This window comes from Levilactobacillus zymae DSM 19395 (genome assembly GCF_001434115.1).
Taxonomy (GTDB): Bacteria; Bacillota; Bacilli; order Lactobacillales; family Lactobacillaceae; genus Levilactobacillus; species Levilactobacillus zymae.
This window is the reverse complement of sequence record NZ_AZDW01000058.1, coordinates 31,363-83,468: the sequence shown is the minus strand read 5'-3', so window position 1 is coordinate 83,468 and position 52,106 is coordinate 31,363. Positions and strand designations below refer to the sequence as shown.

Genomic DNA, 52,106 nt, shown 5'->3' with positions numbered 1-52,106 from the left:
AAAATATGTCCTGTGATACCAAGGGATCAGTCTGTCTTCATACTTTCAAGTTTCAGGTTATTAATCTATTTTCCAGAGGAGGAATTCACGTGTTTCATAAATCAGTCATCGGGGCCGCCAGTCTCGCCTTGGCCGCCGCATGCGGGTTGAGTCTCATCACCACGCCCGCGGCCGCTAAGAGCGACTACTACACCACTAACCCCCAAATCATCCGGACCAAGAAAACGGTCGTTTACTATAAGAACGCCGCGCGGACCCAGAAGGCCCAGACCATTAAGGCGGACCACTACGCCAAGATTTCCAAGGTCGTCACGCCAAAGGGTAAGGCCCCCGTTCTCAAGACCAACACGGGTAAGTACGTCACGGCCAATAAGGCCTTCGTCGCCAAAACGGCCGGCTACCAGAATCCCAAGCGCTACTACCAGGTCAACTACCACCAGATCAAGCCTTACGGCAAGGTCGGTTACACCGTCAAGCGTAACTACGAAGGCATCAAGACCTGGAAAATCATGCGGCGCCTCGGCACGGCTAACGGGTATAACAAGTACAATCAGGCTACCTACAACGCCGTCAAGGCCTTCCAACGTAAACATGGCTTAAAGGTTACGGGGAACGTCAACGAAAAGACCTGGGTCAAGTTGGGCTTCTCTAAGTCCAGCTTCAAGAGCATCGACAGTTACGTGGCCCCTCTAGGCGCCCACGCCTGGAACGGCCGCTCCGCGCACATCGAGGCCATGATCAAGCAGGCTTACAAGTACAAGGGTAACCCGTACTTAGTCGGTTCCTCGTCTAAACCCAGCTACGGGACGGACTGTTCCGGCCTAGTCATGCAGGCGTTATACGCCGGTGGAATCAACCCGGCGCCGATCAGTGCGATTCACCACGCCTACCCGGGCAACGAATGGAACTCCCGGAACCTCTGGGCTAGCAAGAAGTTCAAGCACGTGGCCTACCGTAACCGGCAACGCGGCGACCTGGTCTTCTATTACCAACCTGGGACCCGCACCATCTGGCACGTGGCCCTGTATCTCGGCCACAACCGGGTCATCGAGAGCTGGCCACCCCGGATCATGGTCCAACCCATTAAGAACGGCCAACGGTCTGACGTGGCGGGAATCGCCCGCGTTTTTAATTAAATCGATTTTGCGAAAGGCTTCTATCTCCGGCTACACGCCGCTAGAAGCCTTTTTTAGCACTTCCGCCAACGAAAACCATGGCTGGTCTCACTCGCTCACCGCCACTTGCCCGGAGCCACTGGTGATTACCAGTGGCGCTTGGCCGACCTGGTGGTACGGGGTCTTTTGGCGCTGACCGTTACGCTTGAATTGGCCATTCTTGACCGTCACCACCAGCCCGGACGTTTGCAGACGCTTCAAGGTCGTGCGTCCGTTAGTTTTAACCAGTCGACTAGCGCCCATAAGCGTTAAAGCCGTCCCCGTCGTTGTCCCGTTTTGATGGTGGATTTCCAGATGGTCGACGGTCAACTGGGTCAAGTTTAGCGTGCCGTTCAATTAGTTGACGCGCACCACCTTTAAGGTGGCCCGGGGCACCGTCAACGTGATGTACGGCGAGCGACCAATCTCTAACTGATGCTTTCCCGCCGCCGTTTCTGTCAAACGCAGAACACCGTTTCGCTGCGTGACCCGATACTGTCCGCGGCTAACGTTTGCCAACCGCAATTGCGGGGTGGACCCGGCCTGGATGTGGACCACCGCCGTGCGCACCGTCAGTTGTAGTTGTCGGGGCGTTTGCACGGTGATTCGCCGGGTGGTCAACGACTTGACCGTCCCCATGTTCACGTTGAGCCGTTTTTGCGCACTGACCGCCCACCACGTGAGACCGCCCAACCCCAATCCAATCACGATTAACCCACTTAAAAGCACCCGTAACACTCTTTTCATAATGCATTCCTCCAGTTGTGAATGAATATATTTTAAATTCATTCATTTTTAGCGTTAAAAAGACGATGACCTATTTCAAGATCACCGCTAACATGCCCGTAATCAAATCGTCCAAGACCTGCGCATAGTCCGTCGTGGTGATTTCGCTTTGGTGAAAATCAACGACGACCACGGCGTTAAAGAGGCTTAATCCGCGCGCCTGGGTCATCCCCGGGGCCAATAAACCACGCGCTTGCCACCGGTCGAGCAACCGAACAAACGTCGTGTAGACCAGACTGGTTTCCACGGCGGACGGGGCCGTCTGCGCGATCAAGGCGTTGAGCTTGGGATTGTCGAACCACTCTTGCAAAATCAAATTATCCTGTGATTGAACCATGATCTCGTGGACCACCTGCCGGACTAACGGCAACGGGTCAGCGTCTAAATCGACGGCCGCAATGATGTTAGCCTTCACCCGCTCGTTTTCGGCCGTATAAATTTGTAAAAAAATGGCCGCCTTAGAATCGTAGAAGTTATAAAACGTGCCGACTGCGACCTGGGCCGCCGCGGCGATCTCCGCAATACTGGTGGCCTTGAATCCCTTGGTTTTAAACAAGTGATACGCCGCGGTCAGTAGCTGTTGTTGTTTCTCCATGCTAAACGCTCCTTTGTCAATGAATGAATAATATATTTATTCATTCAGTTTGTCAACCCAAAATAACCCGGGAAATTTAACTACCATTTCCCGGGTTATTTTCATGTCGATTTAATGTTCTGCTAAGTAGGTCAACATGGCCTTAGCCCCCGCCTGCGTCAACAAGTCGGGTGTTTGGGCCATGGCGTCGGCAACGGTCATGCCCTCCGGCGTCGAGACGATGACGTCGTGGACCCCGGTCGCCTGGATCTTAGCCAGGCTGCCCTGAACGCTGCCGGCGACCAAGGCGACGGGTAAGTGCCGTGCTTGGGCCAGGTTAGCGACCGCAATCGGTGCCTTGCCGGTCAGCGATTGGCTGTCCGCCCGCCCTTCGCCGGTAATCACAAAGTCGGCCGTGGCGAGTTGGTCGTCGAGCTTGGTCAAGGTCTGCACCGTCTTGGCACCGGGTTTGAGTTGACCGCCCAGGGCCAAGAGTCCAAAGCCGGTCCCACCGGCGGCCCCGGCACCGGGTTGGCGACTCGCCGCCAGCCCATCTGGCATCGGCACGAAGGTCCGTAACCGGGCTAAGCCTTGGTTCAACCGGGCAATCATTTCGTGCTGGGCACCCTTCTGCGGCCCAAAAACCGCGGCGGCCCCTTCCGGACCGGTCAACGGATTGGTCACGTCGGTCAGCCCAATCAAGGTCGTGTGCTTTAAGCGCTCGTCCAGGCCGCGGAAACTAACGTGGCCTAAGCGCATCAGGCTCCCGCCACCCAGGTCGAGCTTTTGTTGGTTATTGTCGATGAGCCCCGCGCCCAGGGCCACCAGCATACCGGCCCCACCGTCCGTGGAGGCACTGTCGCCCAAGCCCACGTAAATCGTGGTGGCACCCTGATCCATCGCGGCGCTGATCAATTCCCCAACGCCGTAGGTACTGGACGAGACCGGCACCAGGGTCTCCCCGACCAGGGTCAAGCCCACGGCCGCGGCCACTTCGATAATGGCCGTATGGTCGTCTAGCATTCCCCATTGCGCGTCCACGTTCTTACCCAGGGGACCCAACACCGAGGTGGTCATCAGTTGGCCGCCCACCGCGTCAATCACCGCCTTGACGGTGCCCGCACCGCCGTCGGCAATCGCCGCCGTTTGAACTTCGGCGTCCGGCGCCGCTCGTTTAACGCCCGCTGCCAAATACTGATTCACTTCCGTAGAAGTGGCACTACCCTTAAATGAATCCGCCGCAATTACTACTCGCGTCATGTCGTCACGATCCTTCAATCAGATTAGCCGACGCTCCGTTGGGCGGCCAGTTGCCGCCGTAGTTGGGGCCGTACGACTTTCCCGGTGGCGTTGCGCGGATAATCGTGCACGAACAGGACGCGTTTCGGCCGTTCATACGGCGCTAAGTTCGCCTGAGCCTGTGCTAAAATTGCCCGCTGTTGGTCGGTTTGGTCCCCGGGTTGGCTAATAACCACCGCGGTGACCGCTTCGCCATAGAGGTCGTCCGGCGTCCCAATCACCGTGACTTCTTTGACGAACGGCAATTGACTCAAGACGTTTTCCACGTGGGCGGGGGCGACCTTTTCACCACCTACACTAATAATATCCTTTTTTCGACCATTAATAAATAAGTACCCGTCTTCATCGAAGTACCCCAGGTCACCGGTCAGAAACCAGCCTTGATAGAAGGAATCCGGGTGCGGGTCCAGGTAACTGTGGATCACGTGGTCGCCACGCACGGCGATCTCACCACTGGTCCGGCTGGCGTGGGTCAGGTGGCCGTCGACCAGGATGGCCACGTCGGTGCCGACCGGCTTGCCCACCGACCCCACCTTGGGCGCGTCAAACGGATTGAGCGTGCATTGACTGGCGGTCTCGGTCATCCCGTAGCCTTCCAAGATGCGGGTGTGGTAGGTTTGTTCGAACTGGGTCAGCTTATCGAGGGGCAACGAGAACGACGAACACCGCACGAACCGCAGATGGGTCTTGCCGGTGTAGCTTTCCCGGGCCGCCGCGTTGAGTAAGAGGATGTTTAAGATTGTGGGGACCGCGGAGACCCAGGTCACGTGGTTATCTTGGACCTGTGGCCAGAACCGGTGCGCCGAAAACTTGGGGGTAATCACGATTTTCCCGCCGGACAACCGCGTGGACAGGACCGAGACCACCTGCGCGTTGATGTGAAACAGCGGCATCACGATCATGGTGGTGTCGTGGGCCGTCAGGCGGTGGCTGGCAATGTCATGCTCGGCGCCATGCCGCAACAGGTTATGGGTCAACCCCACCCGCTTGGGTTTACCGGTGGTCCCCGACGTGTTCAGGATCAACGCCAGGTCCTCTTCGGTCGGCGTGGCGGCCGCATGACCGGTCACGTCGAGGTCACGAATCAGGCTCAGGGTCGGTGCGGTGTTGAGCTGTAGCTGGGCGACCGTGGTCTGGCGCGTCGCCGTCACGGCGTCGACCAGGTCGGCCGCTACCACGCTGGCAGCGTAATCGTGTTCGGCTAAGGCGGCCTGCAACTCGGCGGCCGGGGTCTTGGCGGCAATCGGGTGCATCACCGCGCCAACCTCCCAGATGGCCTGGGTCAAGACCGGATAGACCGCCGTGTTGGGTAAGCAGACCAGCACCACGTCGCCGTGCCCCACTTCGAGGCTACGGAGGTGGTCGGTCAGCTGATCGACGTCGGCGGCCAGGTCGCCACCGGTAAACCACCGTTCCAGAGTGGTGTCTTTAATGAGTTTCTGACTTGTCGCCTGCTGTAATTGTTGGGTGAGTTTTAACGTGATTTTGGACATAAGCATGTACTCCTTTCCACGGGTGCCACTGCGGTCGACCGATGAGGGCGCCAAACGGGGGAACCCGGTAACAGAACCAAGCAATCGCAAATGAACCGCCTAAGACCCAGGCGTAGCCCACCGGTAACAGGGCTAACAACGCCCAAGCCGGGAGGTGGATTTGCGTTAACGCGCCGTCGAGAACCAGTAACGGCAGCGTCTGAACTAGATATAAGCCAAAGGAAACCTTGGCTAGGGCCTTGATCGACTGATCGAGAAAGACCGGCAAGCCATGCTCACGGGCATGGGCGTATTGCCGACCGAGCCAGAAGACAAAGGCAATCATGAAGAGGTCGTAGACCATGATGTAGGGTTGATGGACCGACTGGGTCGCCCCCAAGCTGAGATGTAAGACGTTTTGGTCGCCGAAATACAGGCCAATCGTCCCCAGCGCTAGCACCAACGTGGTCCAGCCTAACAAGCGGTGGTGGGCCTGAATCCAGGCATCCACGTCGTCGTAGTGGATGGCCACGAAGGCGCCCGCCACGAAGTACACCTGATAGACCAGCACGTTGTTGCCGTAGTAGCGAAAGAGGTACCACCAATTACTCCGGTCAAGCTGGGGGAACCAGTACTTGAGCCAAATGAGTAGTAGGAACTGAATCACGACACTAAAGCCTAGGATGGCCAGGTGCCGGTCGGGAAATCGTTTGAAGAGACCCACCAGCAGGGGGAAAATCAGGTAAAGCTGGAAGGTCACTAAGATGTAGTACATGTAATATTCGTTCCCGTACTGCACGGCGTTGCCCAGGTGCGCCCAGTAGGCGGCCCAGTCGATCGCCTTGCCGGCCCCCAGCGTCACGACTAACAGAATGATGGTGTTCCAGCCCACATAAGGAACGCCCACGCTCAGATACCGTTTGCGCCAGAAGTGCCACCAGTGCGGGTCGCGGTGGTAGTAGTTCAAGACTAGGACCAAGCCGCTCATAAACATGAAGCCCATCCGGGTAAAATGGAGCATCAAGTGCGTCATTTCGAGAACTAAATGGCTATTACTCGTGGCGACCAGCCGCGAAGCAAACGCGGTCGTGGTGTGGTTGAGCAACACCCCGCCAATGAAGATGATCCGCATGAGGTCAACCTCGTGCAGGTAGCGGCGGGGCGTTGCGGGATGATTTTGGGCCACGGTCTCACCTCTTTTGTCAAAGTGCGGCTGTTGGCTCAGCAACAGCGTATCCCCGTTATAGCACGGGCTCTAGGGGGCGGTCCTGATGATTTGCTAAGCGAAAAATATGATTTTCTTAGGAACCGTTTTCATCAAAATCAAGAAAAACGCCGCCGTTTGGCAGGATACCGGCCGAACTTCACAACTTCATCACAATTTCTTCGGAATTTTATCAGAATTCTGTAACGTTATTGTTTTACAGCCATGATATATTGGAACTGTTACATATCTTGGGGGATAGGTGGCTGACGCCACCAGTCCCCCATTTTTATTGCAGTTTTATAAGGAGATGGCTCATTTGCAAACTACTCACCGGCGTTGGCGACGATTCGTCATCGCCTCACTCGCCCTAGTCACGGTCGGCCTGGCCGGCTGTTCCGCTAAGTCCGAGGCGGCCAAGTCGTACGGCATCAAGAACAACAAAACCGCGTTGACCACGGCGCAAATCAAGAAGAACCTAGACGTCAAGGTGATTACCACCCGTCAAGACGCACAAAAAAAATTGACGGCAACCTATAAGGCTGCCGCCGAAAACTCGAAATACACGTTGACCGATCCTTACGTGAAGGTCAACCCTTACGGCTCCTCCCCCCTGTCCGCGTTAGTCACGTTTACCACCAGTGACGCCGAGAAGGTCAGCTACACGGTCGTGGGTAAGACCGACCACACCTCAATCACCAACACGGTCAAGGGCGGGTACACCAAGTCCCATCAAGTTCCCGTGGTTGGCCTGTACGCCGACACCACCAACACGGTCAAGATCACCACGACCAACAAAAACGGAGAAACCAAGACCAAGACCCTATCCATGAAGACCGGTGCGCTGCCTAAGTACATCAAGGACGCCACGCTGACCGTCACCAAAAACGACAAGTCCAAAATGAGTATTGGTAAGAATAAATTGACCATCCTCAACCGGACCACCAAACAACCGCTGGCCATTGACGCCGACGGTAACGTTCGGTGGTACGACACCAACTATTCCCAACACACCATCGAACAGTGGTCCAACGGGCACATCATGTTGCTGTCCAAGAAGAACGTGGACTCCGACGTGTATAACGACCTGATTGAAACCGACTACTTGGGCCGCGTTTATAAGGAATACGGGTTTGCCAACAAGACCAGTAGTTCGGACTCCTCCAGCGTTAGCAAGAAGGCCGCCAAGGCCAACACCGAAACCACGGTCATTCACCACGACCTGGTCGAACTGCCCAACCATAACTTCTTAGCCACCGTGTCCGACGGGTCCAAGTACAAGGAAGACACCATGATCGAAGTCGACCACAATACGGGGAAGATCGTGAAGGTCATTGATATGAAGAAACTCCTGCCGAAGTCGATGTGGTCCACCTACAAAAAGGGTGGCGACAACAAGGTCGATTGGCTGCACCAAAACGCCGTCGACTACGACAAGAACGACAAGAGTATCGTGATTTCCAGTCGGAACCAAGACATGATCATGAAGTTGGACTACAAGACCGACCACATCAAGTGGATCTACAGTGGGAAGAAGGCCAAGACCTGGCCAAAAGCCTACCGGCAATACCTGTTGAAGCCAACCAAGGGCACCACCATCACCGGGGGCCAACACGGCCTTTACCTGTTGAACAACGGGAACGGCGCCAAGGCCTCCAGCGAAGACTTCCTGCTCTACGACAACAACATTGCCGTCACCAACGGGAACAAGAAGACCTCGGGCAAGTACTCGCAGGCCGTTCAGTACCACGTGGATACCAAGAACATGACTATCAAGCAGACCTGGGCCTACGGGAAGTCGTTGGGTAAGACCAACTTCACGCCAGTCATCGGGTACGCCGAAAAGCAAAGCAACGGCAACGTCTTGATCGACTTCGGGTTCAAGAATGGCGGTCAAGAAAGTAACGTCATCGAAGTCACCAAGTCCGGCCAACAAGTCTTCAACGTCACGCTGAAGAACGCCGGCTCCAAGGCTTACGCCTACCGGGCTTACCGGGTACCGTTCTACAGCGGCAGTTACCAATTTGACGCGACGAAATAATCGTTAAGTTTAACCACTAGAAAAGCGCGCAACCGTAAGGGTTACGCGTTTTTTGTTTGGGTCGAGATTAACTAACTTTAAAAGGGTTCTCAAGTCTAAACTAATTCAGATTCCAGTTCCTAACTAGAAGGTCTTCAACGAGTCCGCAATCAGTTGAATGAAGGCTTCGCGGTTCAGGTTCAGGAGAACTTCCGTGTTCTTGGGTTGACCGGTCAGTTCGTAGTAATCGCAAACCGTTTCGCCCCGGGTCAACTCACCCGCGGTTTCCACGTCGACGGCCATTTTTTCGGTCTGGAACCATTCGGGATGGAGTAACCAGGCAATCGTGCAGGGGTCGTGTAACGGCGCGCCCTGAAAGCCCCACTTGGGATTCTCGTGATAAATTTCAAAGAAGTTCAGCAGGCCGGTAAAGGCGTGGGCCACGGGATTGTCGATGTGGCCGATGGCTTCGATTTCGGGCTTCATGATTTGAGCCTTGTGGGTCACGTTCAGCGGCGCCATGACCAGCGGAATGCCAGCGTTGAGCACGATCTTCGCGGCTTCCGGGTCGACGTAGATGTTGAATTCGACCGACGGCGTCCAGTTCCCCAGCCCCATGGCCCCACCCATGAAGACGATTTGGGCAATCTTGGCTTTCAGGTCGGGGTACACCCGCAAGAACAGCGCGATGTTGGTCATCGGGCCGGTCACCACCAACGTGACCGGGTCGGCGCTAGCCCGTAGCGTTTGCGCAATCAGTTCGATGGCGGTCAGGGGTTGGACGTCGAAATCGGGTTCGGGCAATTCGGCACCGTCCAGCCCGCTCTTACCGTGGACGTTTCCCGCGGTCTCCAGCGGCTTCAACAGCGGCGTCCGATTGCCCCCCGCCACGGGAATCTCCTGATGGTGCATCAGCGTTAATAGCCGCATGGCATTATGGAGCGTCTTTTCGGGCGTTTGGTTACCGGCCGAGGTGGTCACGGCCAACAAGTCAATTTCGGGATTGGCCAGCGCCAGCATCATGGCCAACGCGTCGTCGTGGCCGGGATCACAATCGAGAATAATTTTAGTGGACATACAGAAGCCTCCTAGTGTAATGGGTACGCTTTCATCGTACCATAGACTAAGAGGCCCGGATACCCGCGCCTCACGATGATTCAGTTAAGTTTAGTGGCCCGCAACGTCAGCGTCGGCATCCAGGGACCGCCCCACCAGCCGTTAGGACCGTTGCCGCTCACGTGAATGTCCGTGAAGCCTAACCGTTGGAGCGCTTCTTTGTATTCCTGACAGGAGAAGCCCAGGTCGACCAAGACCACCCGGCCGCCCGGTTGCAAGACACGGCTGATTTCTTGCAGGCTCTGCAGGCGGCCGGCCTTGGGTTTGACGTTGTGGATCGCCAGGCTAGAGACCACCAGGTTAAACGCCTGGTCGGCAAACGGCAACTGACGCATATCGGCGGTCTGCACCGTGGCCTCCTGCGTCAATTCGGAAACGGCCAAGCGCCGTTCCACCGCCGACTGGGAATTGTTGGTTTGATCGAGTTGGCGCCAAATATCGATGCCCGTGATGTGCCCCCCTAGCGGTAACCGTTGGGCAATCTTGAACATCACCAGGCCGTGCCCGCACCCGATGTCGAGCGCCCGGGTGTGTTTATCCAATGGCACCTCGCGCAATAACCGGTCCCAGATGTGGGCCTTGCCCACCAACGTGGTATGTAGAAAGATGCTCCCCAATATCAGGTAAATCCCAGCGGCAATCAGCCAGGCCAGGTGAAACCCGGTCAACACCCACACGGGCAGACAGAGCAGCCCCAACCCGTACAGGATAATGAGCCCGGAGACCCCGTCCAGACCGTTTTCGCGAATCGTCTTCATCTCGTACCTCCCCTAAAACTTTCTGCCCATTGAGTATACTCGAAATTGGGGATGGTGAACAGACTAAAGTGTTAATTTAGCGAAAGTTCCTATCAATTAATTAATATCCCGGAATCAGTAAGCGTAGCAGCCAGTCCGGTGGGTTTAACGCCAGGTCACCGAGGACCACGCCCACCCCTAACAGGCCGCCGTATCCCCAACCTAACCACCGCTGATAGCGCTGTGTGCGGTGGCGATGGTAAACCGCCAAGCCACCGAGACTGACGGCCACTAACCCGATGCTCCCCAACACAATGACCGCATCCGGATGCAGCGGACTCTGGTCAATGACGCCCTTAAAACCGTTGCCTAACAACGCTAACGGTAAGCTTACCGCCAGGGCGTTAACGCCCCATTCCAGGCCAATCTGCCACTTCTGCATGTCACTTTCCCCCTACTCTATGCTCTTAGGGTAGCAAACCCGCCGCCCGCTGCCTAGGATGGCACGGTTCGTGACGCAATTTTTAAAAAAACGCACAAAAAAAAGCCGCTGAAGCACTCGGCTTCAACGACTATCCTGATTGGGCTAGCTGGGTTCGAACCAGCGCATCACGGGATCAAAACCCGTTGCCTTACCACTTGGCTATAGCCCAATAATTGCGTCATCACTGACTCAACAGGTAATAATTTTAGCATTTAACCCCCAGCGGACGCAAGCCTTTTTTGCGATTTTTTTACTTAACGGGCAAAATCAACCGGGCTCCCCGGCAAATTTCCGCGGATGAATTAGTTGACCGGCTCGCCAATTTAACGCTAGGATAGATAGGGTCCCACATTATCGGATCATTTATCGGGGAAGTTACAATCAAAGATTATTAGTTATAATTAACAAGGAGTAGGTGACTGAAGTTGTCCAGAAAAATAACCATTAAAGACGTGGCCGCCGAAGCGGGGGTCTCAGAAGCCACGATTTCACGGGCCCTCAATGATAGCCCGCAGGTCAAACCGGCGACCCGTCAACGCATTCAAAAGATCGCGCAAAATCTCGGGTACCACCCCAACGGCCTCGCCCGGAGCATTCGGGTCCAAAAAACCAACACGTTGGGCGTCATCATTCCCGACATCCTCAATAATTTCTTCACCCACATCATTCGGGCCATCGAAGACGCCGCGGCCCAGGCCGGTTACGACGTCCTCATCGTCAACACCGACGAACAGGACGACCGGGAAGTCAGCGCCCTGAACCTGATGCTGGAGAAACAGGCGGCCGGCGTGATCATCACCAGCGCCGGGGGCCCCACCGACTACGCCGCCCAGCTGGGCAACACGCCCGCCGTGTTCGTCGACCGGATGCCGCCCGCGGGTATCGCGACCCAGTACGACCGGGTCCTGGTCGATAACGTCCGCGGCACCCAGGATTTGGTCACTCAGTTGATCGACCGTGGGGCCAAACGCGTCGGCATCATCAACAGCGCCGTGTCGATGACCGCCACCGAACGGCTCCAAGGCTACCACCAAGCTCTGGCTGCGGCGGGCCAGGAACGCGATCCCGCCATCGAAGCCACCGCCCGCACCGATAACAGTAACGTCGCCCAGATGACCCGCCAACTGCTGATCAACCAGCGTTGTGACGGCCTGTTGGCGGCGGACAACACCATCATGGACGCCGTTTTGCATAAGTTGCCCGACCTCGACCTACCCCCGTTTCAACTGGGGAGCTTCGACGATCAGGACTGGTTCGACTTCCTGCCCCAGCCCATCGTCACGGCCAAGCAACCCATCGCGCAAATCGGCAAAACGGCGGTGGACCGACTGATTGCTCGCATCAACCAGCCCGACCTCCCCGCCGAAGAATTCCGTTTGTCTGCTAAAATCATTACCCATTAATTAATAAGAGAAGCAACCGTCCTTAGTGCCCCGTTTCGAGGGGTGGCGCACCCGTCTTGCCTAGCGTTCATGCTACACTGGCCCCAAACTCACGAGGAGGTCCTGACCATGACCGCGACCATCGCCCAGCCCCAACCCACGGAATTGCGCCCACTAAACACGGCGTTAAGCCTGCTGGATAGTCCTTGGAAACCCCTGATTCTCCACCGTTTGGCGGACCACGACTACCGGCTCGCCGAATTACAGCGGACCCTGACGGCCTGTCCCCCAGCGACGTTGACCACCCAACTCACCCAGTTAGTGCGTGACCAACTGGTGGTCGCCACCAACGGCCCCGCAGCCCCGACTAGCTACTCCCTGTCTCGCGCCGGACGTTCCTTAGTGCCGTTACTGTTGGCACTCAATCGTTGGGGACGGACTTATCTCAACGAAATCCAACCAGTCACCTCAGCCCACCACGACGCCTAGACCGCGGTGGGCTTTTCACGGCATGCCCTTCTTGTAATCGTTTTCTGTAAGCGTTTACATTTAATCGGTTTTGTGCTAGGTTAAAAGAGAAGACTGAAACGAGGAGTGTCAGATATGCAAGATAGCGATGTTCTAGTCATTGGTTCTAACATGATCGATTTAATCACTTACGTGGACCGGATGCCGGTCGAAGGTGAAACCATCGAAGCGCCCGACTTTGCCATGGGTTTCGGCGGTAAAGGGGCCAACCAGGCGGTCGCGGCGGCCCGGTTGGGGTCGCGCGTCAGCTTCATCTCCATGGTCGGCCACGATAACTTTGGGCAACAGCAACTCGCCAATTTCAAGGCCAACCACATCGACGTCACCGGTGTGGGCGTGGGCCAGAAGAACAGTGGCGCGGCCCCGATTTTCGTCGACCCGTCTTCGGATAACCGCATCCTGATCATCAAGGGCGCCAACAGCGAACTGACGCCCGCGGTTCTCGACCAACACGTCGACCTGCTTCAACACACCAAGCTCATCGTGCTCCAACAGGAGATCCCGCTGGCCACCAACTACCACGCCATTGACCTGGCCAACCAGTATCACGTGCCGGTCCTGTTGAACCCGGCGCCGGCGAACCGCGACCTGGATTTGGCGCACGTCAGTCGGGTCGACTTCTTCTCGCCGAACGAAACGGAACTTGCGACGCTGACCGGCATGCCGACCACGACCCTGACCGAAATTAAGGCCGCCGCCCACCATCTAATTGACCTGGGTGTCAAAAACTTGCTGGTCACGTTGGGTGCCAAGGGGGTGCTGTGGGTCTGCGCCAACGACTGCCAACTGATCGACGCCGTCAAGGTCCAGGCGGTGGACACTACCGGGGCTGGCGACTCGTTTATCGGGTCATTCGCTCACTACTTCGCCCAGGGCGAGGACGTGCCGACCGCGCTGCACCACGCCAACGCTTACGCGGCGTTAACGGTCACCCGGCGTGGGACGCAGAAGTCCTACCCCACGGCCGAAGAGGTGGCGCAGGCGTATCAACCGAGTTAGATTTTTAGAGCAAACGAAAGTCCCGCACCGATTTTGAAGTGCGGGACTTTCGTTTGGTCTAGAGTTAGAACTACTTTAAGACTTTGTGATTGATGCGTAACTATTTAGATTTACCACTCATCTAAAGCGGGCGCGCCTTGCAAGGGGCGCGGTTTTACGCTTTTGACCTTCTAGATTTACCACTCATCTAAAATACGAGTTCGTCACCCAGTGGGGGCTCGTACGCTTTTGACCTTCTAGATTTACCACTCATCTAAAACGTTACCGACGGCAATGGTCGTTGTTGTCATGCTTTTGACCTTCTAGATTTACCACTCATCTAAAACGGACACCGGCCGGTTACACTTGGCCGTGACGCTTTTGACCTTCTAGATTTACCACTCATCTAAAACTTGAGACCCGAATAGCTAGGTTCAATCGCTGCTTTTGACCTTCTAGATTTACCACTCATCTAAAACCTCAGGCTGTAGCGTGGACGGGTCCCCGGCGCTTTTGACCTTCTAGATTTACCACTCATCTAAAACTGGTGGCCTGACCGTGCCGATCATCTTCATGCTTTTGACCTTCTAGATTTACCACTCATCTAAAACAACCCGCTGGAAGACTGGGAAATCACGATCGCTTTTGACCTTCTAGATTTACCACTCATCTAAAACCTAAGGTCATCGCCAATGACGCCACCGACCGCTTTTGACCTTCTAGATTTACCACTCATCTAAAACACCGCCCTGGACATCATGGACGACGAAGACGCTTTTGACCTTCTAGATTTACCACTCATCTAAAACGTACTTGCCGCTATAGCGATACTCCGCAAAGCTTTTGACCTTCTAGATTTACCACTCATCTAAAACTAGACGTGCCGGACTGACTGGCATAGGCCCGCTTTTGACCTTCTAGATTTACCACTCATCTAAAACGCCGTGTGGTGCAAGGAACATCCCGACATTGCTTTTGACCTTCTAGATTTACCACTCATCTAAAACTAGTGTGGGTTTTGGCTATCGGTGAAATTGGCTTTTGACCTTCTAGATTTACCACTCATCTAAAACGGCCTTACCGCCCCGCGGGCCACGGTGGCCGCTTTTGACCTTCTAGATTTACCACTCATCTAAAACAACTGGCACTTACGGCCGCGAGAACCAGTTGCTTTTGACCTTCTAGATTTACCACTCATCTAAAACGATGGCCGCGTCGTCGGGTTGGTCGTCCTTGCTTTTGACCTTCTAGATTTACCACTCATCTAAAACATTGCGGGCGGGCCATGTTCTTACCGGATTGCTTTTGACCTTCTAGATTTACCACTCATCTAAAACGGCTTGAATGGCGCTAATGGTGTCGGCGTCGCTTTTGACCTTCTAGATTTACCACTCATCTAAAACCATTGTTCTATAATGCTTCTCTCATACTAAATCAGCTACCAGAGAACAAAGTCACTATCGATGTAGTGATAGTCACAATCTTCAAATACTTGCTGACGGCGGATTTCTGAGAATTCAATGATAAGGAGTGGTAAACCTGCGTCCGCCACCGCTTTACTCAATAATTTAAATTGAGCGACCTGTAAGTAGTGGCTAACATTGGTCAACACGACCGTGTGCCGATCGTTTAATTCAACTAATACCTTAATTAACGTTTCCAGTATACCATGAATCCCCATATCGGCTATGCCGTCAATCTTGAGACCACTGAATTTCATTAATTTTGCTAGTTCGGGCGTCTCCGGAATCCCCAACGGCACATCCAAAACATAACTATCCCCCAGAATTTGTGTCAATAATTGTTGAACTTGATCCGTCAATTGAACCGTCTGCTGGTCAGACAAGACTTTCAACAACTGTACCTGCAGTTTCCGTTGAAATACCGCATTTAAATCCAACTCCAGTAGCGGGTCACCATACCACCGACACAGCTGATTAACTTCTTTTAAGTCGTATTCATCCGTAGCGACGTGCAACGTCTCTTCATCGTTTCTGAGACCCCGGACTAAATCGTGATAAATGTTTAACGCCCCCGTGTCCAACACTGTGATTCTACCGGTCGGAACATCAAACGGCGCATAACTGTAGTAGGTCAGCTTCAAATAATCACCGTCCTCGCCGCTGAATTCAAAACGTCTTGGCTGGGTTCTCCCGCAATAAAGTGCATATTTTGATATTGTTTTTCCGTCATCATCACCGTTTGCACGAGACTATCCGTGGGAACCAAGCGCGCTAAACGGCGCTCGATGGCTTGAGCCGCTTTTGAGTCGGCACACACCCTCACGTAAACCGAATATTGCATCATGAAGAATCCTTCTTGAATCAACGTTTTCCTAAACTGCCGGTAATTTCGTCGATTCTTACTGGTCGTCATCGGTAAATCAAACAGTACCATTAAGCGCATGACTCGATACCTCATTTGGAATTTCCACCTCGACTTGAATTGTCTCCACCGCTCCTGCTAAATAGTCCAGACAGTGCCCCACGTACTTAGGAATTGCATTTCGTAATATCGTCTGTTGCCCGTTGTAAGTCATGGCAACGTTTAATAAGTCGACCAAGCCATACTTAATATCCGGAGTAAAATCTCGGATTTTTTGTTGCGACACCCATTGGTCAATAATCGGCCGAAAGGGTTCCATCAAATCGGAACCTAAGTTGTACGCGTTATCCGTTCGCACATGGTGAATTCCCAGGCACGTTAAGTATCCCCGCACACCGATTGCTTGATCAACGATTGACAGTAAAATGGCATACCCGTAGTTCAACGCTGCGTTGATGGGGGTTAAATCTGACCGTGAAAAATCATCCCCAAATATTAACGGAAAATAACGACGAGCGACTACCGCTTCCCGATTGGTGATGTCGTTAAATTCTAATTGGTCCAACTCCTGTTGCAAATTTTCAATGGGTGCTTTGACAAACTGCGCCACTCGAATCTAATTCTGCAGCTTACTCGCCACGATTCGCGTCCAAAGCTTCATCATGCGATCCTGGGGCCAGGCGACCTGCTCTTGCACCGTCACCGCCGATTGTGCGTTTGAGTAATCTCCCGTAGTGGTGCAAATTGGTTGGCCATCCCGCCCCGTGAAAATAACCTTGGCCTGAACTTCTGCTAACGCAACTAAAGCGGCCGCCGTAATCACGGCCTGTACGGTCTGAATCAACAGCACTCCCACGTCCCGAACGGGAATGTGGTACCGGTCCGTATCCGTCTGAACCACTAGGTTACCCGTCATTAACGAAATTTTGGCATGCTGCGTCACTACTATGGTTCGCCATCCCATAAAATCATCCTCCTTGTCGATTGCGGCAAAAAATGCTATATTGTTAGTGGTCAAGTTGACCTGCTTGACCTTCTAGATTTACCACTCAGTGTTAAAATCAAACAAGATACTGCGGTATCAAGTTTTCCTTTTTGAGCTCGTTATCGAGCCAATACATAATTAAACGACCAACTCACTGGCAGTCCAATGAGTTGGTCATTTTTAGTTACTATAAATCACTTAAACGAACGCGTCGTTGGAATAATCCAGTTGGTGATTCATGAATTAACACGGCATTCTCAGTTAACTTAATACCTGATGAAACTTGCAACTTTCCAAAATACTTAGGGCATCCAATAATGGACAAATCCTTTGTCTCAGGATTAGCATGTAATCCTTGCATTGTCTGTAGAAGGACACTTCTTTGCCCTAATTTCAATTTTCCGTTTTTAGATTGTACGGTATTAATTGGCAACTCGGCTAATTTCGGGCCCGCCTCTAACAAACTTTCCTTAAAGTGATTCATTCGATAAAGTGGAAAATATTTCGCCACTTGATCACAAACAGCTTCATAAACCACCATCAACTTATTCGTATTATTTAATTTCTGATCAATTATCATTCTTTGCTGTTCTAGCGACAAAACCAGTTGCTGCTGATTACAATAATAAGTATCTGATCTCAATCCAAAACGATGTGATTGTTCATGAATATCATCAATCACTGTCTGATTTTTAAATACATGGCGTAAGACAATTTCAAACGGCTGTTGTTTACCCCGGGAAACAAAGCTAGGTGCAAACCAGTCCGTCAGAATCTGTCGTTGTGCGGACTCACTACTTCGTTGCAGGCGCCCCACCAAACGCGTCGGGACCCGCAATACTTGATAGCTTATCTTGTTCTTAGTAACCGTCCGTGCGATGGCTAAATAGCCGGTTGTTTCACCACTATACCCACCATACAGTTCTGTAGATTGAGTGGTTTTGCGCGGAATTAACTTTCTGTTTTTAGGATTTTTAGCCGGATGAATGGTTTGATTAAATAGTGCGCCATGGTTATCATAAACCTCATGAGTAACTAATAAATGCCTGTATTCCATTATTTTTTTCAGCTGTTTGACTTCATCCTGCTTATCCCAAATAACGGTCTCCGAGTGTGGTGCCTTAACAATCACCGCATCCTCTGGCTTGCCTTTCAACATCTCCCCAATAAAGTTAAAATGCCGCTTTAAGTCAAACCGTGTTTTCTGATACTGCCCATAAACGAAGAACCGTTCTAGATTGGGGTACCGTTGTAACAAATAGGTCCCAATTCGTGCTGCTAAGTAGGCATCGTGCGCATGGTGATAATCATTGAGTTCCCGTAGCTTGGGTAGGTTTAACCTGGTCCGGAATTGATGCGACAATCCCGCTTTGACCGAGACCAATTTCGTTTGTTCCGGATCATACTGTTGGCTCAAAATATTGGTAATCAACTTAATCACCTGACGAGTCTCCACCAATTGCCGAGCAACAAAGCCCGTAGCCTGTTGGTCTAATTCCTCCGGCCGTAAGAGTAGGTGGTCCAACTTCCGTTGGGAAATCAAGCCGGCCCGTTGCAATAACCGCCACCGGCCTTGCTGACTCGCGTACAACGGTCCGGGGACCCGGGCACCCTTTCGTTCATTTTCCTCTGGCGTGGTCAGCACCCGATTATCCAGTGAATCGTCCTTAACCACCGACTGGGGAATAATGTGGTCAATGTGGTACTTCGACAAGCGCTCAAAGTCTAACGGCTTCCCCGTATACATATCGAGCCCATTTTGTTGGAAGTACAGGACTACCTGATCCTCGAATTTTTGATGGTCGTCAATTGCCGACAGTAACTTTTCCTTAACGGCTTCGTTAACAATTTCTTTAGCACTCGTTTTATAGGCTTCTAGCAGTTGCTGTTGGCGGGCTAACTTACGCTTAGGATTCTGTTCCGGCCCGCGTGCCGCTTCGATGAATAGCCAGCTAGGCGCCACTTCGTGCATCGCCGTTTGAATATCGGCGACCACTAATAAGACCTGGCGAATCGCCTTTTTGTTTTGCGGTGACGTATACAGATCATTGATTGTTGTCGCTAAGTCCTGTTGCTTCAGGTCGGTCTGGTTCACTCTCGCAATCGCCTGCTGAAATTCCGTTCGACGAATGATCTGCATAAAGTTATTCGGTTCAGTCCATAGTAAATCCATCACGGACTGCCCCGTCGCATCGCGCAGCTGAGTTAATAATTTATCAGAGAGTTGCCCCCAACCGCGGTACCGCTTTTGGCTTAACTGGCGGCGCTGGTCTGGTGTGAGCCAAGCAATCTCCTGCAGCTTTTCTTTAAAGATCGACGTATCTTCAAAAATGGTCGACCAGTTGATGATTTTTTCAATATCGGCACGCTTGTCCGGTTGTTCCAAGGCTTCCGGAATGATTTGAGCGTAATCGTGATACGTTGTTAAACTGCTCAAGAAACGCTTAGGATCAGCCAACCCTTTGATTTCGACCCGGTCCTTAGCGGCACCGTGCGCGATGAGATTGGCTTGTAATTGCGCGATGGTGACTGACGCTTGTGACCGGTCAACAAATAGGTCCTGAAAAAGTCGTTGTTTTTCGGCAATCGTCAATAGCTTACCGTCCACGCGAACATTGTTTAATTCATTTAATACCTCGAAGCGTTGATATAACAGGCTATTTTTTGGTAACACGTCCTCGCCTAATAGGTAGGTATCCGTGGTCTTCATCCGTTGAATGAATGCGTTCGCCGAGGCGTTACGGTCCACCTCTTGCTCAAAGTTCCAGGGCGTGATGGGCGTGGTCGACTGGGCTTCCTTGCGCGTCATCCACGCAAACTTGGTTTCCTTAGCCGCTTTATCCGCTTGCGGCTGTACTAGTGGCCCCACGTAATATGGAACCCGAAAATCAACTAATTCGTCCAACTTATATGGGGCATAGCTGCGATGGGCTGCCACCGGATTTTCCTCAGCTAACCAAGGATAATAAACGGACTGAGCTTCGATAATTCGGTCCAACTCTTGCTGATGAATTTGATGCGGAATCACGCTATTCGCCTTGGTTCGCTGCTTGGGCAGAAAGTCCCCCGCGTCAATGGCAGTTTGTAACCGTACGCCCACGGTACTAAGCGGCTGATTCTGCTTTAAAACTTTCTCTACCGCCTTGACTAGGGCATCCTGATCTTGATCATTTGCCAGATAGTCGGCGTAAGCCTGTTTCAGGGCCCGCCGGTGTTTTTGATCCGTTAATTGTTCCCGATAGTCTTTTAAGAGCCGCAATTGGTCATAATGCGTTTGGTACTGCTGAACCATCTGGCCAGAGAACGTCTTGCCGTTGGGAATAATAATGGCAAGCTGGATTGCAGACTGCACCCTGGCCAATAATTCTACCAACTGACGCTGTTCATCCCCCAATAACTGAGTAACATCATCTTGATGGTCATCTAAAGTCTCCAAACTTAACGTTAAGGCCTTTTGGTCAGTCTTATCCCCCTCGAATCCCGTTAAAACGTAAAGCTTAGCTTTCAACCCCAGCAGGGCCTTCGAAAACTCGGTATAGAACCGTTTTTGCGTCGCATCACCCTGAGCCACCAGCATTTTAGTCAACGCCTTCTGCCGGTCACTGGGCGATTCCTGGTCGTTGGTCAACAATGACACCACCGCATCCCAATCCAATTGGGGAAGCTCCACCTGTGAATCCATGAAAATTGCCGCTAATTGGGCGTTAATCGTTGCAAAATAGGTGTTTAAATCCAGCTTCCCTGGTTTAAAGTTTTTCGCGGCACCACCAGTTAAAAAGTGGCCCCGGTACTTCACGATGTGGTGAACGGCCAAATAAATCTCCCGGATATCAAACTGACGTTTTTCGGTCATCAACTTCTGGCGCAAATGATAGACGGTCGGGTACTTATCGTAGAATTGCCGGTCGGTTTGGTCGTTAAAAAGCCGATAAACGGCCTTGAAGCGCGAATCGCCCGGGGCAATTGCAGACGCCTTTTGCCGCGCAAAAAAGTTTGGATCTTGGGCGGCAATGTATGGGTCAAAAATCTCACGTAGCAACCGTAACCGCCACCGGCGCCGCCCCAAACGGCGCCGCGTCGTCCGGAAGGTTCGTCTGTCCGCTGCGGGTTGCCCCTCCCGAAAAAGCCGAACACCTAACCCGGTTTGCCCTTTGACCCGGATGATGTGACCGTACTCATCCACCACGGACCAGCCAATTGAACTGGTTCCAATATCTAATCCAATACCGTATTTTTTGTACAAATTAATAAATCCCTTCTATAGCCGAATTAGGGTTAAGCAACTTGTTTCAATTATTTTATTCTAGCGTACCCATTTAATCATCGTCCAGAACTATGTCACCCATTGTCAAAATTCGTAATTATCATAATTATTACCGGTTGTCGTCTTCAAAATAATCAGTTGGCCTAAAAAAGGCGTTGCTCGCAAGCAACGCCTTTTCCTATCAAATTTAATTCGTCTTACTCCTGCGTCCCCGCAATCACGAACTCGAAGTCGTAATCCCGGTCGGCGGGCAGGTGGTACTTAGCTTCCACGTCGGCGCCCCAGCTGTCGATTCCGCCGACACCGCGGACGGCGCCAAAGACCGTGAAGACCGTCCGCCGTAACGGTGGCAGTTCTTCGATGTGGGTCGCATTTTCTAGCTCCTCGGCCGTGTACGGCAAGCAACTGAAGTTAAACGGCTGGTCGGCCTGCGTAAACGTCAGGCTGAACGGTTCGGTGTCCGGGTCCGCGTTGTTCAACGTAATGGCCCGGGTCACCGTGGCGTGTTCGGTCGCCATGTGCATCCCGCACTCCTGCGGGACCATGTACGGCGTGACCGGCAACCCGGTGACTTGGTAGTCGCCCAGTTGGCCGCCCGCCATGCGGTCCGGGTAGGTTTCCCCGGATAAGCCGCGGTAGCTAAATTGCTGCGCGGCCGTCGGCATCACGAACCGCAGTCCCAGCGCGGGTAATTCCGGTAAGCCCGCCTGGCCGGTGAAATGGGTGTGGACCCGAATTGCGCCCGTGGCGTCCACGGTGTAGCTTACCACCACGGTGGTCGCCGGCACCGTGGTCGTGGTGTAGGTGAAGCGCAGCGTCACGGTCTCGGCGGTCTCGTGGTCCGAATAGCGGTTGTTTTCCGGCGCAATCGGCAGGGTAATGTCCTGGCCGTTTACAGCCACCTCGATGTGCGTGCAGGGACTGAACAGGTCGGCCCCCAGCCACATCGCCGATTTTTCGGAAAAGTGGTTGCCCCGGTCGTTATCGGTCGTGGCCCGCCAGAACGTGGGTTTCGGCACGCGGTAGAGCCACTCCTTACCATTGCGTTTGAGCGACTCCAGGCCGCCCCGTTCGTAACTAAAGATGTATTGGAACCCCTCGCCGTGCAGGCCCAAGGTCCCGTCGCCATAAACGACGTGTAGTTTAGCGGTCGTATTTGCCATAGTAGTAGCTCACCTCCTGAAGTGCGGGTTTCGGCGTCCGGTCCGCGAATAGCAGGCCGTCACCGGAAAATTCATAGTCGGAATGCCGGTCGTCGAAGTCCCCGCCGTAGCGCAGGACCAGTTGGCCGGTGACCTCGTCGTTGACCAACAAGGCCTGGTCGATGTAGTCCCAGATGAACCCGCCTTGGTACATTGGGTACTGGTCGATCAGATCCGTATAACTGTTCATGCCGCCCAGCGAATTGCCCATGTCGTGCATGTATTCACAGTTAACGAACGGCTTTTGCGGGTCGTTGTCTAGGTAATCGCGGATGGCCTTCGGTGGATCGTACATCATACTTTCCATGTCGGAGATCCGGTCGGCGTAGACCCGGTTGCGGCAAACACCTTCATAGTGGGTTAGGCGGCCCTCGTCGTGGTCGTGATAGTACTGGTCCATGGCCGCGATGTCGTCGCCGGCGTAGGATTCGTTACCTAGCGACCAGAAGAGGATGGCCGGGTGGTTCTTAAACGTTTGATAGTTACTGCGAGCCCGGTCTACTACGGCCCCCTGCCATTGCGGCAGCGATCCGGGAACGTTATACGAGGGTTCGACGGCGCCCATCTTCTGCCAGGTGCCGTGGGTTTCTAGGTTATTTTCGGCCATCATGTAGATGCCGTTGCGGTCGCACAGGGCGTACCAGGCAATCTGGTCGGGATAATGGCAAGTCCGTACCGCGTTGATGTGGTGTTGCTTGAAGACTTGCAGGTCGTATTGCATGTCGGCCAGCGTGACGCTACGGCCGCGCTTGGCGTCCCATTCGTGGCGGTTGACCCCGTTTAAGATCAGCCGGTGACCGTTCAGCAACATCACCTTATCCTTGAGTTCGACCCGCCGAAACCCGACGTCGTAGGGCACGACCTCCAGCAATTGACCGCTGGCGTCGAGGACTTCGACCTGAAGTTGATACAGGTACGGGTCGTGGTGGTCCCAAAGATGGACGTTGGGCACGGGCACGTGTCGGATAGTGAGCTCGGCCTGAGCCGGTACGGTCTGGTTCAACAGGACCTGTTGGCCGGCGTGCAGAATCGTTTTGACCTGCGCCCCGGATTGGGCGGCGTCCGCATTAAGATTCAACGTGACGTTAAAGTCACCGGTGGTCAAATCGTCGAGGACGTTGGCCCGAATGGTCAGGTCGTTGACGTGGACGGTCGGTTGGGCCACTAAGCGCACGCTACGGAAGATCCCGGAGAACCGGAAGAAGTCCTGGTCCTCCAAGAAGGCCGCGGTACTGCGTTTGAAGACCTCCACCGCCAGCAAGTTTTCACCGGCCTGCAGGTAAGGCGTCAGGTCGAATTCCGACTGGCTGAAGCTGTCCTCGGCGTACCCCACGAAGTGCCCGTTGAGCCACAGGTACATGGCCTCTTCGACCCCGTCGAACTGGATCACGACGCGGTGGTCGCGTAGTTCGGGGTTCAGGGTAAAGGTCTTCAGGTAGGCACCGACCGTGTTGTCGGGCCCTTCACTAAACATCCCCGGCATCCCGGTGGTGTCGCCCAGTGCGTAGGCCGGCCGCCGATACAGCTTACCTTCCCAGGGGTATAAGGTGTTGGTGTAATGGAGCTGGCCGTAACCGGCGAGTTCGATGTGGCCGGGTACTTGGATTTCCCCAAAGTTCTGGTGGTCGGCGTCCGGTTGTTCAAAGCCCACGGGCCGTTCTTGCGGCGTCTGGGCAAAGGCGAACTGCCAGGTCCCATCTAGGCTCTGCACAAAACTACTCTGGTGCGCCTGCATCTCGGCGACCGTCCGGTAATAATGGTGATCGCTGTGCGCGGGCAACTGGTTGACCCGAAACGTTTGCGGGTCGTCCAGCCATTTTAAGTCTGCTTGCAACAGCAAGACCTCCTTTTCATTTTAGTTAAAACGCTTACATTTGTTTACAGGATTATTGTACTACAGGTCGCCCCCCGTTGATGATTTCTGGGGGCAATTTTTTCCGAAAAATTTAGGATCCGTTGGCGACCATCCTGTAACCGTTTCCGTTGCCGTAAATCCGCCGAACGACTCCCTACCGCTAAGTTTTAATAAGCTATTCAAGATGAAAATATTACTGAAAACTTATGCCAGTAAGCGTATGATTATGAGTGCTGCTATTTCCACGAATACTCGCTGGTTGGCAGTCGAAAAAATACATATTTGAGGTAGAGTTTAATGCATTATACTTTGTTCATCCGGTGTCTCGCGGAATTTATCGGGACGGCCATCATGGTGGCCTTAGGAAACGGCTCCGTCGCTAACGTCGAATTGAAGGGGACCAAGGGCTACCACGGGGGCTGGGTCCTGATTGGGTTCGGGTACGGTATCGGGGTCATGATTCCCGCGTTGATGTTCGCCACCATCTCCGGGGCGCAAATCAACCCGGCCATGACCATCGCCCAAGCCGTCGTCGGCAACTTCCCTTGGGCCGAAGTCCTGCCCTACGTCATCGCCCAAACGCTGGGCGCCATCGTGGGTCAACTGACCGTGGTCCTGGCCTACAAGCCGTACTACGACAAGACCACGGACGCCGAAGCCATCCTGGGGACCTTCTCCACGATCGACGCGGCCGACAGCAAGTTGAACGGGTTCCTGAACGAATTTATCGGGACCTTCTTATTGGTCTTGGGCGCGGTCTTCATGACGGCCGATAAGTTAGACCCCCGGGCCGACTTTTTGGGCTTAGGCTTTCTGGTAATGTGTCTGGTCGTCTCCTTCGGGGGGCCCACCGGACCGGCCTTGAACCCCGCACGGGACATTGGCCCACGGCTGTTACACGCCCTCTGGCCGTTCAAGTACAAGGGCAGTTCGCAGTTTGAATACAGTTGGGTGCCAATCGTGGCTCCCATCGCCGGCGCCATCGCGGCCACGGTTTTGTACCAAGCGTTTCTTTAAACCATAACGATTGCAGATAAAATGAGGATTGCCGTGACCCGGCAATCCTCATTTTTTGAGTTTTATTCAGCTCGTCCCTAGTTAAACCGCTCATCACTTTTAGCCGGCAAATTTCTGTTTGGAGGGAGACTAAAATCTGTTTTCGGCTAATCAGGGAAACTACCCAGTGATAATCCATTTAACGGATAGCCTTAAAGTGACTGTCATTACCATCGTAAGCTGGAGGACCAAATCAATGCTTACCCTAACGCCACCTGAACCTGGTTCACGGGTTGAGTACTCGTAGCGACCACGCTCCCAGCGGGCTGGTAGACTTTGCGGTCCAGCGTTGGGGCCTTGACCGGCGTGTTTGCGGCGGCCATGTCCTTGAAGTACTGAACGAAGACGTCGGTATCAGAGCCAATGGAGGCCTTGATTGGCGTGTCCTTGAAGGCGTAGAAGTTATCCCCGCCCCCGTGGAGGAAGTCGTTGATCACGACGCGGTAGGTCGCCGTCATGCTGACCGGCGTGCCATCGTCCTTCTTGATGTCGACTACCTTGTACGGTTGCTTAGCATCGTTGTTGTCCGTGTAGGTGTATTTCAACCCGGAGATTTGCAGGTAGAAGGCTTGGTTTTCGTCATACTGTTGGTTCAGCGCATCCTTGATTTGCTGACCGGTCATTTCAACCACCTGTAAGATGTTCCCAAATGGCTGTACGGCCACGGCCGCACCCCAGGTGATGTCCCCGTTGTTGGCAACGGCCAAGTCGGCCCGGACCCCACCGTTGTTGGTCATGGCAAAGTCTGGCTTAGTCCCGTTCTTTTGGGCTTCGTAACGTTGCGCATCGACCACTAATTCACCCGCGGCGTTTTCCATGGTCTTGCTGTTGTTGTTCCGCCCGGTGATCGGTTCGTTAGTGGCGGCCTTGCCAATCACGGCATTGACCTTCGGGGCCACGCGCTTGTCGGCGTCCTTCACGATAGCGGCCACCTTGGCGTTGGTCTTAGCCTTGGGGTTGGCCTTGGCTGGTAAGACGGGGTACACGTGAGATTCGAGGTGCATGAATTTCCCGGTCTTCGGGTTGATGTACCCCTGCGTATCGTTGTAGGCCTTGCCGGTGTAAACGGCTTGGACCACATGGGTCTTGCCGACCGTGGCGTTGGCGTACTGGTGCGAGTGCCCGGCCACGTACAGCCCAACGTTGTTCTTCTTGTCGAGCTTGTTGACCTTGTTCAAAATATCGACCGCACTACCGGCCGTCTTGCCGTCCTGGGAGGCGATCCCAGTGTGGGCCATCACGACCACGGCCTTAACGCCCTTCTTGTTCAAGACCTTATCGTACTTGGCGATGGTCTTGGCTTCGTCCAAGATCTTGTAGTTTTGGTAGTTCTTCAGTAACGTCAAATGAGGCAGGTCGGTGGTTTCAATCCCGATAAACCCAACTTTAGCGGTCTTGCCGTGGGCCTTGACCGTCTTGATGGTGTAGGGCTTGTAGCCGTAAGGAATCTTGTTGTTGGATTTCTTGACCACGTTTGCCACGACCAGGTTGATCTTCGAGGCTTGGTGCGGGTAGGCCTTGACCAACGAATCGGCGTTAGCGGCCGGCTTATTGCCCTTCAAAATCCGGTTGTATTCGCCCAAACCGTGGTCAAATTCGTGGTTCCCCAGCGTCCCGATCTGGAACTTCATGGCCCGCAAGGTGTGCATGGTCGATTCGTGGGCCAGCAGGGTCGAATTGGCCGGTGAAGCCCCGACCATGTCCCCGGCTTCCACCCGGAAGGTGTTGGCCGCCTTAGCATGTTGGGTCTTCTTGAACTGGTTTTGGGCTTGGTCTAACGAGCCCCCGAGCCGCGCAACGGTCCCCACGTCGCTATAAGTCTGGTCGCCAATCTTCACGGTCCCCGTGGTTTCCAGGCCCCCGTGCAGGTCGTTGATGCCTAAGACCTGAATCGGAATGGCGGTCTTGTATTTCTTGGCCAACTTCTTAAACCCCGGTTGGCTGGTCGGAGTGCTGTACTTATCGGTTTGCGTGGTGACCTTCTGGGCCGCGGCGTGTGCCGAATGATCGTCCAGTCCCGGTAGCGTCGACGCACTGCCGGCAACTAATAAGGGCACTAACAAACTATAAAGTAGCTTATGATGATGGTGAGCTATTGTCATGATGACAAATCCTCCTCAAAAATATGTAATCCGATACGTCCCTAGCGTAACAATGAAAGCGCTTATTGTCACTAAGTAAATCCCCTCTAAGTTTGCAATTCAAGGGGTCGAAATTGAAAGGCCTCCGCCTTACAATTTCCCCACAGGAAACGCCAAAAATCAACGCAAAAATCGGGCGCCACCAACCATAAAGGCTGATGACGCCCGATTTTTGAAACTCATTTAGCTTAATTTTAGATTTAGTAAGTGAATGGTTCTTCACCCAAAGCGTGTTGGGCAGCCAGGTTCAGCAGGCTCCATTGCCGGTCAAAGCCAGGTTGGAAGAAGAAGTCAGCTTCGGCTAAGTCTTCGAGGCGTAAGCCGTGTTGAATGGCTAAGGCTAATACGTTGCCTTGAGCCGTCACGTCGTAGGTCGATAAGACCGCGCCACCCAATAAGACGTGGGTCGTTGGGTTGAAGAACAATTGAACGTAAACGTCCGGGTTGCCCTTGTCGCTTGGCACGTACTTCGGCCGCAAGGTGGTGTGGTAGAAGTCCTTGGCTACCGTGACGCCCGCGCGCTTGGCGGTAAAGGAGTTCAGGCCACTCTGTGCGAAGTGTTCGTCAAAGACACTCAGAGCCGAAGACCCGACCAAGCCCTTGAATGGTTCGGCTGGGTTGGCTTCGAAGAGGTGCTTGACCACGTAACGGGCTTCGCGCCGGGCGACCGTCGCTAAGGCAATCGGCACCTTGGTTTGCGCCGGAATGGAGTAAGCCAACGTGGCATCCCCAATGGCGTAAACGTCGGGCAGGTTGGTCCGCAGGTAGTTGTCGACCTTGATCCAGCCCCGGTCGTCCAAGTCCACGGTCCCCTTCAACCAGTCGGTGTTCGGTTGAACGCCGGCGGCCTGAATGACCACGTCACTTGGGTATTCGGCGTCAGTAGTCTTGACGGCCTTGACGGCTTGGTCGCCGGTGTAGGCGGTGATCTTGGCGTTCATTTGCACGTTGATGCCTTCAGCCGTCAGCTTCTTGGCCAAGATATCGGTCAATTCGCCGTCCAGATACGTGCCTAATGGCCGGTCGATCACGTCGAGCAAGGTAACTTCCTTGCCGGCTTTCCGACTGGCTTCAGCCGCTTCGATTCCGATGTAACCGGCCCCGATAATGGTCATGTGCTTGACCGCTGGGTCGGCGAGCTTTTCCTTGATCTTCAACGCCCAATCCTTGCCCCGCATTAAGAACACGTTGTCCAGGTCGGCCCCGGGCACGGGTAAGGACTTCGGCGTCACACCAGAACTCAAGATCAACTTATCGTACGGTTGGTCCGTGGTTTGGTTAGTGGCGTGATCCACCACCGTCACGGTCTTGGCATCGGCGTTGATCTTGGTGACCTCGTGGCGATCCAGGATGTGGACGTTGGGTTGTGGAAAATCATCAGCGCTGAAATTGCGCACGTCGTTGACATCCGTAACACTGTTTTCCAGGTACAATTCCATCCCACAAGACATGAAGGAAATGAAATCCCCCGCTTCAAACAACGTAATATCAACATCATTGTAGCGACTCAGTAATTCTAAGATTGATTGGTGACCCCCATGTGAAGCCCCAACAATCACGATTCGTTCTTTTGACATCGAACAAAAGCCTCCTCTAGTTTAGAATGATTCTTAACTGACAAGTTAAGAATAACGCATTCATCCCTAAAATGCAAGCCGTTTCAAAAAATGAGGGGCGTTACGAAAAGAGGGTGTCCACCATGGGTTGCCGGCGACGCCAATCCACCTGATGGTGCAGGTCGTAGGATTGGCGGGTTAGGTAAGTCAATAACTTAGCGCGTTGGGGCTGGTCCAAAAACGTGTAGGTCTGGGGAATCGCCACTTGCGGCGCGACCGCTCGCAAATCGGCCAACGTCACGGTGCTGGTCAGACGGTAGGTCGCCTGAATCGGCACGGCCACCCCACTCTTCTGGGGGCCCAGGTACCGCATGGTCGCCGCAAAATCGCTGTGCTGAACCAATGTGCCCAGCTTGGCGATTGTGGCCGGGCTGCCCTGGTAGGCCGCCCCGCAGCGCATGAAGAACTGAATCCCCCGCCCCGTGGTGTAGACGAAGGCCTGGAAGGGTTTAGCAAAGAACCGCTTGCGAAATTCTAAAATCTTATGACCGGACAAGACCGCCGTGGTCGCGTCGGGATGCAACGCGACTAATAAGGTGGGCAGCTGGTCGTCATAAATCATGGCTATGGGTTGGGTCACGGAAAAACTCCTTTTACTGTTTCGATTGGTGAATCTTGGGTTGTTGCTGATGATCAAAGCTGCGCAGCAACGTGATGTTTTGGCGGCGCTCCGCTTGGATCGTCTGCCGATACTTCAAGGGACTTTGGCCGACCTGTTGCTTAAACAAGCGGGTCAGGTAGTTGGCATCTAAGCCCACGTGGATTGCGATATCGTTGATACTGAGTTCAGTATACGCCAAAAAATTTTTGACGTGGCGAATCCGAATCAGCTGCAATAGCGTGTTGGGGGTGACACCCGTTTCACGTTTACAGATTTCAATCATGTAATTCTTGCTGTAGTGAAAGTGCCGGGCTAAATCCGCCAGCCGAAGCGGGGTCGCATAGTGCTGCTGCAGGTAGCGTAGCGGCGCAAAACTGGTGTCCGGGCTCATGTAAGTGGCCTCGGGAATCGGCGTCACCAGGCCATTTTGATCGACGACCAACGTTAATAGAAGGTCCTTCAAGCGCACATCGACCCGCAGCATGCCGTAGGGCGTCGGCTGGCGTTGCGCCGCTAGGGCCTGGGTCAACAACCGGCGAAAACTTTCGCGGTCGCTGACGGGAAAAATCGGCGGCTGGGCGACTTGGTTAAGTAACCGTTGTAAGTCCGGGCTCGTCGTGAACTTTATGTCGATAATCACCGCGTCGTGATTAAACTTAAAGGCGTGTGGGGTCCGCGGCGTGACCAGATAGAGTTGCCCCCCGAAGACGGTGTAGGGCCGGTCGGCGAGTTGCACGTGTTCTTCGCCGCTCAACACCAGTTGCAGTTGGTTGAACTCGTGTTGGTGCAGTGCCACGGCCTCGCCGCGCTGATAGGTCCGTCCGCTCATCCACAAGACCGTTAATTGGGAATCACGCAAGGGTTCCATGCTTGTGACCGCCTTTCCATGAGTGTGATATTTTCCAGAAAATCGTGCAATATACGTTAAATGTAAGCGCTTAATTTAGGATACACTTACCCGTGAGTTAAGGATATATCCGCTGCTTGAATGACTTTGACGATTACACGAAACGGGGGCGGTCCCTATGGCTGGACCACAAGCAAACGCATTAAGAAAAGTCACCTGGCACATTCTGCCATACTTATTTGTCATTTATTTTATCGCATTTCTCGACCGCAGTAGTATTACGTACGCTTCGATCGGGGGGATGGACCAAGACCTTGGCCTAACCGCGACCACCTACGGCTTTATCGCGGGCATCTTCTTCATCGGTTACTTCATCTTCGGCATCCCCGGCAACATGATGCTCGAACGCATTGGGGCGCGCCGGTGGATGGCCTTCATCCTGATTTTCTGGGGAACGGTCACCCTGGTCACGGGCTTTGTTAACTCCATCCCAATGTTGGTAATTCTCCGGTTTTTACTGGGCGTTTCCGAAGCCGGACTTTTTCCGGGCATGACGTTATACATCACCTACTGGATTCGCAGTCAGGACCGGGCGCGGGCCATCGCGGCCTTCATGGTCGCCCCACCCGTTGCTAATTCCATTGGGGCGCCAGTCGCCACCTGGATTATCACCCGCGTGCACCTCGCCTTGGGGCTCGCCGGCTGGCGCTGGTTGTTCATCATCATTGGTGTGCCGGCGGTCCTGATGGGCATCTACACCGTCTTCTTCCTGGCGGACAAACCCGCCACGGCAACCTGGTTGACGCCCCAAGAACGGGATTGGTTAGTTCAGGCGTTGACTCTTGATGCGCAACGGGCCCAGGAGAAACGGGTCGTGAACGCGCCGTTTACTGCGGCCTTCAAGGACGCTAAGATTTGGAAACTCACGGGCATGAATTTCTTCTACTGTGTCGGTCTCTACGGCATCACGTTCTGGATGCCTCAGATGGTCAAGGCCCTCTCGAGCGACCTGAGCACCATGCAGATTGGCCTGATCAGCGCCATTCCTTACCTACTAGGCGCCATCGCCTTGGTCGTTAACGGCCGGTTGTCCGACCGTAGCGGCGAACGACCCGTCCACACGGCCGTCGGTGCCTTACTGGGCAGCCTGGGCTTCGTGGGGGCCGCCCTCACGACCCACCTTCCCGTGCTCTCCGTCGGTTTTATCTGCCTGGCCGCCATCGGCGTTTACGCCTACTCCGGGCCGTACTGGGCCCTGTCCACCACGATTGATCCGCGAATGGCGGCCGTAGGGTTAGGTATCGTCAACGCCGTGGGGAACTTCGGGGGCTTCTTCGGCCCCTACGCCATCGGCTGGCTCAAAACGGCGACCCACAGTACCGTGACCGGGATGCTCTTCTTGGCCGCCGCCCTAATCATTCCGGCAATAATTGTCTTAACGTTTCGCCACCATTCGGCCCCTGCCGCGACGCCGACCACGCCGACCCACGCGACCGTTTGAAGAAAGGAAAATTATCATGACTCGTTATCAAGAAGATTGTTTTTACTGCACACGTAACGCAAAACTAGCGGCAAACTACATTCTGGTGGCACCGCTCCACGTCGCGACGGTTTACCTGAGCCGCGACCAGACCCACCGCGGGCGGGTGGCCGTGGTCCTCAACTGGCACGTCGATGAGCCCTACCAACTCACCGAGACCGAGCGCCACGAATTTTATGACGACGTCGCCCACGCCGCGCACGCCGTGGCCCAAGCCTTTCACCCGGCCAAGATCAACTACGCCACTTACGGGGACACCGTGTCGCACCTGCACGTTCACGTGGTGCCCAAACAAACAACGGACGCGGATTGGGACGACGCTTTCGTCAACAATCCCGCCAACCCAGTGCTGTTGAGCGACACGAGCTACCGCGAAATCATCGACGCGTTACGCGCTAATTTATAATTAAAGGAGATCTTTTCAATGGCTGTTAAAGGAAAAGTTGTTGTAATTGCGGGGGCCTCTTCGGGTATCGGCGCCGCCACCGCGAAAAAGTTGGCGGCACACGGGGCCAAGCTCTTCGTGGGCGCTCGCCGCGAAGAGAAACTCCAGGCTCTGGTGAGTGACATTCAAGCGGCCGGTGGCGAGGCAGCCTATCACCTGGTCGACGTGACCGACAAGGCCTCCGTTCAGCGGTTCGTGGACGCGGCCGAAGCCCACTACGGCCAAATCGACGTGATGTATAACAACGCCGGCATCATGCCTAATTCACCGTTAAAGGATCTGAAGGTCGACGATTGGGAAGCCGCCTTTCAAATCAACGTGATGGGTGTTCTGTACGGCATCGCCGCGGCACTCCCCATCATGAAAAAACAGGGATTTGGGCACTTCATTGCGACCGATTCTAACGCCGGCCACGTGATCAACCCCAACGCTGCCATCTATTCCGGGACCAAGTTCGCCCTGCGTGCCATCATGGATGCACTCCGGCAAGAGGAAGGCCCGAACATGATTCGGTCGACCATGGTCTCTCCGGGCAACGTCAATACCGGACTCTGGAAGTCCGTAGGCGATCCCGAACTGCAAAAGAAGGCCCGTCAACGCGAAGAAAGTATCGGGCTGAGTCCCGATGACTTAGCCAACGCGGTCCTCTACGCCATCGACCAACCCGAAAATGTGGGCATCGATGAGATCCTGTTACGGCCGACCGTCCAACAAAACTAATTGATCATTAAGCCTCGCCGCTCCGTCACTGGTTCGGCGGGGCTTTTTGGCGTTCTGCGCCGGGACAATATTAGAAAAAGATATTTTCTAAAACTTTTTTCCGTTTTTCCTTGACCTTGAGTATACTCTAACTCCTATACTGCTGAGTGTTAGGTCATGACCCACCAACTACGAAAGGAAGTTTTTAGTGATGAAACAACTCAACTGGGGCAACACCCACGTGCAAACGTCCGCGGTCGCTTTAGGCATCATGCGGATGTTGAATCTGACCAGCGACCAGGCCGCCAACGTTTTGGACCAGGTCCAGGCCATGGGCGTCACCCACATCGATTCCGCCGACATCTACGGGGTGGGTCAATCCGAAACCATCTTCGGCGAAGCTCTGAAGAAGTCCGCGGTCAGCCGTGACGACCTCTTCATTCAATCCAAGGGGGGCATCGTCCCCGACCCGCAAAAGAGTTCCGGCGACGTGGTCTTGGGCCAACGCTACGACTTTTCTAAGCAACACCTGTTGGCAGCCGTCGACGGCATCTTACAACGGATGCAACTCGACTACCTCGACGCCTTTCTCCTCCACCGGCCCGACGCCTTGATGGAGCCCGACGAAATCGCCGCAGCCTTTGATAGCCTGCACCAGAGTGGGAAGGTCCGCTACTTCGGCGTTTCCAACTTTAATCCCCAACAAGTCGAACTGGTCCAGGCCGCAACCTCGCAGAAGCTCATGGCCAACCAGCTCCAATTCGGGGTCATGCATACCGGCCCGATTCAATTCGGCCTGCACACCAACATGACCGACGCCCCGAGCGTCAACCACGACGGCGGCATCATCGAATATTCGCGGTTACACCAGATGACCATTCAGGCCTGGTCGCCTTACCAATACGGCCTGTTTGCCGGCTCCTTCATCGATAACCCGAAGTTCCCCGCACTTAATCAAGAACTGCAGACCCTGGCCGACAAATACGGCGTGACCAAGAACGCCATCGCTACGGCCTGGATATTGCGGCACCCGGCCCACATGCAAGTGATTTTAGGGTCCATGAACCCGCAACACTTACGTGAAAGCATCGCCGGTAGCGACGTCACTCTGACTAAGCAGGAGTGGTACGACGTCTACCTGGCCGCCGGCAACGATTTACCTTAAACCTAAGCTCCCTGACCACATTAAAAACCACGTTGCGCCGACCCAATGGCGTAACGTGGCTTTTTTGCTTGTGGTCGGTTATGCCTTGCCGATGACCCGCATGCCGGAACTGGTCCCTAACCGCGATGCGCCGGCCGCAATCATGGCCTCGGCTTCTGCCTTGGTGTGTACCCCGCCGGACGCCTTGACCTTGATGCGATCGCCCACGGCTTGTTTCATCAAGACCACGTCGTTGACTTCCGCCCCGCGCGTGGAAAACCCGGTCGAGGTCTTCACAAATTCGGCGCCCGCGTCGGCGACTAATTCGGAAGCCCGCGTGATTTCCTGGTCCGTCAACAGGGCCGTTTCGATGATGACCTTCACCAATTTATGGTGTTGGTGACCGGTAGTGATAACGGCCTCTAGGTCTTGGCGCACTTGGGCATCGTGACCGGCTTTGAATTCGCCGATGTTCATCACCACGTCGAGTTCATCGACCCCGTCCGCGATGGCCTGGGTGGCTTCGGCGACCTTGATGGCCGTGGTGTTGGCCCCCAGGGGAAAGCCGATGACCGTGTCGGTGTTGACGGCGGTGTCCTTCAATTGTTCGTGGGCGTAGCGAACCCAGTACGGATTCAACATCACGGAGCAGAAGTGGTTTTCCCTGGCTTCGCGAATGATTTGGTCCACGTCAGCTTGCGTGGCGTCCGGTGCTAATAAAGTATGATCGATGTATTGGTTTAAAGTCATGAGTTGGTCCCCGTTTCGTTAAGTTTAGTTTGTCGACAGCCTTAATTTATCACGGATTTTAACAAATGTAAATAATTAAAAATAACAAATGTAAAATTATTTTTCTGTGGTAGAATAATGACAACTCAAAAACGGAGGACAACTCGTGATGCTTTCTCAAAAACAAACGGAACGGCTACTAGCGGTCAGCCGTTACTATTATCAGGACAACCTCAGTCAGGTCGAAATCGCTAAAAAAATGAACCTCTCCCGACCCACGGTGGCTAAATCGCTCCAACTCGCACGGGAAACGGGCATCGTGACAGTCCAAATCAACGATCCCTTCACCGATTCTGCCCGGTTACAGCAGGCCTTAAAGGACCACTACCACCTAAAGGACGTGGTCGTGGCCCAACAAGTCAACCATGACGAGGCCGGCATTCGTGACCATCTGGGAGCCGTCGCAGCGGACTACCTCGACACCATCGTGACCGATGGGCTAACGATCGGCCTCAATTGGGGCCACACCATGTTGGCCGTCGCGCAGCACTTGCACGCCAGCCAAGCGCAAAACGTCCAACTGGTCCAACTTAAAGGGAGTCTGACCAACTCGGCAGAAACCAACTATTCCGCCGAAATCACGCAACAGTTCAACCAGGCCTTCCACACGCAGGCCCAGCTGCTTCCCCTGCCGCTGGTCTTTGACGATGCGCGGGTCAAGGCGGCGGCCTTACGCGACCCGTTCATCCATCAGGTCATCCAGACCGGGACCAACGCCGATATCGCGCTATTTACCGTGGGGACCACCCGCGCTGACGCACTGCTCTTTCGCTCCGGTTACCTCACGGCGCCGCAAATCCAGCGACTCCAACGTGAGGCCGCGGGCGATATCTTGTCCCACTACATCACCCCGACCGGTGCCATCGCCGACCCGGAACTCGACCAACGGACCGTGGCGTTGCCGCTCGACCAGCTGGGCCGGCAGAAATACGCCGTGCTGATTGCCGGTGGGGAGGCCAAATTACGCGCCATCCACGCCGCGTTGTTAGGCGGTTACGCCAACGTCTTGATTGTGGACCAGGCGGTCGCTAAACAGTTACTAGAGTTATAACTCGTTTTGTTATTAATAACAAAAAGGTCTGGGAATTATTCCCAGACCTTTTTTCACTAATTATCTTCGCCTGATTAACTCGCAGAAGAGCGCCGTTGGGCGGGTTTTACGCGTAAGGCGTCGTTGATCGTCACGGTTTCGGGTAGGTCACAAGTCCCTTCCACGGCCGCTTCGGTCCCCGCCTCACACGCGGCTTCAAAGTACCGCACCTTGTAGTTTAACTTTTGCCGGTAAGCCTGTAACTGCGCAATCTGTTGGTCAACGCCGGCTCGCTGTTGTTGGTAGATTTGGAGCCGTTCGGCTAAGGAAGCATCCCCCGCCATGGACAACTCGATAAAGTGGCGAATCTCTTTGAGCGCCATCCCCGTTGATTTTAGGCACGTAATCAAGTCGACGAGGTCCAAGTCCGCCTCGGAGAACTCGCGCCGCCCGGCCGCATTGCGGTGCACGAACGGCATCAGTCCCTCGCGGTCGTAGTACCGGAGCGTATAACAGCTTAACCCCGTTTTTTCGGCGACCTGTCCAATCGAATAACTCACATTCGTTTCCTCCTTTATGGCTTAAATGGTTCATCTATCATAACATTAATTAACTAACCCCGCCGAAGTAGCATCTTTTGTGACCCCGGTCAAGGCCCGCTACACTAAACTAGACTTATCGAGTCAGCAGATTTCTGGGGGAGGAATTTACGATGAAAACTCAACCTGTCGTTTTAATCACCAACGGGACGCAAGGCATGGGGAGCGTGTGCGCGGCCGACTTCTGTGGTCAGGGGGCCACGGTCATCATCGCCGATCTGGCAGTCAGTCGCGGACCCGCGATTGCCCAAAAATTAGGGGCTAACGTTCATTACCTACCGTTAGACGTGACCCGCCAAGCCGATTGGCGCCGCTTGATTCGCCAAATCATCGCGGCTTACGGGCGCCTCGACGTCCTGATCAACATTCCCGCCGTTTCTGAACGGCCGCGGGATTGGCAAGGTCATCCCACCGAATACCTGGCCTACTTCGAACGGACGCAGCGTCGCGTCATCTGGGGGACCACGGCGGCGGCCGCCATCATGCGTCACCAGGCCCACGGGAGTATCGTCAACGTGTTAACGGCCCAGCCCGCCGCACCCAATCAGCAGCTGGTCACCTTACTGCACAACTGGACGCAAGCGACCGCGCGGGACCTGGCCGGCGCCGACGTGCGGATCAACACGGTGCAGGCCCATCTGAGCACCACCCCCGCACCGCAAGATCTCGACGCTGCCCGGGCCCAGCCCTTACAACAAACCATCCGTTATCTGGCGACAGCCCATCCGGTCAGTCCCAACGGTCACGCATTTGTCGTTCCCGCCAATTAAAAATTCGAAGTAGTGGCTTCGCGACTAACTCTCGCGGGGCCGCTATTTTTTGGGCCGCCGTTGTCTGGCAGTATAAATATATTTGTGCAACCGAATTCGCAATTATCGTCTTTTACTTAACTGACGCAGAATTACCGATTTTTATTTGTTATTATTAATTAAATAAAGAAATTTATAAGAACAAATCGTTGTAATCGTTCGGCTTTTTGCTAGAATGAACAGGAAATCAAGTTTCATTACTACATATCCTGAGGAGTGAGTCACATGCATCTGCGAGGCAATGCCAAACGACTGATCCTGGGACTAGCACTGGTCGCCCTCCCCTTAACCCTATTCGGTTGTGGGAAGGCCACCAGCTCGACCAGTTCGTCCAGTTCAGCCGGTTACAGCCCTAAGCAATTGACCGTCGAATTCGTGCCGTCCCAAAACGCCAGCACGTTGGAAGCCAAGGCCAAGCCCTTGGAAGGCCTACTGAAGAAACAACTCGGAATTCCCGTTAAGGTCAGCGTTTCGACCGACTACAACACGATTGTGGAAGCCATGGGATCCAAGAAAGTCGACGTGGGTTTCCTGCCGCCTGACGCCTACGTCTTAGCCCACAAACAGTACCACGACAAGGTCCTGTTACAAGCGGAACGTTACGGCCTCAAGGAACCTAACGACCAATCCACCAAAGAATTGGTCGACTATTACCGGTCCCAAATCCTGGTGCGCAAGGATAGTGGCATCAAGTCAATCAAGGACTTGAAGGGCAAGAAGATTGCCGTGCAAGACACCACCTCAACGGCCGGCTGGATCTACCCCGCCGTTGAAATGCTAGAACGCGGCGTCAACATCAACAAGGATGGTATCAAGACGGTTCAGGTCAAGGGTCACGACCAGGGTGTCTTGTCGGTCTACAACAAGAACACCGACGCCGCCTTTGTCTTTCAGGGGGCCCGTAACATCGTGAAGAAGGACGCGCCGGATATCATGAGTAAGGTCGTGCCTATCTACACCACCAACAAGATTCCTAACGACACCATCACGGTCCGCGGGGACATGAACGCTAAGTGGCAAAAGAAGGTCGCCGCTGCCTTTAAGGCCATCGCCAAGACCAAGCAAGGCCACGCCATCATTTCCAGCGTTTACGGCCACGAAAGTTACACCGATTCCAAAGACAGCAACTTTGACATTATTCGTCAGTACGACAAGAAGGCCGCCCAACTGAACAAGTAAGGCGCGCGTCATCACTAAAGTAGCGAAGGACAACACGAGCCTTGGCTACTTTTTTGACAAATCCAGTCACCCAGCCCGGTGACGAGGGGGAAAACAGGAATGCAAGCTACAGCAACCGCACCAATCATCGCGTTTCACCACGTTAATAAAATTTACGCCAACGGCACCGTTGGCCTCAAGGACATCGATTTTCAGATTCCCCGCGGCCAATTCCTGGTGGTCGTAGGCCTATCCGGAGCCGGTAAGAGTACGCTACTGCGGACCATCAACCGGATGCACGAAATCTCGTCGGGGGAGATTCGCATCGACGACGCCCCCATTGGCGCTTACAAGGGCAAGGCCTTGCGCCAACTTCGGTGTCACATCGGCATGATTTTTCAAAACTTCAACCTCGTTAACCGGGCCAGCGTCGAACGCAACGTCTTATCTGGTCTGGTCGGCTACTACCCCACTTGGAAGTGCATTTTAGGTCTCTTCAGTGCGGCCGATAAACAGCGCGCCGTCCAAGCGTTAAAGCGCGTCAGTCTGACCCCTAAGATCTTCACGCGCGCCGACGAACTCTCCGGCGGTCAACAACAACGGGTCGCCATCGCTCGTACCCTGATGCAGGACCCCAAAATTATCCTGGCCGACGAACCCGTGGCCTCGCTGGACCCCCGGACCACCAAGGACGTCATGGACACCCTACAACGCCTGAACCGTGAAGACGGGATCACCGTGATCGTTAACCTGCACTCCGTGGCGTTAGCCCGCCAGTACGCCGACCGCATCATTGGCCTGCGTGCCGGGGAATTAGTCTACGACCAGCCCATCGACAACGTCACCACGGCGGACCTGGATCGTATCTACCAGACCAACTAGGAGGCCCCCATGACGAATTCAACTCTTGATTTACCTAAACGCCCGTGGCGCCAACGGTATCACGTGGCAGCCATCGGTTGGACGCTCGTGTTAGGCGTTTTGTTGGTCCTGTCCTCGTTGATGACCGGCGCGAATTTAGGGACCTTTCTGAGCAACATCGACCAATTCTTGGCGTTACTGGTCCAGATGTCCCACCCCGCTTGGTCCTACCTCCACGTGATTCTTCAGCCCCTTTACGAAACCATTCAGATGGCGATTTTAGGGACCACGATTGGGGCCGTCTTGGCGGTCCCGTTCGCCCTCCTGGCCGCCAGCAACCTGGTCGGTAACCGCCTATTGCGGGGCCTGATTCGCTTCTTTTTGGATCTCGTCCGGACCCTGCCTGATTTATTGCTCGCCGCCATCTTCGTGGCCGTTTTCGGCATCGGCTCGACGGCCGGCGTCATCACCTTAGCCATCTTTTCGTTCGGGATGGTTTCTAAGCTCTTCTACGAGGTCATTGAAACCATCGACATGGGGCCCTTAGAGGCGCTTAAATCCGTGGGCGCCACCAAGGTCACCATGATTTGGTACGCGGTCTTGCCCCAGATTCTCAACCAGTTCGTCAGTTACTTTCTCTACACCCTCGAAATCAACGTTCGGGCCTCCACCGTTTTAGGGTACCTGGGGGCCGGCGGGATTGGGGTCTATCTTCAACGTTCGCTGGGAGAATTTAACTACAGTGCCACCGCTGTGATCATCCTGGCCACCCTGGTCGTGGTCCTGGTGATCGACGGCATCAGTAATCACCTAAGGAGGGTGCTTCTTTAATGCAAACCACGCTCGAAAATCATCCCCTGACCCACCACCTCTTCTGGCGCCGCTGGCACTGGTTGCTCTGGGTCGTAGTCGTGGCCGGCGTCTATAGTTGGGCCATCGGTGGCCTACACTTCACCGGGATTCAAGAATCCGCGGGGAGCGTTTCGCGCTCGATTCTCCACGGCCTGCTACACCCCGACTGGGCCTACGTCTATAACGGTAGTGGCGAGGACCTCTCGTCGCTGATTCTCCAGACCCTCGCCATCGCCTTTTTAGGTACCTTCGTGTCGGCACTGATCAGCGTGCCCTTCGCCTTTTGGGCCGCGCGAACGGACCAACACTGGGCACACCTGCGCTCCGGTAGCGGCAAAGTTGTCTTGACGTTGATTCGGACCTTTCCCGAAATCGTGCTGGCCATCATGTTCATCAAAGCGGTGGGACCGGGCTCCTACGCCGGGGTACTGGCCGTCAGTATTCATTCGATCGGAATGCTGGGAAAATTATTCAGTGAATCCCTCGAAAACATGGACCGTGGGGCGGAAGAGGCCATTCGCAGCGCGGGGGGCAATCGCAGTGAAATTCTGACCCTCGCGACCCTGCCCACGATTTTTCCCGAGTTCATCTCGTACACCCTGTACCGCTTTGAAATCGCCGTCCGTTCGGCGTCCATCTTAGGGATGGTCGGCGCCGGCGGGATTGGGACGCCCCTCATCTTCGCCATTCAAACGCGGAGTTGGTCGCGGGTCGGCATCATTTTGTTAGGCATCATCGTGATGGTCCTAGCCATCGATTCACTCTCCGAACAGCTACGAAAGAAGTTGATCTAATGACTCACGTCAAGATTATGTCGACCAGTGACGTTCATGGTTACCTATTTCCCACCGGTTACGCCAGTCGTCACGACCGGCAACCCTACGGCTGGTTACGCGCCGCGGCGGTCCTGCGGCAATTGCAGGCTCCTGCGCCGGACACCGTCACGGTCACCATCGACAACGGCGACTGGTTGGAGGGCTCCCCGCTAGCCAGTTACGTGGCCACCCAGGCACCCACCCATGCCACGCTTTGGTCGCGCCTGCTAGACGCCGGACATTACGACGTCGGCGTGCTTGGCAACCACGACTTTAACTACGGGCTAGACTACCTGCGGACCAGTCTGGCCGAACGCCACTATCCCGTTTTGGCGGCCAACGTTATGGGCGCCCAGGCCCAAGGAATCAGTGACGGTCCCTACACCATCCTGGAGAAAGGCGGGCTCAAGATTGCCGTGTTGGGGCTCACCACGGCCTACGTCCCCCACTGGGAACCCGCCGACCACCTGACCGGCTTAACTTTTCAGTCGGCCGTCGCCACGGCCCGCTCCTGGGTCCCGCGTCTCCGCCAGTTGGCCGACGTCGTGGTGGTCGCCTATCATGGCGGTTTTGAAGCCGACCTGGTCAGTGGCCGCGCCACCGAACGCGCGACGGGGGAAAACGAAGGCAGTCAACTCCTCGCCCAAGTTCCCGGCATCGATGCTTTGATCACCGGTCACCAACACCGCCAAATCGCGGGCGTCTACCACGGCGTACCGACGACGCAACCGGGCGAAAAAGGCGTGGCCGTGGGCGTCATCGACCTAGACGTCAGGGACCATCACGTGGTGGCCGCCCAAGCCCACCTGATTCAGACCGCCCCGACCCCACCCGATCCCCAGTTACGGGAACAGACCATTCAACTTGAGGCGCGGGTGCAGTCCTGGCTCGACCAACCTTTGGGTCACCTGACCGGCGCCAGCATGGCCGTCAGCGATTCCCTGGCCGCACGCCTTCACGGTCATCCCTACCTTGAGTTCATCAACCGCGTCGAAATGACGGCTGGGCACGCCGACATCGCCGCCACCGCCCTGTTTAACGACCAGGTCCGGGGCTTTCAACCGACCGTCACCCGGCGGCAACTCCTCAATAGCTATCCGTATCCCAATACCTTGGTGGTCGAACGCGTGACGGGTCAAGACCTCCGGGCCGCTTTGGAGCGCTGTGCCAGTTTCTTTACCGTCCAAGCCGACGGCCAAATCCAAGTGGCGCCCGAATTCACCACGCCCAAAGTCCAACTCTACAATTACGACGTGTATGACGGCATCGACTACACCTTTGACCTCCACCAACCCGTGGGTCACCGGTTAGTCCGCCTGCGTTACCACGGCGACCCCGTTCGGCCGGACCAGCAATTGACCATCGTCATGAACCAGTACCGCGGCCACGGTGGCGGCGATTACCCGATGTTTCGACCGGAAAAGATTATCCGCCAAGTCGATTGCGACATGGTCTCGCTGGTCCAACGCTATTTCCAAGCCCACCCGGTCGTCACGGGGGTCACGCCGCACAACCTCACCGTGCACGGTTAACTCACCAATCGTCGCCGTATAGGCTTGACTATTTTTGCCGTTTCACTTAATTAGCGCTATCCTTAAGCAGTACCATTATTTTAGACTCGCACTAACTTTGCGAATCCCTAAGGAGTGTTCTACATATGCAAAAATGGCATCGTTTCCTGGTCTGGGGCAGCCTCTTAATTCCCCTAATCGCGGGATTGGCCCTTGTGACCCCGGCGCAAGCCGCAACGCACGCGAAGACTACCACCCAGCAGACCACTAAGAAGGCCACCAAGAAGGCACCGCACCATTACCTCATCGTGATGGGCCACGGCGCGGGTGACCCGGGAGCCCGGGGCAACGGCACCACCGAAGCCACGGCGTTACGCAAGATTTTACTGCCGCAACTCCGCAAGTACGCTAAGCAGGTCAAGCACAGCAAGGTGACCTTCTACAACCCCAAACATAACCTGGTGTCCGATACCCTGTTCCACCACAAAGGGTCGTACAAGTTGAACAAGCACACCACGGTCATCATGTTTCACCTCGACGCGCCCAGCGGCCAAGGGGGCCACGTGATCATTCACAAGGCGCACCCTACGAAACGCGATCAACGGTTAGCCAAGGTCATCAAGAAATACATCGGCCTGAACCGGGCCTACCGCGGCTACAGTTTCCGGACGAACTTACGAAACTGCAACGTCTTACGGCGCCGGGGCATCGACTACAGTCTGGTAGAATCGGGCTTCATCACCAATAAGCACGATTTCCAGCACTTCAAGAAATACCGGGCCCAGATTGCCAAAGCCGACATTGAGGCCATCACCCACGAAACGTTATCCGCCAAGAAATAGGCTGTAAAAAAACTCCCGCTAATCGTTAGCGAGAGTTTTTTGACGACCGGACACCTCAGGACTGTGCCCGTTGTTGCAGGTGCGTGACTTCCTTGAGGCCCGCGCTCATTAAGACGAACACGATTATCCAGGCCGCAATGATCAATAATAACAATTTAAAGTACGGTCCGATGATGCCGATGTCCCAATCCCAAGCGGCGTGCAAAAGAATCGCCAGCCCGAAGAACACCAGAAACCGCGTGTCGAACAGGTCCGTTAACCGTAGCGGCTTGGCGCGTTTGACCACCATCACGGCTCCACCGGCAATGGCGGCCCAGACCAAGTGACCACCGATGGCCGACCAGCCCCGCAAGACGGCGACTTCCACCAACAGATTGCCAGACCGGTAGATGTAGCCGGCCGTTTCGAAGGCGGCAAAGCCCGCCCCCACCGCGGCCCCAATCAAAAGACCGCCTAAAATGTGCCGAATCCGTAATTGGTTGATGAAGTAACAGGTGATGACCAGTTTTCCCAGTTCTTCGACCACCCCGATCGACAGTGAATCGCCCAGCGTCAGCATCCCCGTCATCTGGTTGGTTTGACTGAAGCTAACGAACTGGTACAAAAAGACCGTCGCAATCAACGCGAAGATCCCGCCGATAAAGAAGACGCGCATCACTTCGTAAAGGCTGATATCCTGAAACGCGTTGGCTTCAAAGAAAAAGACCAGTCCGGACACGGGCACCGCAAACGCGCCGACCAGAATCAAACCGGGAATCGCGTTGGGGTTTTGAAACTCCACGGCCATGAACAGCAACGCGATAAAGGCGAGCAGAAAGCCCAAGAGAATCCGCGAAAAGAGCCAGGGCTTCACCCAGGCCGCCGAGAGGGCGTCCAAGGGCGGCGTCGTGGTTTCCGTTCCCGCAATGAAGATGGATTCGGCCTCCGCCTTGGTGTGGTGTTGAAAGACCGCCGAAAATAGGTCTTTGAGATTGACCTTGACGGCCCCCTCTTCGCCGGCGTAGTGGTTCAAACGCGCCGTGGCATCATCGTACAAGGACTGCCGGCGCGGTTGTTTCTTGGGCCCCGCCCCGGTTGCAGCGGTGGTCTGGGTCGGCGTCGGTAACGGCCGGCCACAAACCGGACAAAACTTCGCGGTCGCCGGAACCGAATGACCGCAGTGTGGACAAACTTGCATACTAATCCCCTTCTTCTTGACCGCCGGATGCGCGGCCATTTCTCACGCCTTTCATTATAGCAATACCAGCGACTAATCCCCGGTTGAAAGCTTGACCCACCGTTGCGTTTTAAAATATTTTTTCACACCGTTCTTTCTATATATGCCATTCATAATTCTCATTCAGTTTTAATTTTTCTGGTTGACATCCCCCGTGACCGGACGTACACTAGTCTCAATTCAAGAATCGTCCGAAACAAACCATTGAAGTGGAGATCAAGCTTATCGTGCCCGTAAAGAGAGCCGTCGTTGCTGAGAGTACGGCCGAACGCAGGTAAGTAAATGGACCACCGAGGGCTTTCCCGAAAGTTAGCGAGTACGGAAAGACGTGCGACATACGTCAGTTGTCAGGGAGATGTTGGTCTCCTGTGAGAGGGGCGCCGTGACTTCTTTTGGGGTCCGCGTCCAATTAAGGTGGTACCGCGGTTAATTTGACCGTCCTTAACGCATTGGCTGTTAAGGACGGTTTTTGTTTGCAATTAACCGAGGAGGAATTTCATGATGTTGATTCGATGGCAAAGCTCAGACATGTTGACAACCCCAACGACTAATCACCTATTTGGAGGAATTCATGATGAGCATTTTAAACAAGAAAACCACGTTATTACTATGCGGCGTTGTCGTCGTACTCGGCGGTGTCTTCGCCGTTAAGGCCCACTCAAAGACCACCACGGCCGCCGTCGCCCAAAACCTTAATTTAGCCGAGACCTCACCCATCACCAGCATGGACGTCGCCAAAATCACCGACAGCGTCTCCAGTAGCCAACTGAGTCAGGTCGGCGAAGGCCTGTTCCGGCTTAACGCCAAGAGCGAAGCCGTCAACGCCCTGGCCCAGAAGACCACCGTTTCCAAGGACGGGTCCGTCTACACGATTGATTTACATCACGACGGTAAATGGAGCAACGGCGATCCGGTGACCGCCCAAGACTTCGTGTACTCCTGGGAACGGACGTTAAACCCTAAGTCCAAGTCCGAATTTACCTACCAATTTGCTAAAATCAAGAACGCGAACGCGGTGGCGGCCGGCAAGCTCGCCCCCAGCAAGTTAGGGGTCAAGGCCACGGGCAAGTACCAATTACAGATTAAATTGGCCCAACCGACCTCATACTTCAAGGTCATCCTGGCCAGCTCGACCTTCTTCCCACTGAACCAAAAGGCCGTTCAAAAGTACGGCAGCAAGTACGGCTCCTCGGCCAGCACCACGGTCTACAACGGGCCTTACACCCTGACCAAATGGAACGGGACCAGTGATAGCTGGACGTTAAAGAAGAACCCGACCTACCGCGATCACCAAGCCATCAAGCTCCAACACATCAATTACCGGGTCGTCAAGTCCACCGCCACATCCTACAACCTGTATCAATCCAAGAAGCTCGACGCGGTGACTCTGGACGGCGAACAGACCCAGCAGAATAAGAACAACGCTAATTTGAAGACCTTAGCTTCCGGGCGCATCGGCTTCATTCAATACAACGAAAAGGACGCCACGACCGCCAACCGCGATTTACGGACCGCCTTATCGCTGGCCATCAACCGAGAACAGTTAACCAAGAAAGTGTTGAAAAACGGGTCACTCCCCGCAACGACCTTCGCCGTTCGGAACATGAAGAAGAACCCACAGACTAAGGCCGACTTCACTAAGGACGCTACGGTCGCCGGCACCGCCAACTACGACCCGGCTAAGGCCAAGAAGTTGTTCCAGTCCGCACTGAAGCAGCTACACCAATCGAAGCTAAACATCACGATGATTTGTGCCGACGATGACACCACCAAGCAATTGGCCGAATACATCCAAAGCACGTTGAACAGTCAGCTCAAGGGCCTAAACATCAACGTTAAGGCCGTGCCGTTCCCGTCCATGTTAAGTGCCGTCTCGAAAGGCAACTTCCAGATGAACCTGACCGGCTGGAGTATGGATTACGCCGACCCGATTGAATCCTTACAGATTCTGGGATCGACCAACAACTCCAACATGGGCCACTACGACAGTAAGACCTACGACAACGCCTTAGCCGCCGCAGAAGGCAAGGATGCCTTGAAACCCGCTCAACGCTACCAAGACCTGGTCAAGGCCGCCCAAACGGCCATGACCGACCAAGCCGTCACGCCACTCTACGATGCTCGGACCAACATCTTGGTTAACCCTAAGATCAAGGGTGTCATTTACAACCAATTTGACGGGGCTGCCGATTACCGGACGGCTTACGTGAAATAGGAATCGCCAGTCAATTTAAAACTCAGCCGATCCTCGTCTATTGCGGGGATCGGCTTTTTGGTTGGGTCGGCCTGTTACGTTCGGCCACGTTCTGCTAGAATTAAACTATGGGGATAATTATTTTGAGGAGGAATGATCATGCGCAACGTTGCAACGTTAATCACATCATTTGATCTTTGGTGCCTCTTGGCCATCGGGAGCGCCATCGACGTATTCTTGACCCGTAGTCTACCGGTTCAGCTGGTTAATGACGTGGTTCTAATGGGCATCACCTATTTTTGGTTACGGCAATTCTTACCCCAACACCGCCACGCGGAAATCTACTACCAGCTATCCTGGGGACTCCGGGAACTCGCCTTGGCGTTACCGATGGTCTTATTCGTCGTGGCGCTCATCAAAAACTTTATTTAACGAATCGCGGGAGTCGTTCAACCGAACGGGCTCCTTTTTTAACGCAATTATTAATAGATTAATTAGTACAACAACCATTGATTTTTTCTTCTTAGATTCGCATACTAGAGGCAGACTTTGAGGAGGTCCAGTCATGAAAAAACAACTTATTCTAGTCACCACTGCGTTTGCCTTAGGCTTCACCGGATGCATAGTGACTGCGCCATCAGCTAGCGCCAAAACCACCTACCTACCCAGCTATATCCGGCACCACACCTTCTACCGCCTGACCGACGGCTCTCAAGGGGGCTACCACGACAAGACCACGTTTAAGGGTAACCGCATGTCCGTCCATAGCAAAATGCTAGGAAAACACTATACCTGGCGGTTATCCGGTTTAAAGAAGCATAGTTCTAAGGTCTATTACGGCCGAATACGCTATGACAAAAAACATTCTGAATTAATTAAAATCAAGATTTTTAATAAGAAGCATTTCGATTTTATTCCAAAACATATGTGGAGTTTAAAGGGTAACTACACCGGTAACGAATCGTTCGGCGCCACCATCTTCAAACGCTAAGTCCAACTGACGGGCGACCACTCACGGTCACCCGTTTTTTTCTGAACCACCCCATCACGACTTTAGTATAATGAAGGTAACCGTACCACCTCGCCAGTGAAGGGAGCCTTGCTCATGCGTTGGAAAAACCTGCTACTCGTCATCGGAACCATCCTTATCGGTAGCCTCGGGCTATCGTTGACCGCCCACGCGTCGCCCTACATCCACGACCAACTGGGGATTCTCTCGGCCCAACAGCGTCAACAGATCATTCAGACCAACCAGCAATGGCAACGCACGCGCAACCGGCCGCAGCTGTGGGTGTACACCTACGCCAAACTGCCAGATTCAGCGCTTTTGGGTTTCGATTACAGTAACCCCTTCGATACGCCGGGTAACGACCTCGTGGACCAACGCTTCCAGCAACTGGGCCAACGAGCGGTGGACCCGGCCGCCTCGACGGGAGACCAGGAATACGCCGCGGCCCAGGCGACCAAACGGCTTCACGATAAGGTCTCGGTCATCGTCGTCTATCCCGACAACGGCTGGCACACCGTGATTGACCCGTCCGATAACCTGACCAGCGGAATTTCCGACTTTCAGAAATGGACGTTGACGCGCCGCCTTCCCACTAAACAGGGGACGGCCCAGTCCGCCATGACCTTCTTCAACCGCTATCAGAAGTTCATCACCAAGCACATCGCCAAACCCGCCAAAATAAAACCCGGGTTAAGTTGGGCCTGGGTCAGTTTCTGGATCTGTTCCCCGCTCCTTCTGTGGATTCTAATCAAGGTGCTCAAGGCCTTACGTCACCCCACGTTTGCGGACGACCCCCACGCCGGTGCCGACATGCTTAGTGGTTATCTGTGGGGCCGCTGGATGGGCGGCGACCACGACCCGTGGGACCACTTTTAAGGTGGGTCACCCCGGTTCATTCAACTTAAACGTCAAAAAAGCCACCAGTTCAATTGAACTGGTGACTTTTATTATTAATAATCATTAATAACTAATCTTGAACACCCTGCCAATGCCACGGATCCTGCCGCCACGCCTGCAAGGACGCCTTTTCGGCGGGGGTCACGTCGCCGGCCGCCTCAGCCGCCGTAATCAACGCGCTGTAGGTGGTCAGGGTGTGTAACGTCAAGCCGGCCGCCGCAAAATTGGCCGTGCTATCGGGCAACTCGTACGAGAAGATGGCCACGATGCCCAGGACCGTGGCCCCGGCCGCCTGCACGGCCTTGGCGGCACTCAACACGCTACCCCCGGTCGAAATCAGGTCGTCGATCAGAACCACCCGGTCGTTAGTCGCCAGTTCCCCCTCGATTTGTTTGCCTGTGCCGTGGTCCTTGGGTTTGGAACGCACGTAGTTCATCGGCAGGCCCAGCCGGTCGGCCACCAGCGCCGCGTGGGGAATCCCCGCGGTCGCCACGCCGCCAATCACCGTCGCGTCGGGGTACAGGTCCCGAATCAATGCCGTTAAGCCGTCCGCGATGTGGGTCCGCACGGCCGGAAAGGCGATGGTCCGCCGGTTATCCGTGTAGATGGGTGCCCGCATCCCGCTGGCCCACAAGAAGGGCTGGCTAGGCCGCAACGTCACCGCCTGAATCCATAATAAGTCCGTTGCAATCTGTGCTGCTCGCGTCGTCATATTTTAGTCTCCCCATTCCTTTAAAATCCGTTGATAAGCCGCCAGTGGGTCCGCCGCGCGGGTGATCGACCGCCCGACCACCAGGCCGTTACTGCCCAGTGCAGCGGCCCGACCGGGCGTCACCACCCGTTGCTGGTCGTCGGTCGCATCTTCGGTCAGGCGAATGCCCGGGTTGATGCACAGAAAATCCGGGGCCGTAGCCGCGTGAATCACCGGGTCTTCCGGCGCCGCGGCAATCACGCCGTCCGCTCCGTTTTGCCACGCTAGGTGCGCTAGGTGGCGGACCGTCGTGGGTAAATCCGCGCTGATCAGTTGTTCAGCCTGCATCTGCGCTTCCGTGGTGGAGGTCAACTGGGTGACCGCTAACAATTTCGCCGGTGCCACGCCCGCAGCTTGCGCGCCCGCCACCAAGCCGCGTTTCGCCGCGGCAACCATAGCCGCGCCACCCGCCGCGTGAATCGTGACCAACGCCACGCCTTGCCGCCCCAGCTGGACCATGGTCTGCTCGACCGTGTGGGGAATGTCGTAACACTTCAGGTCCAAGAATACCTGAATACCGCGCGCCCGTAATGCCGTGAGAATCTGAGGGCCCGCCGTATAAAATAACTCCATCCCCACCTTAACGAACAGGTTGGGGGTCTGGGCAAACGGCGTCAAAAAATCCAGCGCCGTGGCCTGACTAGGAAAATCGAGTGCGATGATAACTGGTCGCATGGTGCGCCCCTTTCTGGTCCAAAAAAAGACCGCCCAGCCCCGTGGCTAAGCGGTCTTCGCCCGTCAAAAAACGGGTCACCGATCCCCTTATTAGCCTCACAGGACTAGTTTAAAGTTTGATTGCCGTTGAGTTTACGCGGAAAATTAGCGGCCGTCAACCCGTAAATTTTCCCCTTGCGTCCCCGCGAGATTCGTGGCAGAATAATGAGCAATGCAACAAAATAATCGGTGCCCGTGAGCACCCATTTTGGAGGAATTCGTAATGGAAACTAGCACTACCCCTGCGCGCCACGCGCTAACAACACCCCAGAAATGGACGATTGCCTCAACCTCGGCCGGCTTCGCCTTGGAGAACATGGACGTGATGTTCCTCTCCTTCGCGTTGTCGTCGATCACCGCTGATTTACACCTCAGCGGGACCCAAGCCGGCTTGATTGCTTCCGTCACCAACCTGGGCATGTTAGCGGGTGGCCTTTTGTTTGGCCTGTTAGCCGACCGGTTCGGCCGCGTCAAGGTCTTCTCGTACACCGTCTTCATCTTCGCGCTGGCCACGGCGGCCATGGCGTTCGCCCACAGTCTCACGGCCGTTTACGTCTTTCGTTTCCTAGCCGGCGTCGGCGCCGGGGGCGAGTACGGCGTAGGCATCACGCTGATTGCCGAAAGCTTCGACCACGACAAGATTGGAAAAATGACCTCACTGGCCGCGATTGGCGGGCAACTGGGCGCCGTCTTAGCCGCAATTGCCGCGGCGCTGATCATCCCGACGTTGGGCTGGCAGGCCCTGTTCGTCTTCGGATTGGTGCCCGTGGGCTTGACCTACTTTATCCGCCGGCACCTCCACGAAAGCGCCGAATTTCTCAGCGCTCGGCAACGGCCCAACCGCCAGCCCATTCGCCTAGGCGCCCTGTTCCGCACGCCGCGCTTAGCCTACCAAACGGTGGCGCTCATGGTGATGGTGGTGGTGCAAATCGCCGGGTACTTCGGTCTGATGAACTGGTTGCCGTCGATCATGCAACAAAAGCTAGGCCTCAGCGTTTCCGGGTCGTCCGTCTGGATGATCGCCACGATTCTGGGGATGAGCCTGGGCATGATGACCTTCGGCAGTATTCTGGACTATTTCGGTCCCCGGCGGGCGTTCGGGCTCTTCCTGTTCGCCGCCGCCCTCGCCGTCTTCGGCATCACACTGGCGGTCAACCAGGTCACCTTGCTGCTGGCCGGAGCCGTACTGGGCTTCTTTTCTAACGGAATGTTTGGCGGGTATGGCGCGGTCATCAGCCGCCTGTATCCCACCGAGATTCGTTCAACGGCCAACAACCTCATCGTCAACGTGGGCCGCGCCGTGGGGGGCTTCTCGTCGGTGGTCATCGGTTTCTTGATGGACCACTACAGCTTACTGGTGGTCATGGGCTTCCTGTCGCTGCTGTACGTCTTTAGCCTGGTTGTCATGCTGACCATTCCGGCCTTGCGCCACCTAGGTAAATTGAACGAAACCGTCTAACCGCAACCGTTAGCCCCGCCGATGATGGTGGGGCTTTTTTTGTTGACTTACGTTTCTAAGCTAAGCCCGTGACAGGCCGCAACGCGCCGACCAGACTAGAACCGAAACTAGCTAGGGCCTGTCTTAAAAGACTAATTTTGAGTATC

The 52,106-nt window shown here is 54.7% G+C and carries 46 protein-coding genes, 1 tRNA gene, 1 pseudogene and 1 CRISPR repeat array; of the genes and pseudogenes, 23 read left to right on the top strand and 25 right to left on the bottom strand.

What is annotated here, in order from left to right; all coding sequences use genetic code 11:
- Positions 1-146: 146 nt before the first annotated feature.
- On the top strand, positions 147-1,136 hold the full coding sequence (locus FD38_RS12365; RefSeq protein WP_371862772.1) for a DUF5776 domain-containing protein: 990 nt from the start codon (positions 147-149) through the stop codon (positions 1,134-1,136).
- An 87-nt stretch (positions 1,137-1,223) separates the two neighbouring features.
- Here FD38_RS12365 and FD38_RS12360 read toward each other — a convergent pair whose 3' ends face one another.
- The 6 genes from FD38_RS12360 to FD38_RS12335 all read right to left on the bottom strand — a co-directional run bounded on the left by FD38_RS12360 (position 1,224) and on the right by FD38_RS12335 (position 6,471).
- Positions 1,224-1,511: a hypothetical protein gene (locus tag FD38_RS12360; protein WP_057734618.1), complete on the bottom strand. Its 288-nt coding sequence runs from the start codon at positions 1,509-1,511 to the stop codon at positions 1,224-1,226.
- Complete coding sequence (locus tag FD38_RS12355; RefSeq protein WP_057734617.1) at positions 1,512-1,901, bottom strand: hypothetical protein; 390 nt, start codon at positions 1,899-1,901, stop codon at positions 1,512-1,514.
- A 70-nt stretch (positions 1,902-1,971) separates the two neighbouring features.
- On the bottom strand, positions 1,972-2,535 hold the full coding sequence (locus FD38_RS12350; RefSeq protein WP_057734615.1) for a TetR/AcrR family transcriptional regulator: 564 nt from the start codon (positions 2,533-2,535) through the stop codon (positions 1,972-1,974).
- A gap of 111 nt (positions 2,536-2,646) precedes the next feature.
- Positions 2,647-3,774: a glycerate kinase family protein gene (locus FD38_RS12345; RefSeq protein ID WP_057734613.1), complete on the bottom strand. Its 1,128-nt coding sequence runs from the start codon at positions 3,772-3,774 to the stop codon at positions 2,647-2,649.
- A 23-nt stretch (positions 3,775-3,797) separates the two neighbouring features.
- Positions 3,798-5,306, bottom strand: coding sequence for an AMP-binding protein (locus tag FD38_RS12340; protein WP_057734630.1), 1,509 nt, complete (start codon positions 5,304-5,306; stop codon positions 3,798-3,800).
- Positions 5,242-6,471, bottom strand: coding sequence for an acyltransferase (locus tag FD38_RS12335; RefSeq protein ID WP_225430791.1), 1,230 nt, complete (start codon positions 6,469-6,471; stop codon positions 5,242-5,244). The genes FD38_RS12340 and FD38_RS12335 overlap by 65 nt, the downstream gene beginning before the upstream one ends.
- 328 nt (positions 6,472-6,799) lie before the next feature.
- Here FD38_RS12335 and FD38_RS12330 point away from each other — a divergent pair, with 328 nt between their 5' ends.
- Positions 6,800-8,530, top strand: coding sequence for an aryl-sulfate sulfotransferase (locus tag FD38_RS12330; protein ID WP_147007841.1), 1,731 nt, complete (start codon positions 6,800-6,802; stop codon positions 8,528-8,530).
- A gap of 123 nt (positions 8,531-8,653) precedes the next feature.
- Here the strand turns inward: FD38_RS12330 and rihA are convergent, their stop codons facing one another.
- The 4 genes from rihA to FD38_RS12310 form a co-directional block, all read right to left on the bottom strand.
- The gene (gene rihA, locus FD38_RS12325; RefSeq protein ID WP_057734611.1) at positions 8,654-9,586 is read right to left on the bottom strand and encodes a pyrimidine-specific ribonucleoside hydrolase RihA; all 933 of its coding nucleotides are present in this window, start codon (positions 9,584-9,586) and stop codon (positions 8,654-8,656) included.
- 80 nt (positions 9,587-9,666) lie between these two features.
- Positions 9,667-10,383 (bottom strand): class I SAM-dependent methyltransferase, encoded by a 717-nt coding sequence (locus FD38_RS12320; protein ID WP_057734609.1) that lies wholly within the window; start codon positions 10,381-10,383, stop codon positions 9,667-9,669.
- A 100-nt stretch (positions 10,384-10,483) separates the two neighbouring features.
- Positions 10,484-10,804: a hypothetical protein gene (locus FD38_RS12315; RefSeq protein WP_057734607.1), complete on the bottom strand. Its 321-nt coding sequence runs from the start codon at positions 10,802-10,804 to the stop codon at positions 10,484-10,486.
- 139 nt (positions 10,805-10,943) lie between these two features.
- Positions 10,944-11,015 (bottom strand) — tRNA-Gln (locus tag FD38_RS12310).
- A 256-nt stretch (positions 11,016-11,271) separates the two neighbouring features.
- On the opposite strand from FD38_RS12310, the gene FD38_RS12305 reads away from it, so the two are divergent.
- From FD38_RS12305 to rbsK, 3 genes are all read left to right on the top strand, one after another.
- Positions 11,272-12,249 (top strand): LacI family DNA-binding transcriptional regulator, encoded by a 978-nt coding sequence (locus FD38_RS12305; protein WP_057734605.1) that lies wholly within the window; start codon positions 11,272-11,274, stop codon positions 12,247-12,249.
- A 108-nt stretch (positions 12,250-12,357) separates the two neighbouring features.
- On the top strand, positions 12,358-12,717 hold the full coding sequence (locus tag FD38_RS12300) for a winged helix-turn-helix transcriptional regulator (protein WP_057734603.1): 360 nt from the start codon (positions 12,358-12,360) through the stop codon (positions 12,715-12,717).
- Positions 12,718-12,831: 114 nt separating this feature from the next.
- Positions 12,832-13,755, top strand: coding sequence for a ribokinase (gene rbsK / locus FD38_RS12295; RefSeq protein ID WP_057734601.1), 924 nt, complete (start codon positions 12,832-12,834; stop codon positions 13,753-13,755).
- Positions 13,756-13,913: 158 nt separating this feature from the next.
- Positions 13,914-15,137: a CRISPR direct-repeat array (repeat unit 36 nt; unit sequence GCTTTTGACCTTCTAGATTTACCACTCATCTAAAAC).
- A 35-nt stretch (positions 15,138-15,172) separates the two neighbouring features.
- Here rbsK and csn2 read toward each other — a convergent pair.
- The 6 genes and pseudogenes from csn2 to FD38_RS12265 all read right to left on the bottom strand — a co-directional run bounded on the left by csn2 (position 15,173) and on the right by FD38_RS12265 (position 24,344).
- Positions 15,173-15,838: a type II-A CRISPR-associated protein Csn2 gene (gene csn2 / locus FD38_RS12290; protein WP_057734599.1), complete on the bottom strand. Its 666-nt coding sequence runs from the start codon at positions 15,836-15,838 to the stop codon at positions 15,173-15,175.
- On the bottom strand, positions 15,835-16,140 hold the full coding sequence (gene cas2 / locus FD38_RS12285; RefSeq protein WP_057734597.1) for a CRISPR-associated endonuclease Cas2: 306 nt from the start codon (positions 16,138-16,140) through the stop codon (positions 15,835-15,837). The genes csn2 and cas2 overlap by 4 nt, the downstream gene beginning before the upstream one ends.
- Positions 16,118-17,023 (bottom strand): annotated as a pseudogene (gene cas1 / locus FD38_RS12280) (type II CRISPR-associated endonuclease Cas1). The gene cas2 and the pseudogene cas1 overlap by 23 nt, the downstream one beginning before the upstream one ends.
- Before the next feature lie 208 nt (positions 17,024-17,231).
- Positions 17,232-21,287, bottom strand: a complete 4,056-nt coding sequence (gene cas9 / locus FD38_RS12275) for a type II CRISPR RNA-guided endonuclease Cas9 (protein ID WP_057734596.1) — start codon at positions 21,285-21,287, stop codon at positions 17,232-17,234.
- Positions 21,288-21,505: 218 nt separating this feature from the next.
- Entirely contained in the window at positions 21,506-22,471 is a 966-nt protein-coding gene (locus FD38_RS12270; protein ID WP_057734594.1) for a beta-galactosidase small subunit, read from the bottom strand.
- Entirely contained in the window at positions 22,452-24,344 is a 1,893-nt protein-coding gene (locus tag FD38_RS12265; protein WP_057734593.1) for a glycoside hydrolase family 2 TIM barrel-domain containing protein, read from the bottom strand. The genes FD38_RS12270 and FD38_RS12265 overlap by 20 nt, the downstream gene beginning before the upstream one ends.
- Before the next feature lie 318 nt (positions 24,345-24,662).
- Between FD38_RS12265 and FD38_RS12260 the strand changes: the two genes are divergently transcribed.
- Positions 24,663-25,382, top strand: coding sequence for an MIP/aquaporin family protein (locus tag FD38_RS12260; protein WP_057734591.1), 720 nt, complete (start codon positions 24,663-24,665; stop codon positions 25,380-25,382).
- 239 nt (positions 25,383-25,621) lie between these two features.
- Here FD38_RS12260 and FD38_RS12255 read toward each other — a convergent pair whose 3' ends face one another.
- From FD38_RS12255 to FD38_RS12240, 4 genes are all read right to left on the bottom strand, one after another.
- Positions 25,622-27,523 carry a bifunctional metallophosphatase/5'-nucleotidase gene (locus tag FD38_RS12255; protein ID WP_057734589.1) on the bottom strand — a complete coding sequence of 634 codons (1,902 nt, stop codon included), beginning with the start codon at positions 27,521-27,523 and terminating at the stop codon, positions 25,622-25,624.
- Positions 27,524-27,762: 239 nt separating this feature from the next.
- A complete protein-coding gene (locus FD38_RS12250; protein ID WP_057734587.1) occupies positions 27,763-29,139 on the bottom strand; it encodes an FAD-dependent oxidoreductase in 1,377 nt (458 codons plus the stop codon).
- Between the two features lie 100 nt (positions 29,140-29,239).
- A complete protein-coding gene (locus FD38_RS12245; protein WP_057734585.1) occupies positions 29,240-29,758 on the bottom strand; it encodes a hypothetical protein in 519 nt (172 codons plus the stop codon).
- A 13-nt stretch (positions 29,759-29,771) separates the two neighbouring features.
- Positions 29,772-30,647: a helix-turn-helix transcriptional regulator gene (locus FD38_RS12240; RefSeq protein WP_057734582.1), complete on the bottom strand. Its 876-nt coding sequence runs from the start codon at positions 30,645-30,647 to the stop codon at positions 29,772-29,774.
- 157 nt (positions 30,648-30,804) lie between these two features.
- Between FD38_RS12240 and FD38_RS12235 the strand changes: the two genes are divergently transcribed.
- The 4 genes from FD38_RS12235 to FD38_RS12220 all read left to right on the top strand — a co-directional run bounded on the left by FD38_RS12235 (position 30,805) and on the right by FD38_RS12220 (position 34,475).
- Positions 30,805-32,127: an MFS transporter gene (locus FD38_RS12235; protein ID WP_057734580.1), complete on the top strand. Its 1,323-nt coding sequence runs from the start codon at positions 30,805-30,807 to the stop codon at positions 32,125-32,127.
- 16 nt (positions 32,128-32,143) lie between these two features.
- The gene (locus tag FD38_RS12230) at positions 32,144-32,572 is read left to right on the top strand and encodes an HIT family protein (RefSeq protein ID WP_057734578.1); all 429 of its coding nucleotides are present in this window, start codon (positions 32,144-32,146) and stop codon (positions 32,570-32,572) included.
- An 18-nt stretch (positions 32,573-32,590) separates the two neighbouring features.
- Complete coding sequence (locus tag FD38_RS12225) at positions 32,591-33,331, top strand: SDR family oxidoreductase (protein WP_057734576.1); 741 nt, start codon at positions 32,591-32,593, stop codon at positions 33,329-33,331.
- Positions 33,332-33,521: 190 nt separating this feature from the next.
- Complete coding sequence (locus FD38_RS12220; protein ID WP_057734574.1) at positions 33,522-34,475, top strand: aldo/keto reductase; 954 nt, start codon at positions 33,522-33,524, stop codon at positions 34,473-34,475.
- Positions 34,476-34,553: 78 nt separating this feature from the next.
- On the opposite strand, the gene deoC is transcribed toward FD38_RS12220, so the two are convergent.
- Positions 34,554-35,204, bottom strand: a complete 651-nt coding sequence (deoC, locus tag FD38_RS12215; RefSeq protein WP_057734572.1) for a deoxyribose-phosphate aldolase — start codon at positions 35,202-35,204, stop codon at positions 34,554-34,556.
- A 148-nt stretch (positions 35,205-35,352) separates the two neighbouring features.
- Between deoC and FD38_RS12210 the strand changes: the two genes are divergently transcribed.
- Positions 35,353-36,294: a sugar-binding transcriptional regulator gene (locus FD38_RS12210; protein WP_057734570.1), complete on the top strand. Its 942-nt coding sequence runs from the start codon at positions 35,353-35,355 to the stop codon at positions 36,292-36,294.
- 74 nt (positions 36,295-36,368) lie between these two features.
- On the opposite strand, the gene FD38_RS12205 is transcribed toward FD38_RS12210, so the two are convergent.
- A complete protein-coding gene (locus tag FD38_RS12205) occupies positions 36,369-36,833 on the bottom strand; it encodes a MerR family transcriptional regulator (protein ID WP_083485360.1) in 465 nt (154 codons plus the stop codon).
- 152 nt (positions 36,834-36,985) lie between these two features.
- Here FD38_RS12205 and FD38_RS12200 point away from each other — a divergent pair, with 152 nt between their 5' ends.
- From FD38_RS12200 to FD38_RS12170, 7 genes are all read left to right on the top strand, one after another.
- Positions 36,986-37,642 carry an SDR family NAD(P)-dependent oxidoreductase gene (locus FD38_RS12200; protein ID WP_057734568.1) on the top strand — a complete coding sequence of 219 codons (657 nt, stop codon included), beginning with the start codon at positions 36,986-36,988 and terminating at the stop codon, positions 37,640-37,642.
- Between the two features lie 264 nt (positions 37,643-37,906).
- Entirely contained in the window at positions 37,907-38,860 is a 954-nt protein-coding gene (locus tag FD38_RS12195; protein ID WP_057734566.1) for a phosphate/phosphite/phosphonate ABC transporter substrate-binding protein, read from the top strand.
- A 99-nt stretch (positions 38,861-38,959) separates the two neighbouring features.
- A complete protein-coding gene (gene phnC / locus FD38_RS12190; RefSeq protein WP_057734564.1) occupies positions 38,960-39,721 on the top strand; it encodes a phosphonate ABC transporter ATP-binding protein in 762 nt (253 codons plus the stop codon).
- 9 nt (positions 39,722-39,730) lie between these two features.
- Positions 39,731-40,531 (top strand): phosphonate ABC transporter, permease protein PhnE, encoded by an 801-nt coding sequence (gene phnE / locus FD38_RS12185; protein ID WP_057734562.1) that lies wholly within the window; start codon positions 39,731-39,733, stop codon positions 40,529-40,531.
- Positions 40,531-41,346, top strand: coding sequence for a phosphonate ABC transporter, permease protein PhnE (phnE, locus tag FD38_RS12180; protein ID WP_147007840.1), 816 nt, complete (start codon positions 40,531-40,533; stop codon positions 41,344-41,346). Before phnE (FD38_RS12185) ends, phnE (FD38_RS12180) begins: the two co-directional genes overlap by 1 nt.
- Positions 41,346-42,899 (top strand): bifunctional metallophosphatase/5'-nucleotidase, encoded by a 1,554-nt coding sequence (locus tag FD38_RS12175; RefSeq protein WP_057734559.1) that lies wholly within the window; start codon positions 41,346-41,348, stop codon positions 42,897-42,899. The genes phnE (FD38_RS12180) and FD38_RS12175 overlap by 1 nt, the downstream gene beginning before the upstream one ends.
- A gap of 125 nt (positions 42,900-43,024) precedes the next feature.
- Positions 43,025-43,720, top strand: coding sequence for an N-acetylmuramoyl-L-alanine amidase (locus FD38_RS12170; protein ID WP_057734557.1), 696 nt, complete (start codon positions 43,025-43,027; stop codon positions 43,718-43,720).
- Between the two features lie 55 nt (positions 43,721-43,775).
- Here FD38_RS12170 and FD38_RS12165 read toward each other — a convergent pair whose 3' ends face one another.
- Positions 43,776-44,897 (bottom strand): PrsW family glutamic-type intramembrane protease, encoded by a 1,122-nt coding sequence (locus tag FD38_RS12165; RefSeq protein ID WP_057734621.1) that lies wholly within the window; start codon positions 44,895-44,897, stop codon positions 43,776-43,778.
- A 613-nt stretch (positions 44,898-45,510) separates the two neighbouring features.
- Here FD38_RS12165 and FD38_RS12160 point away from each other — a divergent pair.
- From FD38_RS12160 to FD38_RS12145, 4 genes are all read left to right on the top strand, one after another.
- On the top strand, positions 45,511-47,151 hold the full coding sequence (locus FD38_RS12160) for a peptide ABC transporter substrate-binding protein (protein ID WP_057734554.1): 1,641 nt from the start codon (positions 45,511-45,513) through the stop codon (positions 47,149-47,151).
- Between the two features lie 138 nt (positions 47,152-47,289).
- Positions 47,290-47,562, top strand: a complete 273-nt coding sequence (locus FD38_RS12155; protein WP_057734552.1) for a hypothetical protein — start codon at positions 47,290-47,292, stop codon at positions 47,560-47,562.
- Positions 47,563-47,695: 133 nt separating this feature from the next.
- On the top strand, positions 47,696-48,121 hold the full coding sequence (locus FD38_RS12150) for a hypothetical protein (protein ID WP_057734550.1): 426 nt from the start codon (positions 47,696-47,698) through the stop codon (positions 48,119-48,121).
- Between the two features lie 114 nt (positions 48,122-48,235).
- Positions 48,236-49,015, top strand: a complete 780-nt coding sequence (locus FD38_RS12145; protein ID WP_057734548.1) for a hypothetical protein — start codon at positions 48,236-48,238, stop codon at positions 49,013-49,015.
- Between the two features lie 91 nt (positions 49,016-49,106).
- Here FD38_RS12145 and pyrE read toward each other — a convergent pair whose 3' ends face one another.
- Positions 49,107-49,748 carry an orotate phosphoribosyltransferase gene (gene pyrE, locus FD38_RS12140; protein WP_057734546.1) on the bottom strand — a complete coding sequence of 214 codons (642 nt, stop codon included), beginning with the start codon at positions 49,746-49,748 and terminating at the stop codon, positions 49,107-49,109.
- A 3-nt stretch (positions 49,749-49,751) separates the two neighbouring features.
- A complete protein-coding gene (pyrF, locus tag FD38_RS12135) occupies positions 49,752-50,462 on the bottom strand; it encodes an orotidine-5'-phosphate decarboxylase (protein WP_057734544.1) in 711 nt (236 codons plus the stop codon).
- Between the two features lie 262 nt (positions 50,463-50,724).
- Here pyrF and FD38_RS12130 point away from each other — a divergent pair, with 262 nt between their 5' ends.
- A complete protein-coding gene (locus FD38_RS12130) occupies positions 50,725-51,960 on the top strand; it encodes an MFS transporter (protein WP_057734542.1) in 1,236 nt (411 codons plus the stop codon).
- The last annotated feature ends 146 nt before the right edge of the window (positions 51,961-52,106 follow it).

Coding starts and splice junctions, on each gene's coding strand:
- cas2 (WP_057734597.1), bottom strand. CDS start 16,140: ATGCGCTTAATGGTACTGTTTGATTTACCGATGACGACCAGTAAGAAT.
- FD38_RS12200 (WP_057734568.1), top strand. CDS start 36,986: ATGAAAACTCAACCTGTCGTTTTAATCACCAACGGGACGCAAGGCATG.
- rihA (WP_057734611.1), bottom strand. CDS start 9,586: ATGTCCACTAAAATTATTCTCGATTGTGATCCCGGCCACGACGACGCG.
- FD38_RS12155 (WP_057734552.1), top strand. CDS start 47,290: ATGCGCAACGTTGCAACGTTAATCACATCATTTGATCTTTGGTGCCTC.
- deoC (WP_057734572.1), bottom strand. CDS start 35,204: ATGACTTTAAACCAATACATCGATCATACTTTATTAGCACCGGACGCC.
- FD38_RS12230 (WP_057734578.1), top strand. CDS start 32,144: ATGACTCGTTATCAAGAAGATTGTTTTTACTGCACACGTAACGCAAAA.
- FD38_RS12340 (WP_057734630.1), bottom strand. CDS start 5,306: ATGTCCAAAATCACGTTAAAACTCACCCAACAATTACAGCAGGCGACA.
- FD38_RS12355 (WP_057734617.1), bottom strand. CDS start 1,901: ATGAAAAGAGTGTTACGGGTGCTTTTAAGTGGGTTAATCGTGATTGGA.
- phnC (WP_057734564.1), top strand. CDS start 38,960: ATGCAAGCTACAGCAACCGCACCAATCATCGCGTTTCACCACGTTAAT.
- FD38_RS12320 (WP_057734609.1), bottom strand. CDS start 10,383: ATGAAGACGATTCGCGAAAACGGTCTGGACGGGGTCTCCGGGCTCATT.
- phnE (WP_147007840.1), top strand. CDS start 40,531: ATGCAAACCACGCTCGAAAATCATCCCCTGACCCACCACCTCTTCTGG.
- FD38_RS12160 (WP_057734554.1), top strand. CDS start 45,511: ATGAGCATTTTAAACAAGAAAACCACGTTATTACTATGCGGCGTTGTC.
- FD38_RS12220 (WP_057734574.1), top strand. CDS start 33,522: ATGAAACAACTCAACTGGGGCAACACCCACGTGCAAACGTCCGCGGTC.
- FD38_RS12350 (WP_057734615.1), bottom strand. CDS start 2,535: ATGGAGAAACAACAACAGCTACTGACCGCGGCGTATCACTTGTTTAAA.
- FD38_RS12345 (WP_057734613.1), bottom strand. CDS start 3,774: ATGACGCGAGTAGTAATTGCGGCGGATTCATTTAAGGGTAGTGCCACT.
- FD38_RS12315 (WP_057734607.1), bottom strand. CDS start 10,804: ATGCAGAAGTGGCAGATTGGCCTGGAATGGGGCGTTAACGCCCTGGCG.
- pyrE (WP_057734546.1), bottom strand. CDS start 49,748: ATGACGACGCGAGCAGCACAGATTGCAACGGACTTATTATGGATTCAG.
- FD38_RS12260 (WP_057734591.1), top strand. CDS start 24,663: ATGCATTATACTTTGTTCATCCGGTGTCTCGCGGAATTTATCGGGACG.
- FD38_RS12175 (WP_057734559.1), top strand. CDS start 41,346: ATGACTCACGTCAAGATTATGTCGACCAGTGACGTTCATGGTTACCTA.
- FD38_RS12235 (WP_057734580.1), top strand. CDS start 30,805: ATGGCTGGACCACAAGCAAACGCATTAAGAAAAGTCACCTGGCACATT.
- rbsK (WP_057734601.1), top strand. CDS start 12,832: ATGCAAGATAGCGATGTTCTAGTCATTGGTTCTAACATGATCGATTTA.
- FD38_RS12240 (WP_057734582.1), bottom strand. CDS start 30,647: ATGGAACCCTTGCGTGATTCCCAATTAACGGTCTTGTGGATGAGCGGA.
- FD38_RS12255 (WP_057734589.1), bottom strand. CDS start 27,523: ATGACAATAGCTCACCATCATCATAAGCTACTTTATAGTTTGTTAGTG.
- FD38_RS12170 (WP_057734557.1), top strand. CDS start 43,025: ATGCAAAAATGGCATCGTTTCCTGGTCTGGGGCAGCCTCTTAATTCCC.
- FD38_RS12150 (WP_057734550.1), top strand. CDS start 47,696: ATGAAAAAACAACTTATTCTAGTCACCACTGCGTTTGCCTTAGGCTTC.
- FD38_RS12195 (WP_057734566.1), top strand. CDS start 37,907: ATGCATCTGCGAGGCAATGCCAAACGACTGATCCTGGGACTAGCACTG.
- FD38_RS12225 (WP_057734576.1), top strand. CDS start 32,591: ATGGCTGTTAAAGGAAAAGTTGTTGTAATTGCGGGGGCCTCTTCGGGT.
- FD38_RS12145 (WP_057734548.1), top strand. CDS start 48,236: ATGCGTTGGAAAAACCTGCTACTCGTCATCGGAACCATCCTTATCGGT.
- phnE (WP_057734562.1), top strand. CDS start 39,731: ATGACGAATTCAACTCTTGATTTACCTAAACGCCCGTGGCGCCAACGG.
- FD38_RS12165 (WP_057734621.1), bottom strand. CDS start 44,897: ATGCAAGTTTGTCCACACTGCGGTCATTCGGTTCCGGCGACCGCGAAG.
- FD38_RS12330 (WP_147007841.1), top strand. CDS start 6,800: ATGGCTCATTTGCAAACTACTCACCGGCGTTGGCGACGATTCGTCATC.
- pyrF (WP_057734544.1), bottom strand. CDS start 50,462: ATGCGACCAGTTATCATCGCACTCGATTTTCCTAGTCAGGCCACGGCG.
- FD38_RS12210 (WP_057734570.1), top strand. CDS start 35,353: ATGCTTTCTCAAAAACAAACGGAACGGCTACTAGCGGTCAGCCGTTAC.
- FD38_RS12270 (WP_057734594.1), bottom strand. CDS start 22,471: ATGGCAAATACGACCGCTAAACTACACGTCGTTTATGGCGACGGGACC.
- FD38_RS12300 (WP_057734603.1), top strand. CDS start 12,358: ATGACCGCGACCATCGCCCAGCCCCAACCCACGGAATTGCGCCCACTA.
- FD38_RS12250 (WP_057734587.1), bottom strand. CDS start 29,139: ATGTCAAAAGAACGAATCGTGATTGTTGGGGCTTCACATGGGGGTCAC.
- FD38_RS12130 (WP_057734542.1), top strand. CDS start 50,725: ATGGAAACTAGCACTACCCCTGCGCGCCACGCGCTAACAACACCCCAG.